Below are 57671 nucleotides of genomic sequence, written 5' to 3' on the forward strand. Positions count from 1 at the left end.
ACACACAGCAAATTAATCAATTTGCAAATATTAGGAAAGCAAAAGCTTTCCTTTTTTTATGCTCAAAAAAAGACTGCCTCACTTTTGAGACAGCCTCTTTATTGATGTCTTTCAGTCATTTTTATCAGAAGTTCGTTAAGTCTTGTACGAAGACTGTCAGGTTCTAAAACAGTAGCGTAATCAGCAAAAGTAACCAGCCAGCGTGGAAATCCATCATTGATCCACTCTGTTTCAAAGGTCAGCTCTACCCCTCTGTCTGTTTCTACTTCTTCAATTAACCCATAATACCTTTTAGAATTCACCAGATGAGACATTATCTTCTTATCGACCAGCAATTTGGCAGTAACCTTATTTTCATTTGATCTTTTTCTGTAATCATTGATCTGGCCATACTCCTGCAAAAAAGGTGTCTGGGTTTTGGTGATCTGTAAAATCCTGTCTACACGGAACTGTCTGAAATCTTTTCTCAAAGTACAGAAAGCCATAATATACCAGAAATTGAACTCAAAGAATACCCCAACTGTTTCAATGGTTCTGGTTGTAATTGTAGAATCTACGGTCTTATATTCAATGATAAGCTGAGTTTTTTCTTCGATACTTTCCAGGATAATGGGAATTACATTTTTCAGGGAATCCTCCGGGTGGGCATGGAGATTGAAAACAGCAATCTGCTTTTCAATGTTCTGAATCAGATTTTTATCAGAATACCGCAATACAGAACGTACTTTTTCCATAGCTGTCTGATAGTGGTTTCCCAAGCTTTGGTGAGAGAACTTCTGCATGAGCTTTTCAGCAGTAATAAAGCTCAGTACTTCTTCTTTGGTAAACATAACCGGCGGAAGCTTATAACCATCCATCAAAGAATATCCGGTACCAGCTTCCCCTACAATAGGGATTCCCGCATTTTCCAGAGTTTTTACATCCCTGTAGATGGTTCTTATACTCACATCAAACTTTTCAGCCAGATCCTGTGCCCTTACAACAGGTTTTGACTGTAGCTGGGTAAGAATAGCAGTTACCCGATCAAGTTTTTTAAGATAGTGATCATTCATATTCAACAACAAAACTAAAATTCTTTTTTGAGGTATGGTTAATAATATGACCGCTTTTTTATTTAAATTTATTTTTACAAACAGGATTTCATTTTATGTCCCACACTCGCTTTATTCAAACCATCGAAAAAATTCTGAAACCTGAACCGGCTGTAATGGAAGAGCTTGTTGCACATTTGGAATTTAAAACCTACAGAAAGGGAGATTTTCTATTGAAGGCTGATGAAACCTGCCGATATTTTTATTTTATTGAAAAAGGTCTGGTAAAACTTTTTTTTGATAATGGTGACAAAGATTTTATAATGACATTTTTTGCGGAAAATGCTTTTTTTACAGAGCTAAGCGGATTCCTTACCGGCCAGCCTTCAAAATATATGATTGTGGCTCTGGAACAGACAGATACCCTTCGTATCCATAAAAATATTATTGAAGAGCTATGCAGAAAACACCATTCGGCGGAAACACTTTTCAGTAAACTGTACTCAAAGGCACCAGTGAACATGATGGGAAGAATCAGTGAAATGCTTGAAGACGACGGCAAAAAAAGATATTACAATTTCCTTAAACAAAGACCTGACCTTATCCAGCGTATAAGCCTGGGAGATCTGGCGGACTATATAGGAATTACCCAGGTTTCTTTGAGCAGAATCAGGGCTCAGAAATAATTCTGCTTTGAAAAAACTTATTTATCATTTGTAAAAAAAATTCAAAAATTTCAGATATACATTTGTCACATAATTAATTCAAAACCAAATATTATGTCACAAAGAATCAATGCATTTGCAATAGGAAACAAAGCGGTAAACTCCCTTCATAATATGGGATTTCAGGTACAGAATTCATCACTTGACAACTCATTTCTTGAGCTGTTATACTTCAGGGTTTCGCAAATAAACGGATGTGCATTCTGCCTTGATATGCATTCCAAAGAACTGCTTGCCAAAGGAGAAACAGAACAGCGGTTATTACTGATCAGTGCCTGGAAAGAATGCTCATTTTATACAGAGAAGGAAAAAGCAGGGCTTTTGTGGGCCGAAACTTTAACCTTACTGCAGGGTAAAGAAGTTTCAGATGAGGTATATTCTCAGGTAAGCCATCATTTTTCCGAGACTGAGCTGGTAGACCTGACTATGGCCATTATTACGATCAACAGTTACAACAGGATCAATATTGCTTTCGGAGCAGATGTGGGTGCTTACAAAGTTCCTGAAAAGGCCCGGTAAAACTTATTCTGACTAGTCCTGCAAATTGCAGGACTTTTTTAATTAATTATCCTTGTAAGTATTGACCAGCTTATCCAGATTTAAACTCCGGGCGGACGCATCAAAGATTTCACGATATGTTCCATCTTTGTTGTAAAGTTCATCATGGGTACCATTCTCAACAACTTTACCTTTTTTCATCACATAAATCATATCCGAATCCAGAATCTGGGATAAAGAATGGGAAATAATAATTACAGTTCTCCCTTCCTTGATGGCATCCAGGGAATTTTTGATCTGTTCTGTAGCAATAGCATCCAGACTTGCAGTAGGTTCATCCAAAAAGATGATCGGAGGGTTCTTAAGAAACAGTCTTGCAATAGCAATCCGCTGTTGCTGGCCTCCTGACAGCTGGGTTGCATCGTGCTGATATTGATCAGGAAGATCCATAATCTGGTCATGAAGATATGCTTTTTTTGCAGCTTCCCGGATTTCTTCAAAACCGGCATTCATATCCCCGTACCGGATATTATCTTCGATGCTTCCCTGAAAAATATGGTTTTTCTGAAGCACCAGCCCAAGATCACTTCTCAAAAATGTATTGTTATATTTATTAAGATCTACTCCATCCAGCAAAACTTCTCCTGAATCCGGAAGATAGAATTTGCATAAAAGATTGATAACTGTAGATTTTCCGGCTCCGCTCAATCCAACAAGTGCTGTGGTTTTTCCATTCTCAATTTTCATGGATACATTATGTAAAGCTTTTGTACCATTAGGATAGGTAAAATCAACATTCTTCAATTCAAAAGTACCTTTAATACCTCTTTCTTCAAAAGTTCCGTTCGGTTCAGTCTCTCCATCTGCATTAAGAATCTCAAAATAGCCTTCTGCATAGATCATGGCATCATTCATATCATCATAAATCCTGTGTAGCTGGCGAATAGGTGCAGAGACATTGTTAAAAAGCATGATATGAAGCATGATTGCGCCAATAGTCATCTGCTGATCAAGTACAAGATAAACAGTAAGCAGAATAATTAAAACTACGCCAAACTGTTCGATAAATGTTTTTAAACCGTCATAGATAAAGTTTGTTTTTCTGGTGAACATCTGACTTTCCATCAACTGCATCTGTAAATCATATTGCTTTTTACCTTCAAATTTTTCACGGACAAAACTCTTAATTACCATAATGGAATTGATCAGGTTTAGCAGTCCTGAGGTCTTTTTCTCTCTCTGGTTTCTAAGCTGACGGCGTACACCCCCCAGTTTTTTAGCCTGCAGAGAACTTATATAAAAATAAATCGGGACAATAACTGTAGAAACCGCTCCTACGTAGACATTCTGCATATACATGATGATCAGTGCAATGATTGCATTGGAAAAAAGAGGTAATATATCAATGAAAAAGTTTTGTACTAATCTTGTAAGACTTTCAATACCCCGGTCTATCCTGATCTGTAATTTTCCTGATTCGTGATTTTCATCATTAAAATAGGCTACCCGGTAGGTCAGTATTTTATCAATTGCTGATTGTGCCAGAACGGAGCTTACATTAATTCTGATTTTTTCTCCATAAAATTTCTGTCCGAAGTTGATAAAAATATTCAGCAGTTCTTTTCCCAGCAAAATAATTGAGATAATGATCAGAATATGAATTCCTTCAGACATCGGATGCGGAAGATGAGTAAGTTTAGTCACCTCATCTACTGTATATTTCAGAACGACCGGATTGACCTGTGCGGCAAGAGCACCGAGAAAAGTAAGGAATAATGTTCCATAAATCATAGGTCTGTAGGGCTTGATAAAAGGAACCAGCTGTTTATAAATCCCGAATAAAGTAACTGTTCTGTTAAAAGGTTTTGCCATAGAAATTACATTAACTAAAAAACGTACCGCTTTCAAAAGAAAAGGTACGTTTTATTATTATTTTTAGCAAATAAGTCAGTTTTTACCCTTCATACATATACGTAGTCAGGTAATGCAGCTCTTTTTTGCCTGCTTCTTTAGATTCAGTTTGTGCCTGCTCTAGCGAGTATTGGGAATTAATTTCTTTTTTCTGAAAAACAAATGAGTTATTGGCGTTCTTATCTACCACATCATTAAAAATATGTTCAATTTCAGAGTTTGCCAATGATGCAAAACTGATATCCTCAAAACCATACATCATTCTCAGATCATCAAACTGTTTAAAGTTTTCCTCTACAAATCCCTGAAATTGTGCTTTTGAATCAAAGTTACCCGCCCAGATATTATAAGCATATTTTTTCTTTTTAGGCTTATCCAGAATACTCTGATATACAAAGTTCTCTCCCAGATAAGCTTCTCTTACCTGTGGATCATTGGCCAGATCTTCAGGAAGCCCTTCTTTCAGGATCTTTCCTTCAAACATAATATAGGTCTTGTTAGTAATCGCCAGGGTTTGCTGCACGTTGTGATCAGTAATGAGGATTCCGATATTTTTATCCACCAGACTTCTTACAATTTTCTGAATATCTTCTACAGCAATCGGGTCAACCCCTGCAAAAGGTTCATCCAGGAGAATAAAGTTCGGGTCAGTAGCAAGACAACGGGCGATTTCCGTTCTACGTCTTTCCCCTCCCGAAAGAAGATCCCCTCTGTTTTTACGGACATGCTGCAAAGAAAATTCTTCGATCAGTTCGTCACATTTGATTTGCTGTTCGCGTTTAGAAAGTTTGGTGAGCTGCAATACTCCCATAATATTTTCCTCAACGGAAAGTTTTCTGAAAACTGAGGCTTCCTGAGCCAGATAACCTATTCCCTTCTGGGCTCTACGGTACATTGCATCAGTGGTAATTTCCTGTTTATCCAGAAAAATTTTTCCTGAAGTGGGCTTAACCAATCCTACAATCATATAAAATGATGTGGTTTTTCCTGCTCCGTTCGGGCCAAGCAAACCAACAATTTCGCCCTGCTGAACCTGTACAGAAACACCTTTTACCACTTTTTTAGGACCGTATTCTTTGATTAAGTTTTCTCCTCGTAAAATCATAGGAGCAAAGATAAAGTTTTTTTGAATTCAATTTTTAGATTACCAATTGTATTGATTATTTTTTAGTTTTTATTTCTATCATGCAAACATTCAGATCGTTGTAACAACTTATCTTATTATCCGACTATTAAGAATAATAATTAATCACAAACACTTAAAAAATGGAAAATTACGGATACACAAAAACGGAAAATACAGGAAATCAGCAAAACAATATCCCCTATCGCTCAGAAAAGAAAATTCCTGCTGCACTGTTAGGGATTCTTGTAGGATGGCTGGCTTTAAATAAATTTTACCTTGGCTATACTAAAGAAGGGATTATTCAGCTGGTCCTTAATATCATTACTTTAGGGGCAGCTTCCGTCATCCCTTTTATTGAGGGAATCTTATATCTGTTCATGAGTGACAAGCAGTTTGATGACACTTATGTTTATGGAAAAAAAGGATGGCTTTAAAATCATATGACATAAAAAAACACCTCTGCCGGAGGTGTTTTTTTATTTTAAAATGTACAATTACTTATTCAGAATCATCGCTGCTTCTTTAGCGAAATAAGTAAAGATCATGTCTGCACCGGCTCTTTTAAAACAGGTCAGGTTTTCAATAATCGTTTTGTCATTGTCCAGCCATCCGTTCTGAACAGCAGCTTTCACCATTGCATATTCTCCGCTTACATTATAAACCGCTATCGGAAGATCAATAGCTTCACGTACTTTGGAAACAATATCAAGATAAGGAAGGCCCGGCTTGATCATGATCACATCCGCTCCCTCATCAATATCTTTATAGACTTCGTTCAGGGCCTCGCGGGAATTATGGAAGTCCATCTGATATGTTTTTTTATCTTTCGGAATTTCCATATTATCTTTCGGGGCACTGTCTAATGCACTTCTGAACGGTCCATAGAAGGAACTTGCATATTTTGCGGCATAGCTTACAATACCTACATCAGTAAATCCATTTTCTTCCAGCGCTTCACGAATTACCAGTACTCTGCCATCCATCATATCACTAGGCGCCACTAAATCTGCTCCGGCTTCTGCATGTGACACTGACATCCTTGCCAGGGCGTCATTGGTAGCGTCATTTAAAATTTTACCATTTTCAATGATCCCGTCATGTCCATATACTGAGTAAGGGTCTAATGCTACATCAGGCATTACAATCATACCCGGTACCGCATCTTTGATTGCTTTTATGGTATTCTGCATTAATCCGTCTTTGTTCCAGGCTTCTTTTCCGGTATTGTCTTTCAGACTTTCCGGTACTTTCATGTACAAGTTGACAGCTTTTACTCCCAAAGAAAATAATTCCTTACATTCTTTCACTGTTAAATCTATACTCCGCCTGAAAATTCCCGGCATCGAGGGAATTGCTTCCTGCATATTTTCGCCCTCCATTACGAAGATCGGCATTACAAAATCATCAGTTGTAAGCACATTTTCTCTTACCAGACTTCTGATAGATTCATTAACTCTAAGTCTTCTATTTCTTGAATGTATCATTTTGGAATACTTTTTGAATAAGTTTCCACAAATTTACTACAAGTTCTATAAAAAACTATTGTACGGGATTGTAGATTTTTTTATATTTGTTATATATATTCGAGAAATTATAAATTTGATGAAAAAACTTTTACTTTTAATTTTATTTGTAGGCACTTTTGTTGGATTTTCCAACAATTTACAAGCTCAGCTTAAAGAGCCGGGTTCCATCTCACAAAAGTCTGACGATGGAGTAATAATTGCCTATCCAAATCCTGCAAAGGATTATCTTATCATAAAGGCAAAGGATTCTTCCTTAAGAATCAAAAGCGTGACTTTTTATTCAATTTTGGGTATGCAGGTTGCCAGTTATGCCGTCAATATGAATTCCGGAGAAATCAATATTGAAAAATTGAAACCGGGGAAATATCTGATACGCTACATCTTAAGTGACAATACGCAGAAGGTTACTCAAATCGTAAAACAATAAAATAAAATCCTGATAATCATCAGGATTTTTTCTTTTACATTAATTCTCTTTAATATTTCCGTAACTTTCAGAACTTTTTTATACTAATTGTAAAAGAACAATTTAATGTTAAAAGCTGAACATATTAAAAAGACCTATAATGCAGGAAAAAAGGTCGCATTGGATGATTTCAGCATCCATGTTCCGAAAGGCAGTATTTATGGTCTCCTTGGTCCTAATGGAGCCGGAAAAACATCTTTCATCCGTATTATCAATCAGATTACCCAGGCTGATTCAGGAGATATATTTATCAATGGGGATAAACTAAATCCCAGCCACATCCGCAATATCGGTTATATGCCTGAAGAAAGAGGATTATATAAAAATATGAGTGTGGGAGATCAGATCCTTTATTTTGCCGAGCTCAAAGGAATGAGTAAAAATGAGGCCTTACAAGAGGCCAGGAAGTGGTTTGAAAAACTGAATATTGACCAATGGTGGAAAAAAAAACTATCCGAGCTATCTAAAGGGATGGCACAAAAGATTCAGTTTGTTGTCACTGTTCTGCACAAGCCGCACCTCTTAATTCTTGATGAACCTTTTTCAGGCTTTGATCCTGTAAATGCCAATCTTATTAAGGATCAGATCATCGACCTTAAAAATAACGGAACCACCATTATTCTTTCTACCCACAGGATGGAAAGTGTAGAAGAAATGTGTGATTATGTTGCATTGATCAATAATTCAAAAAAAATCATTGACGGAAGAGTCTTTGATGTCAGGGAAAAATTCAAGAAAAATATTTTCGGAGTTACCCTGTCTGAAGTAAACAGTGAACAGTTTGAAAGTTTTAAAAATAAATATGACATTTTTAATTTTTCAAATGAAAACAATCTTCTTTCATTTGACCTGAAAAATGAAGCAGGCCAGAATAATATTCTTCTGGATCTTGTACATGTTGGCCAGGTGAGGTCATTTGATGAAAGAATTCCGAGTATGAATGAAGTATTTATTAATGCTGTAAGTAACCATTCTTAATTTATGAACAATATTTTTTTAATTACAAAGAGAGAGTTTCTTACCCAGGTTAAGAAAAAATCTTTCATTATACTGACATTATTAGCTCCTGTTCTCATCATTGCTTTCGGAGCTGTGATAGGACTTATGTTTAAGGCAAATGAATCCCACAGCATAATAGAAGTTGTTGATAAAAGCGGATTATTTACCAACCAGCTGAAATCCAGTGATAAGCTGAACTATCATTTTATTTCTGCAGCGGATGAAAAAACGAAAATCAGCACTTTAAAGAGTAATGAAACACTGGATGGAATCTTAATTCTTCCTGAACTGAAAGATCAGAATTTTAATGATCTGGAAAAAAATACCAGGCTGGTAATCAACAGTAAAATAGGATTAGACACCAAACAGAAAATCGTTTCTGATATTTCCAATGTGATCAAAAAAGAAAAGATCAAACAATTGGGTATTCAGGAGGCACAACTAAACGATCTTGATAAAAGCTTCAGTCTGAAAACCATTAATGTTTCTGATAATAACAAAGAAGATTCAGATCTTGCATTCGGTGTAAAAACCGGCCTCAGTATGATACTGATGTATGTCACTTTTATGTTCATTATCATTTACGGGGTCCGGGTGATGCGAAGTGTCCTAGAAGAAAAGAACAACCGGGTTGTAGAAATTATCATTTCGTCAGTAAAACCTTTTGAACTGATGATGGGGAAAATACTGGGGGTAACATTGGTAGCGCTGACTCAGTTCATTATCTGGATCTCAATGTCTGTTGTTGGAGCGTTGATACTAAATACCGGTTTCTCTTCGCTACAGAAAAATATTCCGGGAGGAAATGAAGAAGTAGTGAGTAAACTTGATATCACACAGCTTGCAACCCAGATATCCCATAGCTTACTGGAAATGAACTTTCCACTGATTATTTTTGTATTTATTGTCTTCTTTCTTTTGGGATATATCTTTTACAGCTCTATTTATGCTGCAATTGGTTCTGCAGTAGATAATGAAACAGAAACACAACAGTTTACGTTATTTGCCATTTTACCACTGATGCTGGGAATGTACGGAAGTTTTTCATTAATGAACAATCCTGATGGTCCGCTGGGATTCTGGCTATCCATTATTCCTTTTACTTCACCTGTTGCTATGATTGCACGGATACCCTTTGGGGTTCCGGCCTGGCAGATTGCACTATCTATTGTATTATTATTGGGAACAACCATTTTCATGATATTTCTGGCCGGAAAAATTTACCGTGTAGGAATTTTAATGTATGGCAATAAGGCAACGTTAAAAGAACTCTGGAAATGGATTAAAGGGTGAAAATAAAAAGAGTAAATACTACTTCCCTTTTTACTATGATTAAAAATAAAGATCCCGGAAATATTTTCCGGGATCTTTTATATTCTGATAAATAATTTTTATTTGAATATATAACTTAAGGTAAGTGCTATCACCTGTTCAGACTTTTTCTTATCAGTACCTCCTTTTTCTTTAGCAAGACCTGGATAAGTATCTGAAAGTCCAATATCATATTTAAGAGCTAATTCCAGCTGTCTTTTATAACTGTACCCTACTCCTAATCCTACCCCCCAGTTAAAGCTTTTGGCTTTTCCACTTAATGATGGTCTTGCCGGATCAGTTACATCCGGGTCGTAATAAGGACGGTCTACAGGAGCATTTTTAACATTCTGGCTTACCAAAAAGTTAAATCTTGGCCCTGCCATTCCGAAGAATTCGGATTCAGCTTCTGAAAAATATCCTTTAAAATAAAGGGGCACACTTAAATAGTTATTGGCATATACTGCATCATAACCACTTTTCCCTTTTGCATCTTTATCTTTTCCTGTTTCTCCTGCACCATAGTACAGAACCTCAGGCTGAATAAAGAACTGATTTGCTTTTCCTACGGGAATCAAAGCCAAAGCTCCACCCTGAAAAGTATATCTTGGACCGGAAGGGTTATGGGCATTTGCCACTCGGGAATAATTTAATCCTGCAGTAAGACCGAATCTTGTGCTTTCCCATTGGATTTGCCCAAATGATAAAGCAGATAAAGTCAATGCTGAGGCTAATAAAAGTTTTTTCATATGTTTGGTTTTAATATTATCCTAGAACTTTAGCAACAGTAGCACCGATATCAGCAGGAGAATCAACAACGTTGATACCATTCTCTCTCATGATCTCCATTTTTGCCTGTGCTGTATCCTCTGCACCACCTACAATAGCACCAGCATGTCCCATTGTTCTTCCTTTTGGAGCTGTTTGTCCTGCGATAAACCCTACAACAGGCTTAGTAGATCCGCTGGCTTTATACCATCTTGCAGCCTCAGCTTCAAGACCTCCACCAATTTCACCGATCATTACAACAGCATCCGTTTCAGGATCATTGATGAATAATTCCAATGCTTCTCTCGTTGTCGTTCCGATGATCGGGTCTCCACCAATACCAATAGCAGTAGAAATTCCGTATCCTGCTCTTACAACCTGATCTGCCGCCTCATAGGTAAGAGTTCCTGATTTTGAAACGATACCTACTTTACCTTTTTTGAAAACGAATCCAGGCATAATACCAATTTTAGCTTCTTCAGAAGTAATGATTCCAGGACAGTTTGGTCCGATTAATCTGCAGTCTCTGTCAGCGATATAAGATTTTACTTTTACCATATCAGCTACAGGAATACCTTCAGTAATACATACAATTACTTTAATCCCTGCTTCAGCAGCTTCCATAATTGCATCTGCTGCAAATGCCGGTGGTACGAAAATGATACTTACGTTTGCTCCTGCTTTTTCAACAGCGTCAGCTACTGTATTGAATACCGGCTTCCCTAAGTGCTCGCTTCCTCCTTTTCCCGGAGTAACACCACCTACTACGTTTGTTCCGTATTCAATCATCTGACCTGCATGGAAAGTACCTTCATTCCCTGTAAATCCTTGTACAATTACTTTAGAATCTTTGTTTACTAAAATTGACATTTTATTGTTGTTTTAATTTATTTATTATTTTATTAATGCTCACAAATTTACTCAAATTTCTTTGATTTCAGACAAAACCTTTGGAATTGTTTATTTGAGATTTCTCAGTTTTACTTCTTTTTTCAGATACCCTCTGAAATCTTCAGCAATCGGTCCAAAATAGGTTCCTTTTTCAAGATCCCTGTTCACTCCTACTTTAGCCAGCAATACTGTTCCTTTGGCAATTCTCAAGCCGGAAGCAAGACCGGCCTGCCCCCAGATGGTAACCTCATCCTCAATAATACAACACCCTGCAATTCCTACTTGCGAAGCAATAAGACATTTCTTTCCTATAACCGTATCATGCCCTACCTGAATCTGATTATCTAAAACAGAACCTTCCCCGATTACTGTAGAATCAGTAACACCTCTGTCAATTGTACAGTTGTTTCCAATTTCAACATTATTTTCAATAATCACATTTCCTACAGAGATAAGACGGTCAAAATTACCATCCAGTTTTCTGTAATAAAAGGCATCTCCCCCCAATACAGTACCCGCCTGGATGATCACATTATCTCCGATAACAGTTCGATCTCCGATAACAACATTAGGGAAGATCAGACAATTCTTTCCAATGGTCACATTATTCCCGATTACGGCTGAACGGTGTATTTTCGTCCCCTCGCCTATTTCTGCATCGTGCAGTTCTTCTGTGAAGTTATATATTCTTGTAAAATGAGTATTGATTTTATTGAAATCCCTGAAGGGATCATCAGAGACCAAAAGGGCTTTTCCTTCCGGACATTCAACTTCTTTATCAATTAAAATAATGGTTGCTGCCGAATTCAGAGCTTTATCATAATATTTAGGATGATTGACAAAGACAATTTCTCCCGGTTTCACCATATGGATTTCATTGGATCCAAGAACTTCAAAATCTTCAGGACCAATAAATTTTGAGCCAATTAATTCAGCAATTGTTTTAAGCTTTTGCGGAGAATGGAACCTCATAACAATAGATTTTCTTATAAAACAAAATTCGGACTGCTGATGCAAACCGAATTTATGTAAATTTTATTTATTCTTTTACTCTTTCCAGATAACTACCGTCCTCAGTACTTACTTTAATTCTGTCTCCAGGTTCAATGAATAAAGGAACCATTACTCGTGCTCCTGTTTCAACGATTGCATTTTTAAGAGCATTGGTTGCAGTATTTCCTTTTACTCCCGGATCTGCTTCAATTACATCCAGATACACTGATTGCGGAAGTTCTGCGGAAAGTGGTGTCTCATCAGCTTCTTTCAGAATGATTGTTACTTCTTCACCAGCTTTCATAAACTGAGCATTCTCAATCATTTCTTTGTTAATATATAACTGAGAGAAATCGTCATTGTTCATAAAGTGAAATCCATTCTCATCATCATAAAGATACTGAAACTTTCTTGTAATCACTTTTACCTCATCAATTTTATGTCCTGCCGAGAATGTATTATCAATTACTTTACCGTTTGTTACTGATTTTAGTTTTGTTCTTACGAAAGCAGGACCTTTTCCTGGTTTTACGTGAAGAAACTCAATTACTTTATAAATATCATTGCTGTACTCAATACAAAGCCCTTTTCTGATATCGTTACTTGTTGCCATTAATTTATATTATCTTTTTTTACTTAATTTTAATCGGGCTATGAAAATTACCTCTTAGCCTTTCAGCCAGCCCTGTTAGTTGCTTTCCTTACTTGTTCCGTATCCTTTTACGATACCTCTAGGAGAGTTTTGGATAAACTGAAGAATCTCATCTCTTTCAGCAGTAGGCAGCATTTCTTTTTCAATGTAAGCGAGTGCCTGGGAAACGTTCATCTTCATCTGGAAAATAGCTCTGTAAATCTTTTGAATTTCAAAGATTTTTTCATTAGAAAAACCTCTTCTTCTTAAACCAACAGAATTAATACCGGCATATGAGATAGGATCTCTTGCTACTTTTACATAAGGAGGGATATCTTTTCTGATCAGAGATCCACCTGAAATCATCGTATGTTTTCCGATCTTACCAAACTGCTGAACTGCGGATAATCCTCCCATTACTGTAAAGTCACCTATTTCCACATGTCCTGCAATACCGCATCCATTCGCTATAATTACATTATCTCCTATAATACAGTCATGAGCGACATGCGAAGTTGCCATAATCAGGCAGTTACTTCCTACCTTGGTATATCCCAGAGCCTTAGTTCCTCTGTTAACGGTTACACATTCTCTCAGAGTAGTATTATCTCCAATAATTGTCTGGGTATCCTCACCATCGAACTTCAGATCCTGAGGAATTGCAGAAATTACAGTTCCGGGAAAGATCTTACAATCTTTTCCGATTCTTGCTCCATCCATAATGGTTACGTTAGGTCCGATCCAGGTTCCCTCTCCGATTTCCACGTCTCCTGCGATTGTAGTAAATGGTTCTACAATTACGTTTTTGCTGATTTTCGCTCGTTTATCTACGGCTGCTAATTGATGAATCATTTAATCAACTTTATTTTTTGCAACTTGAGCCATTAGCTCTGCTTCTACTGCCACTGTATCTCCTACATATCCATATCCCTGCATGTGAACGATACCTCTTCTGATAGGCTCTATCAATTCTATTTTGAAAATGATAGTATCTCCCGGAACTACTTTTCTTTTGAACTTCACTTTATCAATTTTAATAAAATAAGTAGAGTAATTTTCAGGATCCGGAACACTTGCCAATACCAGAATTCCTCCTGTCTGTGCCAACGCTTCTACTTGCAATACTCCCGGCATTACGGGTTCTTTAGGAAAATGTCCCACAAAGAATGGTTCATTCATTGTTACATTTTTCAAGCCTACTACATGAGAGTCTGAAAGTTCAAGAACTTTATCAATCAACAAGAACGGAGGTCTGTGAGGCATAAGCTTCATAATTCCATTGATATCAAAAACCGGTTCTTTGGTCAGGTCAAAATCCGGAACATTTTTCTTTTTCTGCAGCTTCCACTGACGGTTCAGTTTTTTGGCAAACTGAGTATTTACATAATGTCCGGGTTTATTGGCTATAACTTTTCCTTTTATTTTTACTCCTGCCAATGCCAGGTCACCAATTACATCCAGTAATTTGTGTCTTGCAGCTTCGTTAGGATAGTTTAAGTTAAGATTATCAAGAATACCATTTGGTCTGATTGATACATTATCTTTTCCAAAGGCTTTCTTTAATTTTTCTGTAGTTTCAGGGGTAAGATCTTTATCAACGTATACAATAGCGTTAGAGATATCTCCACCTTTAATAAGCCCATGATCCAAAAGCATTTCCAGCTCATGTAAAAAGCTGAATGTTCTCGCTGAAGAAATTTCGTCTTTAAACTCAGAAATATTTTTAAGGGTAGCATTTTGAGTTCCCAGAACTTTGGTACCAAAATCTACCATTGTAGTGACTTCATATGTATCTGAAGGAATGATTGTGATTTCCGAACCGGTAGCCGGATCACTGTACGTAAGGACTTCTTTTACAACCAGGTATTCTCTGGCAACGTTCTGGTCTGTTACTCCCACGCTTTCTATAGCTTCTACAAAGTATTTTGAAGATCCATCCAAAATAGGCGGCTCAGAGGCATCCATTTCTAAAATGGCATTATCAATATCACAACCTACCAAAGCTGCTAAAAGATGCTCACATGTGGTAATTTTTACCCCTAATTTTTCTAATGTTGTTCCTCTTTCTGTTGCTACAACATAATTTACATCGGCTTCTACCTGAGGGCTTCCCTCAAGGTCCGTTCTTACAAATACAAAACCTGTATTTTCTTTTGCAGGCTTAATGGTAAGTTTTACTTCTTTACCTGTATGAAGTCCAATTCCAGAAAGAGTTACCTCTTGCTGAAGTGTTTTTTGCATATCACTCATTAGGATTATCTTTTGAGTTATTCTCAAGATTATTTATTCTGCTTACTATTTCAGTGAAGTTTCGGAAATGAACATAGTTTCTCAAATAGTCATTATAACTGATTGCTGGTGAACCATACAGTGTTTCTTTATCATCAACACTTGAATTCACCCCGCTCTGAGCCTGGATTTTAACCTGATTTCCTATTTTAATATGTCCAACAATTCCTACCTGTCCTCCTATCTGATTCCAGTCACCAATTGTAGTTGAACCGGCAATTCCCGCTTGTGCAGCAATCACATTATTCTGGCCTATTTTTACATTATGGGCGATCTGAATAAGATTATCGATTTTTGTTCCTTTTCCTATGATTGTTGAACCTATTGTTGCCCTGTCAATACTACAGTTCGAACCGATCTCAACATCGTCTTCAATAATAACATTACCCAACTGGGGAATCTTCTTGAACCCTTCGGCGGTGGGCTGGAAACCAAAACCATCTCCTCCTACTACTGTATTAGAATGAATCACACAATTATCTCCGATAATGCAATAGTCATAAATTCTGGCACCACTGTCAATTTTGCAGTTTTTTCCAATTTTCACTCCTTTTCCGATATACACATGTGGATAGATCTGTGAACCCTCGCCGATTTTAGCTTTTTCTGAAACATAGGTAAATGCTCCAATATAGGTTTTATCCCCAATTATTGCGGTGTCGTGAATAGATGAGCCATCTTCAATCCCTTCTTTTCTTCCTTTCATTTCCTGATACAGATTCATCAGGATCTGAAATGAAAGATAGGCATCTTTTACAACAATTAAAGTTGGGTTATAATTTTCTTTAACTAAAAGTTTTTCTGATACGATGATAACAGAGCATTTTGAGGTATCCAAAAAATGAGAAAACCTATCTTGTGCTATAAAAGAAAGATGTCCTGATTCCCCATTTTCGATTGGTGAAACCCCAGTAATAAGTGCATTCTCGTCACCTATTATTTTTCCGTCAATAAAACTTGCAATTTGCGAAGCTGTAAATTCCATATTCTGCAAAGATAAGAAATTCTATAATTTGCAAACATTTTTTGGTTTCAGATCGTAAATTTTAATATTCTTTAAGAAATTTATCGGGATAGTTCTCTGGGAAACATCAGGATATGTCTTGTTGTTTTATTTACTAACAAGCCTGATAAAAGCTGATCTTCCGACTCATGAAGCCTCGTTCTCTTACCGTTTTTCTGCAACAAATAGATGGGCTGTTTCTCGGCATTGTAAGGAAGAAGCTTCCTTTTGATTTCATGAACCAGTTCTTCTCCGTTATCAATTCCGAAAAATTCATTGGTATTTTTTATTTTTTCTTCAATAATTTCCGGATTGAACGGATGTGATGAAATAACTGTTTTCGGCAGATTTCTCTGGATCACGCATTTACACCAGTAAGACAAGACAAAGTCTCCGGAATTTTGCCATTCTTTCATGGCCTGGATAATATCATTATCATCAAGTTTTGTAAACCTTTCTATGTCTTCATCTGTCGCCATACTTTTTCCCCGGTATAGAAAATATTCCAGGTTTTCAGTTGCCGGAAGCTTAACTCCTTCAGAAATCAGATATTTTGCTCTTTCCAGGATCTTCACCAACAGGAATTCTGCTAATGCAGATGTTTTATGATAATACACCTGCCAGTACATAAACATTCTGGCTGTCAGAAAATTTTCAATAGAATAAATTCCTTTTGCATCGATTACCAGTTCACCTTCTTCACAAGTATTCATCATAGAAATAATTCTTTGTGTATTAATATTTCCTTCTGAAACCCCAGTGAAAAAACTATCTCTCTTCAGATAATCCAAACGGTCTACATCCAGCTGAGACGAAATGAGCTGATTGAAAAATTTCCTATGATATTTCCCCTGAAACATTTCAATAGCCGTTGAAAGCTCACCCTTAAATTCTTCATTAAGCTTATTCATCAACAACAGTGAAAGATTTTCATGGTGCCAGTCATCCATCAGCATACTTTCCAATGCATGCGAAAAAGGGCCATGACCGATATCATGCATCAATATAGCCAGCATAGCTCCTTTCTCCTCTTCTTCGGAAATTTTCACGCCTTTCTGCTTTAGTGTTTCCAGAGCTGTAAACATCAAATGCATCGCCCCTAAAGCATGATGGAATCTTGTATGGGTTGCACCGGGAAAAATCAAGTTCAAAAGTCCGGTCTGACCTATTCTTCTCAATCTTTGAAAATAAGGATGTTCAATGATATCAAATAAAATTTCGTGTGGTATTTTAATAAACCCATGAACAGGATCGTTGATGATTTTTAGCTTATTCTGCATTGGAAACGTCGGAATTAGTAAACAAAGTTAGGGATTTTATATTTTAAAGGATCATTAAATTACCATTAAGGCTGTTCCAACATTTTATTTATTGGGAGACCATCTCATTTCAATATTTTTACCAAACTATTATTTTTTTAGTTTTAAAAATTTTATCTTTGAAGAAAACACAATAACCTTTAATGAGAATACTTTCACTCACTTTCTTCTTATTTTTCAATTTACATTTTTCTGCACAGATCCTGTCTCAAAATCAAAAACTGGAATCTTTGTGCAGAATCTGGGGGTTTTTAAAATATTATCATCCTAATGTAGCAAAAGGAAACTTTGAGTGGGATCAACAGCTTCTTAGGAAAATCAGTGAAGTTGAAAGTGTTCATGATAAAACAGAATTAAACGTCTTATATCTTAACTGGATTGAAAGTCTCGGACAAATTGATATCTGTAAACCATGTTCAAAAGAAGATGATAATACTTATTTTGAAAAAAATCTTGATCTGTCATGGATGAGCAATTCTAATGTGTTCAATGCCGAGGTCAGCCGGAAACTTCATAATATCCAAAACAACCGGAATACCGGAACCAATCATTATCTTGGTAAAAGCGGAAGAAAGGTTTATTTCAGGAATGAAAATTCATATGGTTCAAAATTCACTTCAACAGCCATCGGTTTACTGGAGCTTTTCAGGTATTGGAACTATGTAGAATATTTTTTCCCTTACAAATATCAAACAGATCAGAACTGGAATGATACTTTGACAGAAATGATCCCAAAATTCCTGGCTGTATCTAATGATGAAACTTATCATCTGGCCCTGGCTGAACTTGTTACTAAAACAGATGATTCTCATGCATTTTTATACTCAACACTCATCAGCCTTAATCAATATGGCAATAAAAAAGTCCCGGTGGAATACCTTTATGCAGAGGGCAAACTGGTCATTACCAGGGTAAATGCGACCAGATTCAACGAAAGTGTTCCTTTGTATGCCGGTGACGTGATTTATGATATTGATGGAAGAACTATTCCTCAAATAATCAATAGCTTCGGAAAATATATTCCTGCCTCTAATTCGTGGGGCAAGGAAAAAAAAGCAAAAAATCTTTTTCTATTCAGTAACAGAGATTCAATTTCTGTAAAAGTTGAAAGAAACGGACAAAATATTTCTGTTACTGCAAAGACCTATTCTATCCCTGATATTATCCGTGAAAATATTCCTGTTCTTCAAAAGTGGAAATTTATGGATAATAAGAAAAAAACCGGCTATGTCAATATGGGGATTATAGAACAGGAGGATCTGGGTGAGATGTACAGCAATTTAAAATCCGCAGAATCTATCATTTTTGACCTTAGAAACTATCCTAAACAGACGATCATTCCATTAAGCCATATTCTGCTTCCGGGAGCAAGTATTTATTATCAGTTTACTTTTCCCGACATCAGTTATCCGGGTAGATTTTATAGCAGGAAAAACAGCATTGGCAAAAAAAACAAGCACTATTATAAAGGAAATGTTATTATTTTAGTTGATGAAAATACCCAAAGTCAGGCAGAAACAACTACAATGATGTTAAAACAACATCCAAAATCCACCGTAATCGGAAGCAATACGTCAGGAGCAAACGGAGATATTATCAGATTTAAGATTGCTGATCTGGAAACCTGTTTCACAGGGCTTGGAGCTTATTATCCTGATGGCAGGGAAACTCAAAGAATCGGTATTGTCCCGGATATTATCGTAAAGCCAACTATCAATGGGATTAAAAAAGGGATGGATGAGGTCCTGGAAAGGGCTTTACTTTTTATAAAGACCAATGAATAACCTCATGAAAAAGTAAATGATTACCTGAGGTTTCATTTAACTAATATTTAACTTTTAATCTTTCGATTTTGTGAGATTTTAAAAGCATTTGGTCAACATTTTGATACAATAATCATGTAAAAAATAAATTATGTCAGAAAAGATATTATGGATCGATGATGAAATAGATTTACTTAAACCTCATATCGTATTTTTAGAAAAAAAGGGTTATCAGATAACCCCTGTTAATAATGTGAACGAGGCTTTGGAACTTATGGATTCAGAGAAATTTGCATTAACATTAATTGATGAAAATATGCCTGGGATTTCAGGCCTTGAAGCTATTCCCATGATTAAGGATAAGGATAATTCCCTTAAAATAGTTATGGTGACCAAAAGTGAAGAAGAACACATTATGGAGGAAGCAATTGGCTCCCAAATTGCCGATTACATTCTGAAACCTGTGAATCCTAATCAGATATTGCTTTCACTAAAGAAAAACCTTCAGCAGGATAATCTGGTTGAGCAGAAAACGATTTTGCAATACCAGCAAGAGTTCAGAAACCTTTCTATGGAACTGTCTTATCTTAAAACGTATCAGGACTGGGCAGAGTACTATAAAAAAATTCTGAGTTGGGAAATAAAATTTGATAAAGTAGCAGACAATGAATTTGCAGATCTGTTACAGTCTCAGAAAGAGGAAGCCAATATTCAGTTTGCCAAGTTTATTGAAAAAAATTATACAAGCTGGCTAACGGATTCTGAGAAGCCCATTATGAGCCATACTCTTTTTAAAGAAAAAGTAAAACCTGAAGTAGAAAAAGAAAAAGTATTACTCCTTATGGTAGACAACCTCCGTTATGATCAATGGAAAGTAGTGGAACCTCTGTTTACAAAATACTATAACAAAATTTCAGAAGATTATTATTACAGTATTCTTCCTACAGCAACACAGTATGCCAGAAACTCTTTCTTTGCCGGCCTGATGCCATCAGAAATCGAGAAACGTTTTCCTGATAAATGGTTCAATGACAATGAAGAAGGAAATAAAAATGAATTTGAACGTGATTTTCTGGAAGATCAGATGAAGAGAATCGGTTTGGGCTCAAAATCTATGAAATACCTTAAAGTTCTGAATGCTGATTTTGAAAGGAAAATTTATGATGATTTCAATCAGCACAAAAACAATGACTTGCTGGTGATTGTATATAACTTTATTGATATCCTGTCTCATGCAAAAACAGATAATCACATTGTAGACCAGCTTATCAGGGATGACAAAACATTCCGTTCTCTGACACTCAACTGGTTTGAAAACTCTTCATTGATGAAAATTATAAAAGCTGCTGCTGAAAATGGTTATAAGCTGATTATCACAACAGATCACGGAACAGTGTATGTAAAAAAACCGAGCAAAGTTGTGGGAGACAGAGAAACATCAACCAATATCCGTTATAAAACAGGAAAGAGTTTAACTTATGACGACAGTGATGTATGGGCAATTACCAATCCTGAAAAACTATTCTTGCCTAAAGGTAACCTGAGTTCAAAATATATCTTTGCCAAAAACAATATTTTCCTGGCTTATCCAAAGAATTACAATCATTTTGTAAATTACTATAAAGAAACTTATCAGCATGGAGGGATCTCACTTGAAGAGTGTATCATTCCCATCAGTATTTTAGAGCCCAAGTAGTTTTTTTCATAGTTTATTTATTTTTGGGTTTAGAAGCGGAAAAAATCTCTTGATTTTTTCCGCTTCTTTTTTAAGTTTATATCTTCGTAAAAAATAAATTCATGTTTATTATTTCACTCACCTATAAAAGCTCTATTGAAAATATAGAACTGCTTATCCCATCACACAATACTTTTCTGGAAAAACACTATCATGCGGGCCGGTTTATAGCTTCAGGAAGAAAGGAGCCGAGAACAGGAGGTATTATCATTGCCAATGCAGAATCCAGAACTGAACTGGAGCAGATCATTCGTGAAGATCCTTTTTATATTCATCAGGTAGCTGATTATGAAATCACAGAGTTTATTCCTTCCAAATACAATGAAAATTTTAAATCTTTTATCAAAAACAAATGAGATTAATTACTTATAACGTTAACGGGATCAGGGCTGCATTTACTAAAGATTTTCTGGGATGGTTAAGAACAGTTGATCCGGATATTATCTGTATACAGGAAAGTAAAGCGGGAAACGACCAGATAGACATCGAAAGTCTTGAAAAATTAGGTTACCATAGTTATTGGCACTCAGCAGTAAGAAAAGGCTACAGCGGGGTTGGAATTGCCTCAAAAATAAAACCTAATCATGTAGAGTACGGCTGTGGCATTGAAAGCTATGACAATGAAGGCAGAATTATCCGTGCTGATTATGACAGTTTTTCTTCGATTTCGGTGTATGTTCCTTCTGCTTCGAATATTGAAAGGCTGGATTTTAAGATGCAGTTTTGTCGTGATTTTTTAGATTATATCAAAAATTTAAAAAAGGATATCCCTAATCTTATCATATCAGGTGATTTTAATATTTGCCATGAAGCTATTGATATTCATGATCCTGTTCGTTTAAAGAATGTTTCGGGGTTTCTTCCTATGGAAAGAGAATGGATGACTGATTTCATCAATGAATGTGAATTGATTGACAGTTTCAGATTTTTCAATAATGAACCCGACAATTATACATGGTGGAGCTATCGGCAAAATTCACGGGCAAAAAATAAAGGCTGGAGATTAGATTATAACTTTACTTCCTATAACCTTAAGGATAAGCTAAGCCGGGCCGTTATTTTAAAAGAGGCAGTTCATTCGGACCACTGTCCTGCTTTACTTGAGCTTGATATATGACTTAAAACCGTATGAATACAAAAAGCCAGCTGGATTAGCTGGCTTTTTTAATTTAAATCATAAATTTAATCGACAATTTCATATTCCACCGGAATTGTACCATGACTGATATCTCCGATTTCATCGAACGCTGCTTTAGACATATCTAAAGATCTTGATGAATGGTAAGGTCCTCTGTCATTAATTCTCACTATTACTTCTTTACCATTTTTAAGGTTAGTTACCTTAATATTTGTTCCGAATGGAAGCGTTCTGTTTGCTGCAGTAAATTTCGAATTATCAAAAATTTCTCCGCTAGCGGTTTTTCTACCGTTAAATTTATCGTGGTAGTACGATGCATAACTTGTTTTTTTCGCATCTAAGGTATTAACTGTAAAAGAGTAAATACCTAGGGTTGAAATCATCATTATGATTACGAGAATGAATCTTTTCATCACTTTGAACTTTTATTGGTTTTGACGGAGCAAAAGTATCAGGAATCTTCTAAAGTCCACACTCCAATTGTTAAAAACAGTTAATAATAACTAAAACATTTGTTAAAAAAGCTTGTAACCTCCTATTAATAGGGAATTTAAAGAGTACTGTTAAAAAATGTTAAAAAAAAGAATTAAAAGTTAACAGAATTAACTAATTCATGCATAGTTATTACTTTATTTTTTCTTAATATGCTGATTTACAGCTTTAAAAAAAATAACCATTTTTTAAAGCTCCAGCGGACTCAATTTGTTGTATGATTCATTCGAATTACAATAATAATTTACTTTCGCCCATACATCAAATCTAAAACTTCATGCATAGGCTAAGTTTATATATAAAACAAGCTTACATATTTTATAAAGAAAAACCAATGAGCGAGCCCATTGGTTTTTTATATGTTATTAAAAATAATATTAAATTATTTCAGATACTCTAATACGTAATCGTAAGTATCAGCCGGATACACTACAGACATACTAGGGGAACCTGTAATAGCATTACCGGCAGTAGTTGCCACCGTATAAGAATATAAACTTCTGTCATACACTATGTTTGTTCCCGCTTTATATATTGTAATTCCATACATGGCAGTCATGCCTGAAGGTGCAGGAATGTTTACGGCTGTAGAAGTTCCACTTGCTGTAAAGGTTCCTTTAATAGCATATACCTGCTTGTTATCTACCAATGTATTAGTAGCGGTTTCTGTTGTAAAAACATTTACTTTACCTGCACCTCCCATTGGTACCCATCTACCATTAGTAATGTTACCTGGATTACCTGGATTGGAGAAATAATAGAATCCCGGAGCAACAGCTGTAGTTACTCCCTGGCCAGCTGCCGTATTACCTGTAGCTGTATTATATACTACCATACCATCAAAATCAGAAACAATGACAGTATTATCCATTGGAGAAGTATCAAAGGTGAAAGTAGTCAGATTGGTTCTAGGAAATCCTAATCCTCTACCATAGCTTTGGTTTGCTAATCCTTCAAAATTACTACCATCCATGAAGTAGTTTGTATTATTTAAAGTTGAGGTAACATTTCCGTTACTTATAATTTGAGCATTAACGTTTGCACTAAGGAACAATAATACACCGCCTGCTATATTTAAGAAAATATTTTTCATTTTAATTTATGTTTTTAATTAATTTCTACCTGAAACAAGATACCAATTTGTACCGTTGCTATAAAGCTGTACAGCAGCAATTCCCGTAAGAGAAGCCATACCTTTAGGAGTAGCAATCCCATCGGCACCTGCAAACTGTAAAGTACCACCTGTTTGGTTTCTTACATAAATTGTTCTTCCGTTATAAGCTGTAGGAGCCGGTAAAGAAAGTTGTGTTCCACTGGTAAATTCCCAGTAATCAAAGTTAGAATTTGTCCAGTCATAAGCAGTAGAAGCAGCTTGAGACAAGTTCAATCTGAACGGAGTAGCCGGAGCAGCTCCTCCTCCTAATGTTTTCCATGTAGCAGATGGAGCATCATAATAGTAGAACCCAACTGCTGTTACATTTGCAGTTTTGGTAGAAGCTGTACCATCTATAGTGGTTACAAAGGTAAGAGCTCCATTTTGGGGTACATCATAAGCAGCATCCTTAGCTACTAACTGAGCTCTTGTTAAACGAGGGACCAATACGGCATCAGGTCTTGAATTATCTGTAGTATTTGCTACTACATCTAATGTTGCAGCGGGTGTGGTTGTGTTAATCCCCACTCGCCCTTGCTGAGCCTTAGAAAGTGCCGATAGGCAAACAAGCATAGTTGCTGTTAATAAAAATTTTTTCATAAGTTTTTAAAGGTTTAATTACATTATTTTTCATCAATATTTCCCAATAGGAATATGTATCCCAACTTGTGATTAATATCTTGAAGCGAATATAATAAAATAATAGATTACTTTATTTTTTTAACTTCATTTCAACAAATAACTTATTGAAAATACATGATTTAAAAATATTGCTTGCGTTGCAAATTTAACACTTAATTTTGTAATGTTCAATATTTTACGAAAGAAAATTGATATTTTTTATCCCTAAACAAGGGTAAAAAACTGAAAATCAATAGATTAGATGATTTAAAATATATTAACTTCAATTAATATATTTTCCAGTTATTTTGTTAAATCATTAATAATCATACTTAATAATTTTCGTTACACGAGTTCTCCGTACAAATCAAATTCTTCGGCAGATGTAATCTTTACTTCAGCGAAATCTCCTATAGAAATATAAGTTTCTTCTGCCGAAACCAATACTGTATTATCCACATCCGGAGAATCATATTCTGTTCTTCCGATAAAATAGTTTCCTTCTTTCCGGTCAAAGATACATCTGAACACTTTACCTATTTTTTCCTGGTTTTTCTCCCAAGAGATTTGAGACTGTAATTCCATGATCTCTTCCACTCTTGCTTCTTTTACCTCTTGTGGAATATCATCTTCCAATACGTAAGCAGTCGTATTCTCTTCATGCGAATAGGTAAAACATCCTAATCTGTCAAATCTCTGAGCTTTAACCCAATCTTTAAGCTCCTTAAATCTTTCCTCAGTCTCTCCGGGATACCCAACAATAAGTGTTGTTCTGATTGCCATATCCGGAACTTTTTCCCTGAATTTTGCCAGAAGAGCATCAGTTTTTTCATGAGTGGTTCCTCTTTTCATTGATTTCAATAAATCTGAATTGATATGCTGAAGAGGAATATCTATATAGTTACAAACTTTAGGTTCTTCACGGATAATATCCAGGACATCTTCAGGAAACCCACTCGGAAAGGCGTAATGAAGGCGAATCCATTCTATCCCTTCTACTTTTACCAATTCTTTTAACAGGTCTCCAAGGGCACGTTTTTTATACAGATCCAGCCCATAATAAGTAAGGTCCTGAGCAATAAGAATTAACTCTTTTGTTCCTTTTTTTGCTAATTTCTGAGCTTCGGTAACTAACTTTTCGATAGGGGTTGAAATGTGCCCTCCTCTCATTAATGGGATTGCACAGAATGAACAGGGTCTGTCACATCCTTCTGAAATTTTGAGATAGGCATAGTGTTTAGGAGTTGTTGTTAACCTTTCACCCACCAACTCATGCTTATAATCTGCACCAAGATGTTTCAAAAGAACAGGAAGGTCCCTGGTACCAAAATATTGGTCTACATCCGGAATTTCTTTGATCAAATCTGGTTTATATCTTTCCGAAAGACAACCGGTGACAAATACCTTTTCAACTTCTCCTCTGTTTTTAGCCTCTACATAATCAAGAATTGTATTAATAGATTCTTCTTTAGCATTATCTATAAATCCACAGGTATTGATAACTACAATATCACCTCGGTCTTCATGAACCACCTCTTTGCCATTGGCTTTCAATTGGCTCATTAAAACTTCAGAATCATATACATTCTTGGAGCATCCAAGTGTGACTACATTGATTTTCTTCTTCCCTACAGATTTTGTACGCATCTTTTTGATTTTGAGTCTGCAAAGATACAAAATCTTAAAGACTAAAAATTAAAAAAAAATAAACCACCTTAAAAAGTGGTTTTCAGTAATATCATTAAAAGTTTTTTTCATTAAAGCCGGGTGCATTCTTATCCTTTTCGGACAACACGGCATCTTTTTTATCAATTTTCCAGTCGATATCGAGGTCAGGATCATCAAATTTTACACTTCCTTCGGACTCTTTATTATAAAAATTATCGCATTTATAGGAGAATACAGCATGTGTACTTAATACGGAAAATCCATGACCAAACCCTCTGGGAACATATAACTGTAATTTATTTTCTGCTGTAAGTTCAATGCCAAACCATTTCCCAAAAGTTGGAGAATCCTCTCTGAGATCTACTGCCACATCCCACACACTCCCTTCAAGACATGAAACCAATTTTGCCTGGGCATGCTCCCCCTTCTGAAGATGCAATCCTCTGAGGACACCATAGGAAGATTTGGAAACATTATCCTGAACAAAGTGTCCATTCATCCCGGTAAGCTCTTCAAACCGTTTTTCATTAAACTTTTCAAAAAAATATCCCCTACTGTCTTCAAAAATAGTAGGTTCTATAATATAGCAATCTTTAAGTGGGGTTTCTTTTATTTTCATCTTTTATTACACTAGTAAAATACTTTATTTAAAATTTACTTCCGTCTATATGCTTAGTGACTGTTCATGGTCAACACCACTTTAACGGTTTTCAAAAGTGTTATTAGATCCAGTTTAAAGCTATAATTTTTAATGTAATACAAATCATATTCTAATTTCTTCAGATTTTCTTTAGGTGTGGCTTTTGGCAAATGGACCTGTGCCCATCCGGTGACTCCCGGCTTTACCAAATGTCTTAAATCAAAATAAGCATTTTCTTTAATTGATTCTTCAACAAATTTGGGTCTTTCCGGCCTGGGTCCGATAAGACTCATATTACCATTCAGGACATTAAAAAGTTGGGGTAATTCGTCAATTTTAGTTATTCTTAAAATTTTACCTATTTTCAAAAGTCTGTCATCATTTTTTTTGGTAAAGTCTCCGTGATGATGCAATTTCATTGTCCTGATTTTATAAATCTTAAACGGAATGGAGTTTTTACCAACTCTTTTTTGAGTAAAGAAAACATTCCCCGGAGAACTTATGAAAATTAATAGGCATCCTAATGCAATCAGCGGCAAAGAAATTGGCAAAATGATCAAACTTACCAGCACATCAAATACACGCTTGAATATCTCATCGTGTCTGTTAAGTCCTATTGAAAAAATATTATCAGCGAAATATTCATTAGTTTCAAATTTAATTAAAGGGATCCTTTTATTTACAATCTCATAAAATTCCTGAGCTTCATATACTTTGACACCCTTTATCCTACTCTCAATTATTTCATTGGTAACTTTTTCTGAAACATGATTAATATTTGAAGTTTCGATGATTACAGTTTTAATTTTTAATTTTACAATATACTCTGAAATACTTCTCTTTTCTGTCTCTGTATTAAAGAAAATAACTTTATTATTTTCAACAAAATGTGTTTCCTTAAGTAATTTATAAGAGATGTCACTAACATTTACAAAAAGAAGTCTTTTAGTTGCAGTTGATAATTTGGAAATGTTCATCATTTTGTGTTATACATATACAAATCCATATATTTATTATACATTTTTCCAATCGTAAATTTACTTTCGAAAATCTGTCTGGAATTTTCCGCAAATTTCTCATAAATATTTTGATTAGCAAGTATAAAAGTAATAGAATTTACAATTTCAGGCAAATTTTCATTAGAAACCAGCAATCCATTTTCATCCAATAACTCAGAGATTCCTCCTACATTAGAAGCAACAATAGGTTTTGAGTAACATAAAGCTTCTATCAGAGACATAGGGAGTCCCTCATAATCAGATAACAAAAGAGCCAGATCAGCATATTTATAATATTCATGAGCATTTTCCTTTTCTCCCATCATCATTACATTTTCAGGAATTTCAGAAATCTTTTCTTTATTACCGATCCACACAAACTGATAATCAGGTAATTTATCTGCAACCTTACAAAATAAATCAAATCTTTTCGGCGGAGCCAATCGGGATATTGAAAGAATTATTTTCTTTCCTGTGTTTTTTATTTTACTTAAAATATTTTCAGATTCCGTTTCTAGATCTCTTACAGCAAAATCCTCAATACCATTCCTAACCAGGTAAACATTGTCTTTTATTTTTTCGTTCAACAGATTGACAGTATCATATTGACTTACACTAACTATAGCCCTGCACTTTCTCTTTAGCGCCTTTTCTAAAGGCAAAAACTTTCTGTAGCGTAATCGTATTGAATCAAAGCCATGTATGGTATATACTATTTTTGATTTAGGAAAACATAATCTGCCCAGAATTCCAATTTTTGATGAATGCAGATGAACCACATCCGGTTTAATCTTTTTGTAGATATCAACTAATTCCTTAACAACTAAAATATCATCAATTCCTATCGAATGTTTAAGGTTTTTCAGTTTTATCTGTACCGCATCTTTATGTAATAAATTCCACATCTCTCCATGTGAAGATGATGCTACAAAAACTTCATGGTTCTGTTCAATTGACTTCCTTGCCAGGTTTATTACTACAGATTGTGCCCCTCCCAACTCCGCAAGTGTAATGACATGTAAAATTTTCATTCTAGTGGGTCAATTTTATATTTTGTATTTTTTTAATACTTCTTTCAAAATCCTGTTGCTTTTGTACATTGTCTATGTTAATTCCGGAAAAAGTAATGTTCACCCGATGAGTCTGTGGAGTTTTCCAGTATGCAACATCCCTGCTTGATTTCCAGTTGGCATTTCTTATAATAATGTTTCCTGTAGCGTCAAATCTGTCCTGAGTTACATTTAAAGATGTCAAAAAGCCATGTCTGGACCCAATATCCGTATGTCCGTCAATAAAAATATTGGTAGATTTAGCATTCTTAATATCGTTGGTACTTAAACCATTAAGATTAACAGAGATTCCTGCTGCTCCATTATTGTAGGTGCAAACATTGTTAATCATAATATTTTCAAGTGTATCTTTATCCCAGCTGGGTTCAATATCGATACCTGATTCGGGATCATGTCCAAATGTATTTGAAATCAAAATATTTTGAACTTTTATATTCTTTCCTGATGTAATGGAAATTCCGTTTCGTCTTGCAACATCAATCCAACCTCCATTAACGGTTACATTTTCAGAAAAACCTCCATTTTCAGAACCAATAAAAATTCCATCTCCATAGGTATCTGTTATTTTAGGGTTTACAATTTTTATATTTTTAGAGTTTAAAACAGAAATACCAGCACTCCATTGTCCACTTTGCTCAAGCTTACTATTTCTACTTCCGACAATTATAGGATTTATTACTTCTACATCATGAGCTTCATATATTTTCACCACATCTGAATAGCTCCCGTTGGCAGGTCCTAAAAACTTGATTTTGGTATTTTTCTGAAAAAGTATTTTTTTGCCTGAGCCTATCTTAAGACCATTTTTATTAATCAGTATGGTTGCATTGGGCAATAAAATATTTGTATAGGTATCAATCACTTTTTGGATTGTCATTGTATGATCATCACCTTTTAATATTTCAGGTCTCACAATATATAGATTATCCTTTGTATAATAAGAACTATTATAATCAGGAGAATAATATTTTTTAACAACCTGTTGGGAAACTGCTTTGGTTGAGAATCCTTGTGCAATACCTTCACAACTCAATAGTATGAATCCTAATGATATTTTAAGAAAAAATAAATGAAAAAAATCTTTATACATCATTGCATTTATATATAAAATTTATAGTTTTTTTTCTCAATCTTGATATCATTTCTATTTTGGATCAGAAAGCTTTCATTTCCAAACAAATCAAACACAAAATATACTATACAAGATAACAAATATTTAGCAGAAAATATACAATAATCCTTTGAAAATTTATGCTTCTTAATCATATACCACACCCCTGGCAACCCTTTTAGATATTTTTTATAATATTTATCACCTATTTCTCTATAAAAAAGAAGAGGTTCACCAATAACTTTAAAAATATATTTATCTGCTGTTCTTAGCCATAGTTCTGCATCTTCTATACGGACGGCATTTACATCGTAAGGATTGTTTTTAAACCAAATCGTTTTTGCCATTATCGTTGGATGTGAAAATGTATGAGTGCAGACCAACTGATCATCGGAAATATCTATTCTTTTTCCCGTCACATTATCATCCTCATCAATAGAATATATATTACTTCCTAAGACATCAATTTCAGGGTTACTTTTTAATATTTTAAGCTGATGTTCAATCCTTTTAGGGTGCATAATATCATCTGCATCCATTCTTGCTAAAAATTCAGTTTCAGCTATAAAAGGAATTTGATTTAAACGGTTCCCCAAATTAAGATTTTTACCATCTGATAAAATCCTTATTCTCTCATCATTCTGATATTTCTGCGCTATTTTTAAGGAAGAATCTGTAGAGCCATCATCTATTAGCAATAGAACGAAGTCTTTATATGTTTGAGATAAGACAGAAAGAATTGCTTGTTCGAGATATTCTTCAGCATTGTAAAATGGTATTGCAATAGTTACTTCTGTCATTTGCTATTGTTATAAATATTAAAGAAGACAAAAATAAATATAAAAAACATAACAGTAAGCATTCCATACTTTGAAGTATTCTTAATACTGAATAAGGGGGCCACTAGAAATGGTATTGTAATCCACGACATGATTCCCCACCGGTCTGAATAAGGGATCTGAAACATCATAAAAAACACCCCACTGATGAACATATAGTATTTTAAAAGTAATTTGTAATTCTCATTTTCATTTTTCAATAATTTATAATTAATTAAAGAAAAAATAATCAAAAATATTGTATTAAAAACAGCAAACTGAGCTTTAAATCCAACGACAAACTCTCCATCGGTTCCCTGGTCTTTCACATAAAAATCTGCCCGTTTACTGTCAATTACCAAGAAATAATTTAAAAAAGAGCCTAAGGATAAAATACTGCCCCCAACCGCTGATATTCCTAATAAAATAAAATACCATAAATAATAATAATTCAGGGTTATTCTTTTCAGTAATAAAATGATAAAAAATAAGAAAAGAATGATTGCAGAAGTTGCATGAAATCCTATCGCTACAATAAAAGGCAGCAGCCAGCTCTTGATATTATTCCTGTCTTTAATATAGTAACTGATAGCTAGCAGTACAAAGGCGAGGGATACCCCCTGCCTTATAATATTAATCCCGAGCTGAATAAAAAAGATAAGGCTTACAAAAGCAAAACCTACTAAAAGAAAGTTAGCCTCAAAGTTCTTTATGTAAATATTAATACTCCAAAAAATAATAGAGACATATAATAAACTTACTGCGAATAAAAAATAGTGATAGTTTTCTGTAAAAAAATGAGTCAGAATGATGAAGTATTTAAAGGCAACCTGAATACCAAAATCAACATTTGAATAGGTAAGAAACTGCCATTTATACATTTCTGTATCTGATCCTATATCCGAATCTCTAAAACCGAAGACAACAGCAATAATTATAAATAACAGGAATGTAACAAACCGGGAAATATTGTTATAATTCTTCTTTTTAATATCTATATACATAGAAAAAATAAACGCTGCAACAGCAAATACAAAGTATATGATATAGTACTTTAAATTAAAAATATCCATCAACCTTATCTTAAAAACCTGCAATATTTATTTTGTCCATCCAATTTTAAGTCCTATCTGTTGAAAAAAGATTTTAATCTGTTTCCCAAAGTATTTTGCCGGTCTGTACTTTTGTATCCGTAACCATGTTTATTACCATAACCAAAGTTTTCTACCTTAACGTCGTTAAGAACAAAATTAACATTCTTCAGTTTGTCCTTCGCTACATTATCTGCATATTCAATAAATGCTTTTTCTGTTTTTTCCGAACGTGCAACATAAAGAATGGCATCTGCATATTTTACTATGATAAATGTATCCGTAACTGGCATTAACGGTGCCGAATCTATAATAATATAATCGTATTTCCCTGCAAGTTTTTCTAACAGAACAGTATAATTGCCATTTTCAAAAAGCTCTACAGGATTTGGGGGGATAATTCCCGAAAAAATAAAATCACAGTTAGTATTAAACCCGCTTGGATAGATAATATCCTCTACTTTATCAACAGATCCATGCAAAAATTCTGTCAATCCGTAAGCATTCTTCATTTCCGGCTTGTATCTCTGTAACTGAGGATTCCGGATATCAGAGCCTATTACAAGAACCTTTTTACCTGGTTTTGCAATACTTAATGCTAAATTGATGGAAATAAAAGTTTTTCCTTCTCCCTTGACACTAGATGTCACTAGTATAATTTTGTCTTTTTCTTTAGAAACAGGCAAAAGCATATTCACATTGGTTGCCAAAATTCTAAAAGATTCTGCAAGTGGAGATATATCATTAGGCTTTATTAAATTATTCTCCTTTACAGTTAAATGTGGTATCTCTGCAATTACCGGTATATTACTAAGCTTACCGATACTTTTGTTATCAGAAATTCTTGTATTAAAGAATTGTTTAAAAAATATAATTAAAAATGGAATCCCAGCTCCCAGTAATACTGCGAGTCCAATTATAATCATTTTTTGAGGAGCCACAGGTTTTCTTTTAGCATAAGCCAGATCCAATATTCTGGCTTTATCCGATGACATTGCAAGGGTAATTGCAGTTTCTTCTCTTTTTTTCAATAAAACCAAGTATAACTCTTCTTTAATTTGCTGTTGTCTTTCTATATTTCTAAAAACACGCTCAAAAGAAGGAATTTTTCTCAGCTCGCTATTACTTTTTCTTTCGATAGAGGAAACATTATTGATGGCCAGCTGAATATTTGATTTATTTTTATCAAGTCCTTCTTTTATGGTAGATCTTAATACTTTTATTTCATCATTCAGCTCTTTGACAAGGGGATTTTTGGGAGTAGCATTTTCCAACAGTCTGTTTCTCTTTATAATAAGCTGATTATAAGATGCAATATTACTAATTGCAGTACCATTATCTAAACCAATATTAGCCGGCAATATATCATCATAAGATTTGTTATTCAAATAACTTATATACATATTATTGAGCTCCAGTTGGGTATACAATTCCAATCTTTTCTTCTCTGCCTCTGTATTGGTCTGTAAATTTACACCAGCCTCAGAGGGTATATCAACAATATTATTATCTGTTTTGAAATTTTCTTTTTTAACTTCTACATCACCAAGCTCTTTTGAGATCAGTTCTACTCTTTCATCTATAAATTCCTTTGTTTTTTCTGATTCTGTATTTTTTTCAACAATTGCTTCGTTATTATATTTTTTTACGAGCGTATTTAAAATATCTTTTGCCTTATCTACATTCTGATACTTCAGAGATAAGCTGATAACTGTAGCTTCTTTACTGCTAAGGCCAACGCTCAATGTTTCCTGCAAATCATCAATAACGGTTTCTTTATTTTTATAAATAAAATATAATGAATTATAGTTGTTTACTTTTTTTAATTGCTTTGGATTGAATAATGGATTTTTTATAATCATCAGATTAGCATACGGCAAACTAATCGTTTTGTTAAAAAAAGTCTTTATCGGTTTTTCCAGTTCTTCAGAACTCAATTCTAATGCATCACCGTCAATTGTAAGATTAATTCTTTTATTCGGTTGTTGGGTAAAAGGCTTCTCATTAATTACCTGGATGATGATTGGAGACTGCATTCTGTAAAGTTCAGTATCATGAAATGAACCAATACTAAAAACCGAACACTGCAAAGGTAATTCACTAATTACTTCGGAAAGTATCTTCTTGGAAGAGAGTACTTCCATTTCATTTTCAACAGTATTTGATCCAAATCCTGAAAAAGCTGAAAGCCCCTGCATTTCAGCAATATCAGAAGCCGGGCTTCCGGTTTTTTTTGCATCTTTAATTAAGATTTTTGTTAAAACTTCAAACACCGGAGCTGTCATTTTAATATATATGAAGCCTAATGCTGCCATCAACAATACCCCAATAACAAACCAATACCATTTTTTTATATATGGCTGTATAATTTCTTTCAGTGAATCTTCTGTTGAATTCTGATACTCTTTCCTCATGTTTATATTACCCTGAATTTTGGTTGACGAATATAAATAATTTTATTTAAAAAAACGTTTCTCAGTCTTTAATCCTATTTCTATAATCATTCAAGATTATATTAAATGATCTGACATTTTTTATTTAGCTGTAAAACTTTTCTAATAATTCTATATTAGAATTCAGATCAAATCCTTTCTTACGAAGTACTTCGTAAACATTTCCTGAAAAAGAAGCTTGCTTTGTACACTGTATAATTTCATCAACCCAGATATCAGCTTTATCAATTCCCAGAAATTTAACAAGGCCTAAACCCAGATCAGTTTCATCGGAAACTGCATTTGAAACCAATGCCTGAAGGCCTACAGCCTGGCTTTCAACCAAAACCATAGGAAAACCTTCAAATTTAGATGGCATTAAAAGAACATCAGCCCCGGCCATTAATTCTGCCACATCCGAACGTACATCCATTAAAATCACCTGATCAGTAAGGTTCAAATTCCCGATCATTTCCAGAATGCCTTCACGTTCCTCCCCTTTCCCTACAATCATAAAAGTAAATTCATGGCCTAAATCTTTTAATTTTTTTACTATTTCTAAAGAGAACTTATGGTTTTTAAGATCTGTAAGACGGCCCACCTGTATAATTTTCAAGCCTTTATGACTGGTTATTGCATCCCAATAATTTTCACATTGTTTTTTTATGTTTCTGAATTTATTCAGATCAATTGAATTGTTGATAATTGTAAAATCAGAATTTTCACTGAATAAGTACTTTCCGGCAAGATCACCGCAGGCGATCTTTTGTGTTGCAGAGAAAGCGATAACTCTTTTTAATAAAAACTCATATGCCTTGTCTACAATTGTCATATGTTGTTTATACAATGTACTATGCGAATGGGATATTCTTGTATGTATACCCGCCAGTTTTGCAGCGGTAAGCTGAAATCCATCATTAAGGAGTAAATGACTGTGAACAATATCAAACTTTCCTTTATTTTTATTTAGGAAACGGTATAAATTATAAAAACGGGCCAATGAATTCCCTCCATCTATACTGATAAGCTCACCTCCCAAGGATCTAATCTCATCATCATAGTCACCTTTAGCATCATTGAATATTAAAAAGTAAAACTTGAATCTGTTTTTATCAATTTTACGTAGAAAATTCATCAACAAGGTTTCTGCCCCTCCTCTGTTCATTTGATTAACAACATGCAGTACATTTATTTTTTTCATTTTAATTAATGTTAAAGTAAATATGCTTACTTACAATTTAAACAATACTGCATACAGAACTTTGGGAATAAATCCAGGCCTGTTTAATCCTAACTTTTCGAAAAGAATGGCAATTCTGTGTCTCAGTTTTTCTTTTTTAAAATAAAAAGTCAGTTTTTTATTTTTAAAAAATTCTTCAATAAAGCTTATATATTCATATGCAAATTTAGCAGATATAAATGGTTTTTTATTTTTCATTACAGATTTTGAGTGTATTCTGTAACGTATTGTAGATTCTTCCAAGAGATAAAATTTTATCCCGCTCTCTGTAAGCTTTAACCATAGTGGAAAATCTTCCATCATTTTAAATCTCTCATCATATCCTCCCACTTTATCCAATACTTTTTTTTCAATGAACATCGAAGGAGCTGCAACAACATTTCCATGATTTTGGAGATACTTATTCTGAAGTTCTGCGGTTTGCAATTTAAAAAACTTCAAATTTTTACCAAGTGGAACCTTACCTGTTGACTGACCGGACAATACATCAACATACATCTCTGAAAATGTCTGTAATGCTCGTATAGAAGGGTTCTTTTTAATGAAGTCAATATTTTGCATTATACAGTCTTCAAATAAAGAATCATCTCCCGCAATTAATTTCACCCATTCACCCTGAACATGTATAAGACCTCTGTTGCAATTTGCTGAAATCCCGGTATTTTCTTTTACTGTAATCATCTCAGTACGAATAAACCTTTCACTATTTTGTAGTAACCATGAATTACAAAGTTCAACAGTCTTATCTTTGGAACAGTCATCAGAAATAATCAATTCTATACTTTGATAAGTCTGGTTTTTAATGCTATCCAATGTTTCCAGAACAGTACTTTCTGAATTGTATGTTATTACTATAACTGAAACTAGAGGGTTCCGGATCATGTTCATTTCTTTCTGAGTTTTGAAATTAAGCTTTTCAGGTTTATAATATTGTTGATATGATAGATTGAATATATCCCTGTAATAATCACCATTATACTTCCCAGACTATACGAAACATAAACATTATCCACCATCTTCATTATTAAGAGTGCAATAATAGCAATGGAAATTTGTACAATAAATAATTTTAAGAAAGAGATATCAAAGTAAAAACCATAAATCTTTTTTGAAATAAAAAACATTTGTATAGCATAAACAATATATCCGGCAAGGAATGAAACTCCCAATCCTTCCAATCCTCCATAATAAAATCCTATACAATTTAAGATGGTCATATAAATATTGGCTGTTAATTCACTCCAGAAAAAAAGCTGGGTTGAACCTTTGGCTAATACAATATACCCCATTAACCAGGAAGACGCTTTAAAGAACACACCAATCATTGCGTATTGTATCATCGAATTGATCGGCAAAAAATCTTTGCTATAAAGCATTGTAATAGCAAGATTTGCAAATACGACGAATATTGTAATGATAGGTCCCAAAATCAACAGAGCAACATTTCCCTGCTGGTTTACTGTTTCTATATATTTTAGCTTTTCATGTATTACTGCTGATAATCTCGGATAATAATCTGTTGCCATTGCTGTAAAGATAATTCCGACATATGAGTTAACAATTCCGAAGCCGGCATTATAAAATCCTACATCGTCCAGTCCTCCTATACGGGTTATAAAAATCCTGACAATATAAGTGCATCCCGTAGCAATGATACCACTAAGACTTAGAAAAAATCCTAACTTTAGCATGGGTAACCCTTCTTCCCAACTTTTCTTAAAACTTATCGGTTGTAAACTAATATTTAGTTTTTTATAAAATAACTGAGTAATTGCCAGGGTTGTACAGGATAATATAATCATTGCCGGAACAATTCCGTCTATTCCATATAAAAAATATAATGGTAAGGTAATAAGTAAGGATACCACTGAACTTGATATATTTGCATATGCCAACCATTTTAGCTGTCGTGTCCCCTGTAAAACAGCATCTTTCCCTAAGGTCAGCTGCCCTAAAAATAAAGTAATGGATAGGAAGATAAAAGACCAGGTATAGTCATAACTATCAAATGTCAGTTTTGATAATAATGGAGAAAGCACCAAAGTTAAAATCATTCCAAAAGCTCCTGTCAGCCAAACTAACTTGTTAACAATACTGATTATCCTTAAAAGCGGCTCTTTACTCTGACTTTCACTGGCTATCGCAATATCTTTTATACTGCTTACTCCAATTCCAAAATTAGCAATTGAAGACAATAAGGTAATGGTAGAATTCAGCAGCCCTGCCACCCCCATTCCCAGGGGGCCTAATAAGATTGCAATAAATTTAGAACGTATTACAGAAATAAAAATATTGATAAACTGAACGCCACCAAAAATTGACGTGGCCTTAAAAATCTGGCGGTATGAAAAGTTTTCATTACTCATAGTTCCCGACAATTTTCCAATGAATTACCTGAAATATTCCACACTACTTTCAATAAGAAACAAAGTTGCATCCTTTGGGTATTAAAGTAATTTTAAAATCTGTTAGGATAAGAATTTATACTATGAATTACTTTATCTATTTCTTCATTGGTCATAACAGGGCTTATAGGTAAACTTAAGACCTCATCATGAATCTGCTCAGTAACAGGAAGACTCAAATTATTCAAATCTTTATAAGCGTTCTGCTTATGCGGAGGAATAGGGTAATGTATCAGCGTTTGTATATTATTTTCAGAAAGATAATTCTGAAGCTCATTTCTTGATTTTGTTCTGATCACGAACAAATGCCAGACATGTTCTTTCTCTTTTTCAGGAAATTCAGGAAGTATAATCTCCGGATTATTTATTTCTGTAATATATCTTCGCGCAATTTCTCTTCTTTTTTGATTTTCTGTATCAATATACTTAAGCTTAATATCTAAAACTGCTGCTTGTACCTCGTCTAATCTGGAATTTAATCCCTGATATATATTTATATACTTTTCGTTAGAACCATAATTAGCCAAAGCTCTGATACAGCGGGCCAAATCTTCATCATTGGTAGTTATTCCTCCTGCATCTCCCAAAGCACCTAAATTTTTTCCGGGATAAAAGCTAAAACCTGCTGCATCACCCAGGTTTCCTGATTTTACTGAATTCCACTCAGCACCTATTGTCTGGGCATTATCTTCAATAATTTTAAGATTATGCCTTGTGGCAATATTTTTCAGCTCTTCGGAAAAAACTATTCTGCCATAAAGATGAACAATCAATATTCCTTTAGTCTTTGAAGTAATTTTTTCCTGTATTTCAGAAATATTTATATTATATGTTTCAATATCCGGTTCTACTAAAACAGGAACTAAATCATTATCTGTTATGGCCAAAACAGAAGCTATATAAGTATTAGCTGGTACGATAATCTCATCTCCTTTTTGAAAAATTCCTAATTCAATATATGCACGGAGAATTAACCTTAATGCATCTAATCCATTAGCTACTCCAATTGCATATTGACTGCCCACATATCTTGCTAAATTATCCTCAAATTTTTTTACTTCATTTCCTAGAAGATACCAACCCGAGCGAAATGTACTTATCAACCTTTCTTCAATTTCTTGCTGATGAACAAGGTTTATTTTCTGTAAATCTAGAAATTTAATCATCATTTTTATTATAAACAAGTAATTTTCTCCATCTCTCATTAGCTTTCAAACCAATTATATATGGCTGAAAACCTTTGATTACAACATTAGCTGTCACTTTGAGATTAGAATTATTATTACTCATGATTGAGACGTACAAATATATCTAATATTTTATATAATTTCAGCACAACATCGTATTAACCTGATTGATTAATCATAAAAATAACAACTCAATTATCAAAAGGAAACAGGTCTGTCAAATAGCTGATCACAATAACTAGCCTTAATTAAGAATATCCTCGTTTTTAATATCTGTTAAATACGGGACATGCTATAGAAAAAGTTTTCAATAATATATGGATATCCGTTTTAAAAGATAAATTATGATAATACTCCAGATTCATTCTTACTTTATCCGGAAAAAGAACTTCATCATTATATTGTAACGGGTTTTCCTGCCGGGATAATAACTCTTCTTCATTCCTGTATTTTATTCCGGCTTCGCTGGTAAGTCCCGGTTTCAGTAAAAGGACAAGCCGGTCTTCTCCATTGAGCTGATCATAATAGCCTGCAACATCCGGTCTGGGCCCTACCAAAGCCATATCCCCTTTTAAAATGTTAAATAGTTGAGGTAATTCGTCAAGTTTTGTTTTCCTCAACCACTTACCAATAAAAGATTTCCTGGTAGTTATCGGATGTATTGTTCTGAATTTATAAATAGTAAATGGCTTTGCATGCCGGCCAATCCGTTCCTGTTTAAAAATCCCGGGAAATCCTGTATCCCAGGAAGTCAAAATGAGCAGTAAAATAAACACCGGAAATAACAATATAACAGCTAAAAGTGCTATACTGTAATCCATCAGCATTTTCCAATGAGGGTAGTCTTTCAAAATATTTGTATTACAGCAAATATATAAAAATGTAAGATTGTCTCATCATCAAATCTAAATTTTCACTGGACTAACATAAAAAAAATCTGCTTTATAAATAGAGCAGATTTCGTATATTAATTCGAGAATACCTCCTGAACAATCTTCTGTATCCTTATCTTGTCTTCTTCCTGAAGATTAGACCCGGAAGGCAGGCATAAACCTTTTTCAAATAAACTTTCAGCAATAGTTTTACCATAATAGGGTGCATCAGCAAAAACCGGCTGCAAATGCATTGGCTTCCAGAGAGGTCTGGATTCTATATTATCTTCCAGCAAAGCTAACCTCAGATCTTCACGGGTTTTCCCTGTAATGTTTTCATCTACTAAAATGGCAGATAACCAGTGATTGGAATAAAAGTCAGAATTGATTTCTGATAAAACTTCAACCCCTTCAATATCCTGAAATAATCCTACATAAAAGTCATGCGTTTTTCTACGTGCATCCACCCTGTCATTCAGTACCTCCATCTGGCCACGACCTACTCCGGCAGAAATATTACTCATCCTGTAATTATACCCAATCTGTGAATGCTGATAATGAGGAGCATTATCTCTGGCCTGTGTTGACAAGAAAACAGCTTTATCCTTATCTTCCTTCGAGTGACAAACCAATGCGCCTCCGCCGGAAGTTGTAATAATCTTATTACCATTAAAAGATAATACACCAAAACGGCCGAAAGTTCCGCATGCTTTTCCTTTATATTTTGATCCTAAAGCTTCAGCTGCATCTTCAATTAAAGGGATCTCATATTTTTCCGAAATAGAAATAATTTCATCCATTTTAGCGGGCATGCCATAAAGATGTACAATAATAATAGCTTTAGGTTTTGTTCCTTTTTTAATCCTGTCCTCAATTGCTTCCTGTAAAGCTATCGGACACATATTCCAGGTATCTTTTTCGGAATCCACAAAAACCGGTCTTGCTCCCTGATATACAATAGGATTTGCTGATGCAATGAATGAAAAAGTCGATGTAATAACTTCATCATCTTTAGTAATACCTAATAAAACTAAAGCAAGATGAATAGCTGAGGTTGCAGAATTGAGAGCACAAATTTCTGTATTATTTTCCAGGTATTTTGCTATACTAAGCTCAAATTCGTCAATATTCTCACCTATTGAAGTCACCCAGTTTTTACGGAAAGCATCTTCAATAAAAGACAGCTCACTGCCTGAAAGATGAGGGGAAGAAAGCCAGATTTTGTTTTGCATCGTGTTGTATTCAGAAGCAAATATAATTCTTCCTGATGATTTTTTTACTACTTTATGGTATTTACTTTACGATCCGATCTCCCTGGCCTTTACCGCTAACTGTTGCAAGAATATATTTCAAATAATTTGATACATTCAGATCTTTAAGCATTTCAGCATCTTTTTCTGCCAGCTCAACAGGTGTAGACATGTCAATTTCATTAATTTGAGCTAAACCAGTTATTCCGGGTAGAAAATTGTATACTCCTCTTTTGTCTCTCTCTTCTATCAAATCTATTTGATTATAGAGATTGGGTCTCGGACCAACAAGGCTCATATCTCCCTTCAATACATTGATTAGCTGAGGAAGTTCATCCAGCTTTGATTTACGTAAGAAGCCTCCAAACCTGGTTACAGAAGAAGTACTGGAAAGATGCGTTGCTACAGATTTTGTATTAACATGCATCGTCCTGAATTTCATTAATTTAAACGGCTTCTTTCCTTTTCCAACTCTTTCCTGAAAAAAAATGGGTGATCCGGTATCAAACAGACCTATTACATAGAGAACCAGTCCTATGGGCCATAAAAAAAGAATACCAAAAAAAGAGAATAAAAAATCAAGGATACGTATCATTATAGAATAAATATTTAAAGTTTGAAGTTAAATCAGATCGTAAAACTTTTTATCGTTTTAATTAATCCTTCCTGTACTGTAACTGGTAAAGATTTTAGGTTCAGTTCAGCTTTTATTTTTTGATTTGAAACCACATAAGATTCAGTAAGCTTTTTTAACCTTTCCGAATTCAGAGGCAAGTGTAGTTTATCCCCTAATCTGGCAACATTTTCAATCATGTTTTTTGAAATATTCCAAAGCCGGGCTTTTTTTCCTACTGCAGAATTAATAGTTTTGATCAATTCATTTGTAGATATAGCATCATCATCTGCAAAATTGTAGATTCCGGAGGATACATCTTTCGTAAGCATCTGATCAATAAGAAAATTTAAATTATCAATATTTAGGAATGATCTTTTATTCTCAAATGCAGTTAAAGGCCACGGTAATCCTTTTTTAACAATTTTATATAGCAAGTTTAAGTTTCCCTTATTTCCAGGGCCATGAATCATACACGGCCGGATTATATATGCTTTTTTATCTGCAGGCAGGTCCTTACTTAGAATATACTCTTCTGCTTCTTTTTTTGACTTACCGTAAGGTGTATACGGATTCGCTTTTACATCTTCCGTTAAAATACCATCTACTCTATCTGCTGCCGCTTTTACTGAACTAAAATAAAAAAAATTTTTAGTTCCCGACTTTAAGAATGTATTAAATAATTCAATTGTAAGATCTCTGTTAATCTTATAATATTCATTATCATCTGAAGTGTTAGACGTATCGTGAGCTTTACCAGCCAAATGGATAATTACATCAGCATTTGCCGGAAAATTTTTTTTCCAGTTTTCATCTCTGAGAGATAAAGCAGTAATCTGATAATCTTTTAGTTTTAAATATTCTGTAAGATTTTTACCTACAAAACCTGATGCTCCCGTGATAACTACATTCATATATATATTAATCTGGAAAATGTTATTATTATTTTTTTATGATATTTTCTAAGTTGGAAATACAGGTTGACAACCTAAAGTTATTTTCATAATATTTTCTGCTGTTTTGCCCCAGCTGGTTAAGTGTTTCTTGCGATAATGCGGAGGTCTCAAGAATAGTTTTAGCAAGGGATTTATGGTCACCTGCTGAAACTGTAAATCCACAATCAGCATCTAAAACATTGTCTGCTCCTTCACCATTCAGCATCGCTATAATGGGTTTTGATGCACTCATATATGCCTGCAATTTAGCCGGCACAGTAAGGTTAAAAATCGGATCATCTTTCAAAGTTACCAGCATTACATCTGCTTTATCAAAAAAACTAGACATTGCTTCTACAGGGAATCTTCCCATTGTAAAAACGGTTTCTTGCAACCGATGTTCATCTATAAATTCTTTGACATAAGGCATTTTCCTGCCGTCACCTACTAAAATAAATTTGATCTCTTTTTTATCTTTAAGCTCTAAAGCAGCTTTCATAATGCTCTCCAAATCCTGGGCCTCACCAATATTTCCGGCAAACATCACCTTAAATCCTTCAGGCAAAGGGGGAATAGGGAAATTCTTATTTCCTTCTGATATTGTATCTTCCGCCCAGTTTGGAAAGTAAACAATTTTATCATCAAAGTTTCCTTTCTGATTGATTGATTTTCTAAACCCCTGGGAGGTAATCAAAATTTTTTCTGAATTTTTATAAAATCTCTTTATAACACCTTCATAATAATTCAATATCCATTTATTTTTAACACCTCCTGCAATGGATAAGCTTTCCGGCCATAAATCCATAACCCAAAAATAAACAGGTATCTTCCATAGCTTATTCATTAAAAGAGCAGGATAATACTGTGTAATCGGGGAAGGCTCATGGACGATAATAGCATCATATTTATCGTTCAGCCCCATAAAAAAGGCTTTTACAGAAGCAAAAAAAGCAAAACTATAATAGTTAATGAACAAACGTAATCCACCGCCTTTTCCTCTGGGCAGGAGTAACGACCTTACTACTCTGACTCCATTCACAACCTGCTTTCTATTTTTAAAGACCCCATATCCTTCGAAGATCTTACCTTCAGGATAATTGGGTAGCCCTGTTAATACAGTTACGTTATGGCCTTTCTTTTTAAGCTCAAAAGCAAGATCATTACTCTTAAAGTTTTCCGGATAAAAATATTGTGTTATTATAAGAACATTCATATGTTTATTCTTCGCTCCAAACTACTCTCTTGATATAATCCGTATAGGAAATAATAATCCGCACCACTTTTTCAGACACATTTGGCATAGAATAGTCTGCAACAGGTCTGAAATTACGCTGTTCTCCTATCTTTTGTTGCTGAACCTGTAATAGGCCCTGCATAATACGTTCCGGAGATAATCCTACCATCATTACACTTGCCTCTTCCATAGCTTCCGGTCTTTCATGTGCCTGTCGTATATTAAGAGCCCTAAAATTAAGTATTGAAGATTCTTCCGAAATAGTTCCTGAATCTGACAATACAGCATAAGACCGTTTTTGAAGAGCATTGTAGTCATGAAAACCTAAAGGCTTGAGAAACTGTATTTCAGGACGTACTTCAAGCTTCATTTTATCAATCATATTTCTGGTTCTCGGATGAGTAGAAACGATAATCGGATATTGATAATGCTCTGCAATTGCATTTAAAGAATCTATTAAACCTCTGAAGTTTTTTTCAGAATTAATATTTTCTTCGCGGTGAGAAGATACAACGAAGAATTTTCCTTCTTCCAAATTTAATTTTTCAAGAACATCAGAAGCATTTATTTCAGGTAAATAATGATTCAAAACCTCATACATTGGAGATCCTGTTTTGATAATTCTATCTGCAGGCAAACCTTCCCTCAACAGATATTCTCTTGCAATATCAGAGTATGTGAGGTTAACATCAGCTGTATGATCCACAATTTTACGGTTAGTCTCTTCCGGCACCCTCTGATCAAAACATCTGTTCCCGGCTTCCATATGGAAAATTGGAATATGTCTCTTTTTAGCAGGAATTGCGCAAAGACAGGAATTCGTATCTCCAAGAACTAAAAATGCATCTGGTTTTAGCTCTTCCAGTAGCGGATCTATTTTTATAAGAATATTACCAATGGTTTCTGTTGCCGTTTTTCCGGCTGCTTCCAGAAAATAATCTGGTTTTCTAAGTCCTAGATCATCAAAAAAGATCTGATTAAGTTCATAGTCATAATTCTGACCTGTATGAACAATGATATGTTCTACCGCTTCAGATGAATCTAAAGCTGATAATACTCTTGATAGTCTAATAATCTCCGGCCGTGTTCCCACCACCGTCATTACTTTTAATTTTTTCATTACTTAATATTTTAAACTTCTACAAAATAAGTGTCCGCATCCTCCGGATTAAAAGCTTCATTAATCCAGAAAATAGTGTACAGTTCTTCTTCACCAATATTTTTAATATTATGGGTATACCATATCGGCATATCTACATAAGCAGGATCTTTACCATCCAAATAAAAGTTGAGAACCTCATCTGAATCTATTTTTCTTAATTGAATCTGTGCTTTACCTTTTATAACTGCAAAACGTTCAATTTTTCTTGTGTGAAAATGGTTTCCTCTTGTAATATTGGGTACAGTTGTGGAAAAAGAACACTGTCCCCCAATACCTAACCGGATGATTTCAACAAAAGCACCTCTTGGATCAGTATGCTGTGTAAATTTTATAGGATAATGATTTTTATAATCTATATAGGAACGATAGGTATTAAACAAATTATGCTCAAAAGAATCATTAATAACAGGAATTTCTCCATTTTCGAAGTATTTGGTTTTGAATTGATTGAGCAAATGCAAAACTTCAGACACTTTTTTGGAGGCTGTCGGATTAATAAATAATTCTTCTGTACTTTTCCCTGATCGGATTTCTTTAATAATCTGATCTACCAGCTCTTGCACATAAATTAATTTTACTTCACCATCATTGGCAATGGAAGGAGTTTCCCCATGCGTTAACTGATAACAGAATGTAGCAATAAAAGAGTTATAAAAAGGCTTTCCAAAGGCACCAAAAACGTTGGGGATAATTAATCCTGTAACCTTTCCTTCATTTTCATTTGCCCAATTAATAATTGCTTCACGCCCTTCCCGTTTTGATTTTCCATACAGATTGTCCCTTTCTTCCTGAGTTGAAGATGAAATCAGTACGTGTGGTTTTGAATTTGTTCGCTTCAAAGCATCAACAAGATTCTTTGCCAAAGCGATGTTAGTTTCATAAATAAATTGTTCATTTTCATGACGATTCATTGCTGCCAGATGAACAATCACATCACATTTTGAAACAAATTCATCTAATTTGTGCTCATCATTAAAAAACTCTTTTTTAAACTCAATTCTTTCAAATTCTTCAGGAAATAATCCTAAGGTATTATACAAATGACGACCTACAAATCCATTCTGGCCGGTAATTCCTATTTTTTTCATTTAATTTTTTTAAAATACAAAAGTTTGGTTATTTTAAATTATTATTAAAATAATCCAGCTCAAAACGATATTCATCACTTATCTCTCCAATTCCGTAGTCTGCTAAAACCAATAATTTGCTTTCTTGTTCAAGACTTTGAATGGCAGTTATGCATCCTGCCTCAATATGTAAATAATCAAGTTTATTACTTGTTAAGGTGATTTTTTTTATGGGTAAATCTGTTGAAGGTTTTTCAAAGTTATCCACATGAATAACAGAAATTTCAAAAGCTCCTTTCATACATGCAAACCAACGTTGCTCAATTTTATGACCTTGCCATCCTCTGATAAATTCAGTAGAATGATTCTCAATTGTATAAATACGTTTAATAAGAGAGGCATCAAATTCATTATTATAAGTAATAATTCCCCTTGCATCTTCATGCCTATGTCCAGTTAGTATCATCAGTATATTTTATCTTGAACAAAATTTACAAAAAGGAAATAGCTTAAGGATATTGCATAACATCTTCACCAAAAACCTCTTTTCGTATCAGTGGAAGAGTAGAAATTAATTTTTTTAATCCTTCTACACCTTGCTGTTCTGTGTTGTGGGAATGATAATCTTCTATTCTTGAAATATCCTCTTCTCCTTCAGAAAAATATTTGGCATAATTCAAATCACGATTATCAGCCGGAATACGGTAAAAATCCCCCATATCTTCTGCTTTTAGCATTTCTTCACGGGTACATAGTGTTTCATACAATTTTTCACCGTGTCGGGTTCCTATAATTTTTACAGGAACTTTTTTTCCCGTCAACTCAATTAAAGCCTTTGCCAAATCTCCAATACTTCCGGCAGGTGCTTTATTTACAAAGAGATCTCCCGGATTAGCATTTTCAAAAGCAAATAAAACCAAGTCCACAGCATCCTCTAAAGACATAAAGAACCTGGACATATTAGGATCGGTAATTGTTATGGGCTCACCTTTTTGAATCTGATTTAAAAATAATGGAATTACAGAACCCCTGGAAGCCATCACATTCCCATAACGTGTCAGGCAAACGGTCGTATCTTTTAAATTACGGGCTTCTGCTACTGCTACTTTCTCCATCATTGCTTTAGAAATCCCCATCGCATTAATTGGATAAGCAGCTTTATCAGTAGATAAACAGATAACTTTTAAAACTTTATTTGTGGCAGCGGCACGGATAACATTTTGAGTACCTTCTACATTGGTTTTTACAGCCTGCATCGGAAAAAATTCACATGACGGCACCTGTTTCAGAGCAGCTGCATGGAAAATATAATCTACCCCCCTGGTTGCAGGCTCTACTGAGTTATAATCTCTTACATCCCCAATGTAATATTTAATTTTTTCATTCTTGTACAGATTACGCATATCATCCTGCTTTTTTTCATCGCGAGAAAAAATACGGATTTCTTTAAAATGATCTGTTTGTAAAAAACGGTTCAGTACAGCCGTTCCGAATGAGCCTGTACCACCTGTAATCAGGAGTATTCTATCTTTTATTTGCATATTAAAATTTATATCATAAATTGGCTGATCCAAAGTTACTAACTTTTGTATAATACCAATTAGAATAGAGTTGTTTTTAAAGTTATTGTTAAACCTTTACTGTCAATCTTCAATCTCTTTATTATTTGTAGCTATAATTGATATTTATTTAGGAGTACTTATGTAATTATAGTTTAAACTGGCTTTTACCAAACACAGAGAGATAGTTTTATTTTATGTATTTCTGTATACTTTGGAAATATTCTTTAAACATTTGATATTGATAATCTTCAGTGCTATTTATCCTTGAATATTCTGCTTTAACTGCTTTTAATTTATTTTTGTTCCTATAAGAGTAACCTTCTGAATGCCACCAAAAAATTCCTTTGGCTCTTTGATTCTTATATTCTGTTTCACTTATAATTTCTATTGCTTGGGCGAAATACTCAACTGGAATTAAACTAAAATGTTTATTTTCATCATTTGATGTAGTTCTGTTCCAAACAAAAGGATAAACTGGCTTATTATATCTTTCTCCATATTGCAACGCCTGAATCAGTTTATTCTTTATGTAATTTTGATTTCCTCTGCTATGTAATAATCCAGGATTATAAACATAAAGTGATGGAGCAAGAAAATCTACTTCCTTAATGATTGGAATAAGATTATCATTCTGTGATTTATATTTTTCAATGGTGCCTGAGTAATTTAAATAATTAAGATGATAAAACCCCCATTTGATATTAGGTCTAAGCTTTTTAGCAAATCTTATTGCTTTCAAAAATTCGTCTTTATAATAATTGACCGCGTTTAAATCTTTTTGCTGTTGAAAAGATTTTAATCCTTTTCCTTCCCAATCTAAAACTGCAAATCCTATTGAATTCACATTAGGAATTTTAGTTTCAATTTGTTTTCTAAGCATCTCTTCATTAAATTTTTCATCTTTGACAAAAAATTGCTGATAAAAAATCGTGTATGTTTTCAGATGATTATCCTGAGAAAACTTTAACTGACTTTTAGAATCAGGCTCTACCAGGAATAACAATTCTAAATTTTTTGTTGTCTGCTGTTCAGAGCCTTTATTATTTTTCTGGCTAGGTAAAAAAGCCCCAAATAATACACTAAACATCAATATAAAAATGCAAAAAAAACGCATAGCTTAAATTTTATTTCATTAATACAATTCACTCTTATTTTGTATAAATAAGATCCTTTACGAAGGAAATATGGATAATTTGCACAATTAACATGCCAATCAGATAATAAATACACTGTGAGTAAACCTATTATTATAGATTATTTACACAGATCTTCAAATCCAAATACAGAAACTTCTGAGCTAAGCATTTCTTTGTGTTTCTCCAAATCTTCAGCATTTTGAAATCTATCTTTTATTTTTTTAGCAGGAATTCCACCATAAATTGAATAGGGTTCTACATCCTTCGTTACAATGGAGCCTAAAGCAATAATAGCTCCGTCTCCAATATTAACCCCTGCCATAATTTTTGAATATGCGCCGACCCAAACATCTTTACCAATCCGAGTTTCCTTCAAGATATCACGTCCAGTAAAAATACAAGGAATACCCGGTAAATTAAATACATGATCGCCTCCCAAAATTGAAACATCATGTGCAATCATTGTATAATCTCCAATTTTTACTTTGGGATAGATTATGCAGTTTGGTCCTACGTACGCCCACCTGCCAGCTTGCAGATCTTTAGACACATTTGATTTACCACCAAAATAAAATGTTGGATTTACATTCCTATATCCTAGGAACTTTCTATATACAAACATTTTCACTTCTCTGAAAACTTTCCTAATTCTTTGCTTAATACCCATACATTACTTTTTTTATTTCAGAAACCTGAAAATCAGGATTAAACTTTTTGTCAATTATGTGATAACAGTTTTCCCGGATCTCTTCTCTTGATAAATCTTTTTGAAACCACTGATGGATTTTTATTGCCAACGAAGAAACACTCTCATGTTCAAAGAAATCTCCTGTTTTATCAATTGTTAAAGCTTCAAATTCCGGCATTTGCAATGCAAAATTATTGTGTGTTATTACAGGGGTCCCATACATTAAGGTATGCATTGCCGTTAGCCCAACATTGCCCGGAGAAATACAAAGATCAGCATTAAAGATATACTCAGCAATTGCGTTTTCTTCATACAATTGTCCTACAAACCAAACATAGTCCTTTAAGCCGTACTCCAAAACTTTAGAGCTTAAAAATTCTTTTTCTTCACCATTTCCTATTATTACAAGATTTAATAGAAGACCCTGTTCTCTCAACTTCTTTTGTGCCTCTAAAATATAATGCAATTTTTTTACTTTTGTAAGTCTTCCAATGAAAATCAGAACAGGAAATTTATTTTCAAAATGATCCGGATATATATCTGATTTTATTAATTTTTTTCTAATACCAATTTGTTCTTTGTAATTTAAAGAATTATAAATAACATATAATTTAGAAGGTTTAAAGCCCTCTTTTATCATCAATTTCTTAGCATATTCTCCATATAGGAAAATTCCAGTTGCCATGGAAAAAAATATTTTCTTAATTAACTTAATTACAAATGACTCTTTCCCATACCAGCCGTGAGACCATAAATACACCTTTTTAGACGAAAATATAGAGAAAAACAGAATGAGCCAGGTTGATAAGCAATAGTATTCACCTAAAATGATATATTTTTTGTAGTCTTTAAAGAATAAGGAGACAGCACCTTTTTGCCAATAAAAATTAGAAAATAACGGAACGTTTTTTAGTTCTTTTTTAAATCCCTTCAATTCGTTATAATCTAATTTTTTTACATCACTCATTTTGTCGCCAAAATAAAAGTCACACTCCATTTGCTGATCCATTAATTTAAAGACTCCCAATCTATAATGTTGAGCATAATTATAAATTAAACAAATTTTTTCTCTCATATCAATCATATCTTATAAGGAATTACACCAAAACGATTGGTTATAGAATAATAAACGAAATAAACTAAACAATATGAAAAACAAACTATTAATACTTCTAATTTTTTTTTCTTTGGAATATTAAATATCATTGTTGACATAATTATTACCTCAAAAATGGTCAGATAATAAGTAAATCTAGAAACTTGTGGAACAGCTAAAAATAAGTTTAGCACTATAATTCCCATCCAGAAAAGTTTCATCTGAATTAAATTATTATAAAGATTATACTTTTTTGTATAATAAAAAATATAAATAAACAAAAGTATTTTTGGTACTATAAAAATATAGTTTGCAATTCTATTAAAAGCAACATCAGCATTATAATCTTCATAATTGGCATATTTTTCAAACGGAAGTAGTGCCAAATAAGATTTTGCCAGATCCAAAACCCCTGAAAATCCAATAAAAAATGTGATAATCAAAATTGCAGAATACCAAAAATAAGAGAGATTAGTTCTTTTTAATATAAATGTTATAGGGATCAAGGCTATAATTGAGTAGTGAAATAATGCTCCAATTCCGATATAAAGATAAAAATTCAGCTGTTTTCCTTTTACCAAAAAATGAATGGCTAACACAAAAAAAGAAACTGCAATAGCTTGTCTCACTATACTGAATGAAAAAAAATAATAAAAAAGAAGAATATAAAATAAAAATGTTAATAATGGTGATTTTGTTTCTTTTCTAAAAACATAGTTTAGAGGAAGAAGAGTTAGTATACTCGACACAAATAGTATAACTCTGAACTCCTGAAAATATTCTTTCACAAAAGCATTCAAATAAAGCCAGCCAATTTCAATCTTCTTTATTAATTGAGGAATTCTATATAATTCAATCTCATACTTATAATTTATAAGATAGTTATTGGTATCAACCCCAACGGTATAATCTCTAAGTGTAGCAATTATAATCAAAAAAAGAACAACAATAACCGTATTCTTAACTTTTAGGCCAAGAAAAAATAAAATAATTAATATGATTAATATATAAACTTCCATTTATTTTCCTATTAATTCATAAATTCTGTTTTCAATCATTTTTTTTTGGCCCAGACTTACCTCTTTTATTATATTTTTTAATTTTTGTTCTCTTGACGTGAATTCTTCAACTGCTTTTGGAGTTAGCTCACTTACCAAAAAATTATTTAAATTAACTCCATCAAAAATATCAATTATCTTCTGAGTTTTTGAATCCTTATTCAACAAACCGATTGGAATAACATTATATACCATTCCCAGAAGTAAAACATGTAGTCTATTGCTAAGTGTAAAGGAGAACCTATTGTAGAAAGATATGTTATCCCACTTTAAGCAATCTTTATGAAAACTTACATTTTTATTGTTTTTGAAATAAGTAAATAATTCGTGATTATATTCAAAATCGTGATTTACCTGATAAAAAAAAGTAATTTTCTTATCTGTAGTTTCTAAAATATTTTGAATGGCTTCTAATATTTTCTGATGATAATTTTCATCATTCAGCCTACGAAAAGAAACTCCTATTTCATCTGATCCAAACATATCAATGTTTTTAGGAGAGTATCCAAAACACATATCCGGGATATAATCAATATTTTTAACACCTAGTTTTTTTAATGCTTCTACATTATTATAGCTTCTGCAAAGAATTTTATCGGTATTTCTGGAAAAAAAAACTACAGCTTTTTTGTCCATTTCATTTGTATAGTGAACATCATTTCCCACCAGATATGATTTTACACCTTTAGATTTAAATATTTTAAAAATTAAACCAATCAGCATATTTTTCAGAAATACTTTTTTATTTCCGGCACTTCCAAATGGCCCCGGGCTTTTAAAAATATGTGTAATTCCCAGATTTGAAAAATATAATGAAACTACCCCTTTTCCTTTAAAACTTTTATTAGTAATTTCTTTTAATTCTTTTACATTTTCAGTATCTTTTAAAAGCTCTTTCTTAAATTGATCCGGGACATTTTGGGTATCCAGGTAAACATTTCCATATTTAGAAAGCACATCAATCAAACATTTGTTAATTAACAAATCACCAACATTATCATACTGTGTAGCAACAATATATACAATTTTATTTTTCATCTAAAAAACGTCAGATTTTAAATCATTCACAAAACTTTCATAATTGGTTTGGGCATTAAAGTTTAGACTCCAGAATTTTTTAATTTCCTGTCTGCTTAAATTATCATCCAATATTTTATTTATTGCTAAATTAACATCTGAGATAGATGGATTTGCACTTAGTAGTTTTCCTGTCTCGTTTTGCACAATTTCTCCACTTCCTCCAACATCAGTAGCAATAACTGGAATACCAAAAGACTGAGCTTCCATGATAGAGACTGGAATACCTTCAGAACTACTCAAATTAATAAAGATTGATACTGGATTTTCTTCATAATATTTATAAATCTTCGTATTTTGAATAGCACCGTTCAACTGAGCTTTAAGATTGGGTAATTCGGGTATACTATTTTTAATATTTTCTCTTTCTTTCCCTTCTCCGAAGTGAATCCAACTAATCTTTTTATCAGGATTTAGCTTTGCAAAGTTCACTATTGAATCGGCAATTAACTGGACTCTTTTCATAGGATCTATCCTAGATACAGAAACGAAACTTACTTCATTTTCTAAATTCTGAGGAGCAATTTTCCCTTTATCAAAAACACCAAGCTTTGAAACTTTTATTTTGTTATAAACGTTATACTTTCTTTCCATATAGTTCTTTCCGTTCTCAGAAATAGAGTAAAGCCTGTCTATACTCTCTAGAACTTCTTTTCTAAAAGGCCAGAATTTTGGAGTTGATGGAATCCCTTCATAAATATCATATCTATGTGCTCTTGAAATTAGTTTATATTTATTTGTCTTTTTAAGGTCTACAAAAGCCTTAGTTGCTTCTGTAAACCAGTAAGTATATAATAAATCTATTTCAGAAAACTTATAATTTTTAAAATAAGTTTTGTAAGCGATAACACTAGAAGAAAATTGGAATATATGTTTAAGAGCAGCTATAGAATTGACTTTTAATCTATATTTCCACAATGCGTTCCAGAAAAAGGAATTAAATATAGTTTGGACTGTTCTTTTTTTCTTATTTTGAAAGTACTTTGAAAATTCTTTTTCAATTTTCACATTTGCAGGAAGCGGTCTGACCTCATTACTAATTTCACTAGGAAAAATAACTACTTCATCGAATGCTTCTGCTAAAATATTAATTTCTGCTTCTAAAAATGCTTCAGTTTTAAAATAAGGAAATCTTCGGGTAAATAAAATTACTTTTTTAGCCTTCATACTGAATTAATTTTTAGCTATAAATTCTTCACATTTAGCCATTAAATCTTGAGCAAAAGGAACATGAAGGGATTTATTAACAGGAATATTATTATAATCAATTTTACCTTCTAAATCAAAATTTCGAGTGATTTTACCATCAAGTGAGACATCTATTCTATTAAAAAAATCAATTAATCCTTCAAAACGACTATTGAATCTATTCCCAAATCCTTCAAATCCACCATTTAAAAATACCACAGGTGTCCCCATTGCTAAACATGGAAGAGCACAGTGAATCCTTGAAGTTACAACTAATTTAGCCTTACTTAATCTTTTTAGATATTCATCAGCAATTTGAAAGTTATTTTCTATAGTTGTTTCAGGAATAACTTGAGTAATAAATTTTGCATTTTTCAATATATCTTTAGAAAATTGAGTTTTAAAAACTTTGTTTTTCAGCATAAATTCAAAAAATCGTCTTCTTTTAATTCTGCTCAACAGTTTTTTTCTTGAGTTTAACATCTCATTAAGAGAAAAATAATGAAAAAGTGGATCAATGAATAATACTTCTTCTGAAATTTCCTCCGACTTTCTTATATAAGTTCTCCCTAGAGTAAGTGTCAGACAACCGGAGTAATATGCATCTACACCTTTGTCACTTAACAGCTTAGCAGTGGCCTTATCTCTACAGCCAATTGGTTGATGCTTTTTAAAGTAGTTAATACTTTTTTCTTCCGTCATCGCCTCATAAACAGAAGAATTAATGTGCATTGAAACAAACAAGGGATTTATTTTCTCAGAAGGAGGCCAGTTTTTTGGATTATGCATGTACCAACCATTCATAATCATTTTGATATAATCACCTTCATAAGTATTTAAGTCTTCTCTATCTCTGTAAACATCTACTTGCGGTAAGTATTGTTTTGCAGCAAGTGCTTGCACATAGTCTCCTACATTGGTTTGTTTCCTTGAACAACCCATTAACCCATACTTTTTGATTTCTTCCATTTTGAAATAACTTTTGATTTTAATGATATAATATGTTTGTAATTAAAGATGGTAAATACTATTAAAGATATTATTAATGATAAAGGGAAAGTCCACTTATTTTCTACATATAATAACCCCGTAAGTATTATAAAGATTAGAGTTAAAATTATAGTATTTATAATAGGAAATTTAATTTTTAGAAAATGCTGTATATGAATTCCTCTGAAAATTAAGAGAACAAGATAACCTAACATAATAGATAAACTTATTCCATATAATCCCATGTACTGAACAAAAACAAAGGAAGTCGAAATTGTGACAATTCCACCCAAAATTGAGGAATATAAGATTCCTTTGGTATCTTTAGCTCTTAAATATCCTGCTCCATAAAAAGCAGAAATAGCTTGCAAAAATACGGCAAATAATAAAATTGGAATATATTTCCATGACTCATAATAACCTTTACCTATAAATTGCATCATAAATTTTGAACAACTAACCAGAATAATAATAATTCCCATAACTAAATTTACATATCCTGAAAGAATATTTGTAAATTGAGTTTCTGCTTCCTCTTGATTTAAGGTTTTTATCGCTTTCTCTTGCCAGGCTAATGTAAATACATTTGTAACTATTAAAACAATTGTTGGTATTTTATAGGAAATTGCAAATAAACCATTATACTCTTTTCCTAAATATCCCAAAATAACATATCTTGTTGATGCTGAAATAAGCCACCAACTCAACGTATTTGGCAATAATGGTAATGAATATCCACATAATTCCTTAATTAATTTTAAATTAATTTTTTTAAGCTTAAGATATTTCCACCAATTATTTTTAATAAAAAGCCAGATAATCACACCTGTAAGAGCAATTATATTTGCTAATAGTACACCATCTACAGAACTTTTAAAGAAATATAATGCAATTACTGTATTAAAAACAAAAAACAACGAATATACAACACTAGTTGCAGCATATATTCTATTTTTCCCGATACCTCTCGTTCCTTGTTGTAATGTTGGAAAGATCATCATTAATACAGAAAATATGTATAAATACATTTGATGATCCCATTTAATAAAAATAGCCAATATCCAATAAATTCCAGTATAAAGAATTATATTTCTAAAAAGTAAACCAAAGACATTTTCAAAAATCTGATCCTTATTTTCAGTCTGAGTTTTATCAAGCAACCATCTTAATAAAGAGGAATCAATCTGTAAGCTTATACATGGCACTAAAAAGGAAACCGACGTTAAAATTAAATCATATTCTCCAACTTCTTCCTTAGTTAGAAAATATGTCATAAAAAAGACTAGTACAAATGATAGAACTTTTGAACTGAAGTTCCCGATCATATAAATAATCGTAAGATAAGCAAGACTATTGTTCTTTTTTTTTTCCAAAATAATATTTCAATTTGTTCAGTTTACCATATAAAAAGTTAATTAATTCTAATTTTACAAACATTCGTACTGCGAATATTTGTAAAATTATATACTTCACTTTTCAATAATAACTATTTTAATTTAGTATATTAATTTTAATTAATTAACATACATGCTCTGCTTCTTTTTTTATTTAAATCTGTTAATCATTCCCAAATAAGTCCCGTGTATATACTTTATCTCTGACATCTGATAATTCGGGTGCATCACGATTAGAAATAATAACATCACAATCTTTTTTAAACTGTTCCAAATCTCTTACTACCTTAGATCCAAAAAAATAATCATCTTTCAATACAGGTTCAAATACTTCTACTTCAATCCCTTTTGCTTTAATACGTTTCATTACTCCCTGTATAGCAGAAGCTCTGAAATTATCAGAACCAGACTTCATAATCAAACGATATACCCCAACTTTTTTAGGATTTTTTGCCAAAATGGAATCAGCAATGAAATCTTTACGTGTCCGGTTAGCATCTACAATTGCCTGAATAATATTGTTAGGTACAGCATCATAATTAGCCAAAAGTTGTTTAGTGTCTTTGGGTAAGCAGTATCCTCCATATCCAAATGAAGGGTTATTGTAATGGGATCCAATGCGAGGATCAAGCCCCACCCCTTCTATAATTTGTCTACTATTTAAGTTATGGATTTGTGCATAGCTATCTAACTCATTAAAATATGCTACTCGTAAAGCCAAATAAGTATTTGAAAATAATTTAATTGCTTCAGCTTCTGTAGGGTTGGTAAATAAAGTTGGAATTTCTTCTTTAATTGCTCCTCTTTTCAATAATTCAACAAACACTTCTGCCCGTTTACTTTGTTCACCTACTATAATTCGCGAAGGATATAAGTTGTCATATAAAGCTTTTCCTTCTCTTAAAAATTCAGGAGAAAAGATAATATTATCGAACTCAAATTTATTTTTTAATCCTTCTGTAAAACCTACAGGCACAGTAGATTTAATTACAATTACAGCATCAGGATTGTATTTTTTAACATCAAGTACTACCATCTCAACACTACTTGTATTAAAGTAATTCGTTTTGGGATCATAGTCTGTTGGTGTGGCAACAATAACATAAGTTGCACCATGATAAGCTTCGTTCTTATCTAAAGTTGCCCTGAAATTAAGCGCTTTATTATTTAAAAAATTACTGATTTCTTTATCTTCTATTGGAGATTGTTTTGCATTAAGCATTTCAATCTTTTCTTCAACAATATCTAAGGCAATAACTTCATTATGTTGTGCTAGTAAAACAGCATTTGACAAGCCTAC

General features: G+C 33.5%; 54 protein-coding genes and 1 pseudogene (1 of these 55 running past the window's edge). 10 read left to right on the forward strand and 45 right to left on the reverse strand.

Going from position 1 to position 57671, the window contains the following annotated elements:
- Positions 1 to 98: 98 nt before the first annotated feature.
- On the reverse strand, positions 99 to 1052 hold the full coding sequence (locus DRF59_RS15170) for a helix-turn-helix transcriptional regulator (protein WP_115961951.1): 954 nt from the start codon (positions 1050 to 1052) through the stop codon (positions 99 to 101).
- A 95-nt stretch (positions 1053 to 1147) separates the two neighbouring features.
- Between DRF59_RS15170 and DRF59_RS15175 the strand changes: the two genes are divergently transcribed.
- Entirely contained in the window at positions 1148 to 1717 is a 570-nt protein-coding gene (locus DRF59_RS15175; protein WP_115961954.1) for a Crp/Fnr family transcriptional regulator, read from the forward strand.
- Between the two features lie 93 nt (positions 1718 to 1810).
- Positions 1811 to 2275, forward strand: a complete 465-nt coding sequence (locus DRF59_RS15180) for a carboxymuconolactone decarboxylase family protein (protein ID WP_115961957.1) — start codon at positions 1811 to 1813, stop codon at positions 2273 to 2275.
- Between the two features lie 42 nt (positions 2276 to 2317).
- Here DRF59_RS15180 and DRF59_RS15185 read toward each other — a convergent pair whose 3' ends face one another.
- Both DRF59_RS15185 and lptB read right to left on the reverse strand, forming a co-directional pair.
- Complete coding sequence (locus tag DRF59_RS15185; RefSeq protein ID WP_115962267.1) at positions 2318 to 4045, reverse strand: ABC transporter ATP-binding protein; 1728 nt, start codon at positions 4043 to 4045, stop codon at positions 2318 to 2320.
- A 499-nt stretch (positions 4046 to 4544) separates the two neighbouring features.
- Positions 4545 to 5270: pseudogene (lptB, locus tag DRF59_RS15190) on the reverse strand (LPS export ABC transporter ATP-binding protein); the annotation flags it as partial.
- A 161-nt stretch (positions 5271 to 5431) separates the two neighbouring features.
- Here lptB and DRF59_RS15195 point away from each other — a divergent pair.
- Positions 5432 to 5725: a TM2 domain-containing protein gene (locus tag DRF59_RS15195; protein WP_115961963.1), complete on the forward strand. Its 294-nt coding sequence runs from the start codon at positions 5432 to 5434 to the stop codon at positions 5723 to 5725.
- Between the two features lie 60 nt (positions 5726 to 5785).
- Here DRF59_RS15195 and hemB read toward each other — a convergent pair whose 3' ends face one another.
- On the reverse strand, positions 5786 to 6775 hold the full coding sequence (gene hemB, locus DRF59_RS15200; RefSeq protein ID WP_115961966.1) for a porphobilinogen synthase: 990 nt from the start codon (positions 6773 to 6775) through the stop codon (positions 5786 to 5788).
- Between the two features lie 118 nt (positions 6776 to 6893).
- Here hemB and DRF59_RS15205 point away from each other — a divergent pair, with 118 nt between their 5' ends.
- The 3 genes from DRF59_RS15205 (at position 6894) to DRF59_RS15215 (ending at position 9575) form a co-directional block, all read left to right on the forward strand.
- Positions 6894 to 7244, forward strand: coding sequence for a T9SS type A sorting domain-containing protein (locus tag DRF59_RS15205; protein ID WP_115961969.1), 351 nt, complete (start codon positions 6894 to 6896; stop codon positions 7242 to 7244).
- Positions 7245 to 7349: 105 nt separating this feature from the next.
- On the forward strand, positions 7350 to 8261 hold the full coding sequence (locus DRF59_RS15210; protein WP_115961972.1) for an ABC transporter ATP-binding protein: 912 nt from the start codon (positions 7350 to 7352) through the stop codon (positions 8259 to 8261).
- A 3-nt stretch (positions 8262 to 8264) separates the two neighbouring features.
- Complete coding sequence (locus DRF59_RS15215; protein WP_115961975.1) at positions 8265 to 9575, forward strand: ABC transporter permease; 1311 nt, start codon at positions 8265 to 8267, stop codon at positions 9573 to 9575.
- A 98-nt stretch (positions 9576 to 9673) separates the two neighbouring features.
- On the opposite strand, the gene DRF59_RS15220 is transcribed toward DRF59_RS15215, so the two are convergent.
- From DRF59_RS15220 to DRF59_RS15255, 8 genes are all read right to left on the reverse strand, one after another.
- The gene (locus DRF59_RS15220) at positions 9674 to 10342 is read right to left on the reverse strand and encodes a porin family protein (protein ID WP_115961978.1); all 669 of its coding nucleotides are present in this window, start codon (positions 10340 to 10342) and stop codon (positions 9674 to 9676) included.
- Between the two features lie 16 nt (positions 10343 to 10358).
- Positions 10359 to 11231 carry a succinate--CoA ligase subunit alpha gene (gene sucD / locus DRF59_RS15225; RefSeq protein WP_115961981.1) on the reverse strand — a complete coding sequence of 291 codons (873 nt, stop codon included), beginning with the start codon at positions 11229 to 11231 and terminating at the stop codon, positions 10359 to 10361.
- 90 nt (positions 11232 to 11321) lie between these two features.
- Positions 11322 to 12224, reverse strand: coding sequence for a UDP-3-O-(3-hydroxymyristoyl)glucosamine N-acyltransferase (locus tag DRF59_RS15230; protein WP_115961984.1), 903 nt, complete (start codon positions 12222 to 12224; stop codon positions 11322 to 11324).
- 67 nt (positions 12225 to 12291) lie between these two features.
- Positions 12292 to 12858: an elongation factor P gene (gene efp / locus DRF59_RS15235; RefSeq protein WP_115961987.1), complete on the reverse strand. Its 567-nt coding sequence runs from the start codon at positions 12856 to 12858 to the stop codon at positions 12292 to 12294.
- 75 nt (positions 12859 to 12933) lie between these two features.
- Positions 12934 to 13728, reverse strand: coding sequence for an acyl-ACP--UDP-N-acetylglucosamine O-acyltransferase (lpxA, locus tag DRF59_RS15240; protein WP_115961990.1), 795 nt, complete (start codon positions 13726 to 13728; stop codon positions 12934 to 12936).
- Positions 13729 to 15126, reverse strand: a complete 1398-nt coding sequence (locus DRF59_RS15245) for a bifunctional UDP-3-O-[3-hydroxymyristoyl] N-acetylglucosamine deacetylase/3-hydroxyacyl-ACP dehydratase (protein ID WP_115961993.1) — start codon at positions 15124 to 15126, stop codon at positions 13729 to 13731.
- On the reverse strand, positions 15119 to 16150 hold the full coding sequence (lpxD, locus tag DRF59_RS15250) for a UDP-3-O-(3-hydroxymyristoyl)glucosamine N-acyltransferase (protein ID WP_115961996.1): 1032 nt from the start codon (positions 16148 to 16150) through the stop codon (positions 15119 to 15121). The genes DRF59_RS15245 and lpxD overlap by 8 nt, the downstream gene beginning before the upstream one ends.
- Before the next feature lie 80 nt (positions 16151 to 16230).
- Entirely contained in the window at positions 16231 to 17448 is a 1218-nt protein-coding gene (locus tag DRF59_RS15255; RefSeq protein WP_115961999.1) for an HD domain-containing protein, read from the reverse strand.
- Positions 17449 to 17630: 182 nt separating this feature from the next.
- On the opposite strand from DRF59_RS15255, the gene DRF59_RS15260 reads away from it, so the two are divergent.
- The 4 genes from DRF59_RS15260 to DRF59_RS15275 all read left to right on the forward strand — a co-directional run bounded on the left by DRF59_RS15260 (position 17631) and on the right by DRF59_RS15275 (position 22102).
- On the forward strand, positions 17631 to 19271 hold the full coding sequence (locus DRF59_RS15260; protein ID WP_115962002.1) for a S41 family peptidase: 1641 nt from the start codon (positions 17631 to 17633) through the stop codon (positions 19269 to 19271).
- Positions 19272 to 19401: 130 nt separating this feature from the next.
- Positions 19402 to 20946 carry a T9SS response regulator signal transducer PorX gene (gene porX / locus DRF59_RS15265; RefSeq protein WP_115962005.1) on the forward strand — a complete coding sequence of 515 codons (1545 nt, stop codon included), beginning with the start codon at positions 19402 to 19404 and terminating at the stop codon, positions 20944 to 20946.
- Between the two features lie 101 nt (positions 20947 to 21047).
- Positions 21048 to 21341, forward strand: a complete 294-nt coding sequence (locus DRF59_RS15270; RefSeq protein ID WP_115962008.1) for a YciI family protein — start codon at positions 21048 to 21050, stop codon at positions 21339 to 21341.
- On the forward strand, positions 21338 to 22102 hold the full coding sequence (locus DRF59_RS15275; RefSeq protein WP_115962010.1) for an exodeoxyribonuclease III: 765 nt from the start codon (positions 21338 to 21340) through the stop codon (positions 22100 to 22102). Before DRF59_RS15270 ends, DRF59_RS15275 begins: the two co-directional genes overlap by 4 nt.
- 65 nt (positions 22103 to 22167) lie before the next feature.
- Here the strand turns inward: DRF59_RS15275 and DRF59_RS15280 are convergent, their stop codons facing one another.
- The 33 genes from DRF59_RS15280 to DRF59_RS15440 all read right to left on the reverse strand — a co-directional run.
- On the reverse strand, positions 22168 to 22539 hold the full coding sequence (locus DRF59_RS15280; protein WP_115962013.1) for a septal ring lytic transglycosylase RlpA family protein: 372 nt from the start codon (positions 22537 to 22539) through the stop codon (positions 22168 to 22170).
- A gap of 458 nt (positions 22540 to 22997) precedes the next feature.
- On the reverse strand, positions 22998 to 23708 hold the full coding sequence (locus DRF59_RS15285; RefSeq protein WP_115962016.1) for a hypothetical protein: 711 nt from the start codon (positions 23706 to 23708) through the stop codon (positions 22998 to 23000).
- Positions 23709 to 23726: 18 nt separating this feature from the next.
- Positions 23727 to 24368: a hypothetical protein gene (locus DRF59_RS15290; protein ID WP_123873700.1), complete on the reverse strand. Its 642-nt coding sequence runs from the start codon at positions 24366 to 24368 to the stop codon at positions 23727 to 23729.
- 366 nt (positions 24369 to 24734) lie between these two features.
- Positions 24735 to 26036 (reverse strand): 30S ribosomal protein S12 methylthiotransferase RimO, encoded by a 1302-nt coding sequence (rimO, locus tag DRF59_RS15295; RefSeq protein WP_115962023.1) that lies wholly within the window; start codon positions 26034 to 26036, stop codon positions 24735 to 24737.
- Between the two features lie 94 nt (positions 26037 to 26130).
- Positions 26131 to 26676 carry a dTDP-4-dehydrorhamnose 3,5-epimerase gene (gene rfbC, locus DRF59_RS15300; protein ID WP_115962026.1) on the reverse strand — a complete coding sequence of 182 codons (546 nt, stop codon included), beginning with the start codon at positions 26674 to 26676 and terminating at the stop codon, positions 26131 to 26133.
- A 53-nt stretch (positions 26677 to 26729) separates the two neighbouring features.
- Positions 26730 to 27677: a sugar transferase gene (locus tag DRF59_RS15305; RefSeq protein WP_241505608.1), complete on the reverse strand. Its 948-nt coding sequence runs from the start codon at positions 27675 to 27677 to the stop codon at positions 26730 to 26732.
- A complete protein-coding gene (locus DRF59_RS15310; RefSeq protein ID WP_115962032.1) occupies positions 27674 to 28726 on the reverse strand; it encodes a glycosyltransferase in 1053 nt (350 codons plus the stop codon). The genes DRF59_RS15305 and DRF59_RS15310 overlap by 4 nt, the downstream gene beginning before the upstream one ends.
- Position 28727: 1 nt before the next feature.
- Positions 28728 to 29858, reverse strand: a complete 1131-nt coding sequence (locus tag DRF59_RS15315) for a glycoside hydrolase family protein (RefSeq protein WP_115962035.1) — start codon at positions 29856 to 29858, stop codon at positions 28728 to 28730.
- A 5-nt stretch (positions 29859 to 29863) separates the two neighbouring features.
- Positions 29864 to 30676: a glycosyltransferase family 2 protein gene (locus tag DRF59_RS15320; RefSeq protein WP_115962038.1), complete on the reverse strand. Its 813-nt coding sequence runs from the start codon at positions 30674 to 30676 to the stop codon at positions 29864 to 29866.
- Positions 30673 to 31767, reverse strand: a complete 1095-nt coding sequence (locus tag DRF59_RS15325) for an EpsG family protein (RefSeq protein WP_115962041.1) — start codon at positions 31765 to 31767, stop codon at positions 30673 to 30675. The genes DRF59_RS15320 and DRF59_RS15325 overlap by 4 nt, the downstream gene beginning before the upstream one ends.
- Positions 31768 to 31820: 53 nt before the next feature.
- Positions 31821 to 34199 carry a GumC family protein gene (locus tag DRF59_RS15330; RefSeq protein ID WP_115962044.1) on the reverse strand — a complete coding sequence of 793 codons (2379 nt, stop codon included), beginning with the start codon at positions 34197 to 34199 and terminating at the stop codon, positions 31821 to 31823.
- 124 nt (positions 34200 to 34323) lie between these two features.
- Complete coding sequence (locus tag DRF59_RS15335) at positions 34324 to 35418, reverse strand: glycosyltransferase (protein WP_115962047.1); 1095 nt, start codon at positions 35416 to 35418, stop codon at positions 34324 to 34326.
- A gap of 30 nt (positions 35419 to 35448) precedes the next feature.
- Positions 35449 to 36345 (reverse strand): glycosyltransferase family 2 protein, encoded by an 897-nt coding sequence (locus tag DRF59_RS15340; protein WP_115962050.1) that lies wholly within the window; start codon positions 36343 to 36345, stop codon positions 35449 to 35451.
- Complete coding sequence (locus tag DRF59_RS15345; RefSeq protein WP_115962053.1) at positions 36342 to 37823, reverse strand: O-antigen translocase; 1482 nt, start codon at positions 37821 to 37823, stop codon at positions 36342 to 36344. Before DRF59_RS15345 ends, DRF59_RS15340 begins: the two co-directional genes overlap by 4 nt.
- 92 nt (positions 37824 to 37915) lie before the next feature.
- Positions 37916 to 39028, reverse strand: coding sequence for a DegT/DnrJ/EryC1/StrS family aminotransferase (locus DRF59_RS15350; protein ID WP_115962056.1), 1113 nt, complete (start codon positions 39026 to 39028; stop codon positions 37916 to 37918).
- Positions 39029 to 39315: 287 nt separating this feature from the next.
- The gene (locus tag DRF59_RS15355; protein ID WP_407643394.1) at positions 39316 to 39876 is read right to left on the reverse strand and encodes a sugar transferase; all 561 of its coding nucleotides are present in this window, start codon (positions 39874 to 39876) and stop codon (positions 39316 to 39318) included.
- A 140-nt stretch (positions 39877 to 40016) separates the two neighbouring features.
- Complete coding sequence (locus tag DRF59_RS15360; protein ID WP_115962059.1) at positions 40017 to 41153, reverse strand: aminotransferase class I/II-fold pyridoxal phosphate-dependent enzyme; 1137 nt, start codon at positions 41151 to 41153, stop codon at positions 40017 to 40019.
- Between the two features lie 61 nt (positions 41154 to 41214).
- Positions 41215 to 41766, reverse strand: a complete 552-nt coding sequence (locus DRF59_RS15365; RefSeq protein ID WP_115962062.1) for a sugar transferase — start codon at positions 41764 to 41766, stop codon at positions 41215 to 41217.
- 32 nt (positions 41767 to 41798) lie between these two features.
- Complete coding sequence (locus DRF59_RS15370) at positions 41799 to 42698, reverse strand: NAD-dependent epimerase/dehydratase family protein (protein ID WP_115962065.1); 900 nt, start codon at positions 42696 to 42698, stop codon at positions 41799 to 41801.
- A 28-nt stretch (positions 42699 to 42726) separates the two neighbouring features.
- The gene (locus tag DRF59_RS15375; RefSeq protein ID WP_115962068.1) at positions 42727 to 43932 is read right to left on the reverse strand and encodes a glycosyltransferase family 4 protein; all 1206 of its coding nucleotides are present in this window, start codon (positions 43930 to 43932) and stop codon (positions 42727 to 42729) included.
- 4 nt (positions 43933 to 43936) lie between these two features.
- A complete protein-coding gene (gene wecB / locus DRF59_RS15380) occupies positions 43937 to 45073 on the reverse strand; it encodes a non-hydrolyzing UDP-N-acetylglucosamine 2-epimerase (protein ID WP_115962071.1) in 1137 nt (378 codons plus the stop codon).
- Positions 45074 to 45084: 11 nt separating this feature from the next.
- Positions 45085 to 46203, reverse strand: a complete 1119-nt coding sequence (locus tag DRF59_RS15385) for a polysaccharide biosynthesis C-terminal domain-containing protein (RefSeq protein ID WP_115962074.1) — start codon at positions 46201 to 46203, stop codon at positions 45085 to 45087.
- A 28-nt stretch (positions 46204 to 46231) separates the two neighbouring features.
- Positions 46232 to 46648 carry a WxcM-like domain-containing protein gene (locus DRF59_RS15390; RefSeq protein WP_115962077.1) on the reverse strand — a complete coding sequence of 139 codons (417 nt, stop codon included), beginning with the start codon at positions 46646 to 46648 and terminating at the stop codon, positions 46232 to 46234.
- Between the two features lie 43 nt (positions 46649 to 46691).
- Positions 46692 to 47723, reverse strand: a complete 1032-nt coding sequence (locus DRF59_RS15395) for a polysaccharide biosynthesis protein (RefSeq protein WP_115962080.1) — start codon at positions 47721 to 47723, stop codon at positions 46692 to 46694.
- A 208-nt stretch (positions 47724 to 47931) separates the two neighbouring features.
- Entirely contained in the window at positions 47932 to 48858 is a 927-nt protein-coding gene (locus DRF59_RS15400; RefSeq protein ID WP_115962083.1) for a hypothetical protein, read from the reverse strand.
- A gap of 140 nt (positions 48859 to 48998) precedes the next feature.
- Positions 48999 to 49547 carry an acyltransferase gene (locus tag DRF59_RS15405; protein WP_241505609.1) on the reverse strand — a complete coding sequence of 183 codons (549 nt, stop codon included), beginning with the start codon at positions 49545 to 49547 and terminating at the stop codon, positions 48999 to 49001.
- Positions 49537 to 50643 (reverse strand): glycosyltransferase, encoded by a 1107-nt coding sequence (locus tag DRF59_RS15410; RefSeq protein ID WP_115962276.1) that lies wholly within the window; start codon positions 50641 to 50643, stop codon positions 49537 to 49539. The genes DRF59_RS15405 and DRF59_RS15410 overlap by 11 nt, the downstream gene beginning before the upstream one ends.
- Before the next feature lie 5 nt (positions 50644 to 50648).
- The gene (locus DRF59_RS15415) at positions 50649 to 51683 is read right to left on the reverse strand and encodes an EpsG family protein (protein WP_115962086.1); all 1035 of its coding nucleotides are present in this window, start codon (positions 51681 to 51683) and stop codon (positions 50649 to 50651) included.
- The gene (locus DRF59_RS15420) at positions 51684 to 52760 is read right to left on the reverse strand and encodes a polysaccharide pyruvyl transferase family protein (protein WP_115962089.1); all 1077 of its coding nucleotides are present in this window, start codon (positions 52758 to 52760) and stop codon (positions 51684 to 51686) included.
- The gene (locus DRF59_RS15425) at positions 52761 to 53966 is read right to left on the reverse strand and encodes a glycosyltransferase (RefSeq protein WP_115962092.1); all 1206 of its coding nucleotides are present in this window, start codon (positions 53964 to 53966) and stop codon (positions 52761 to 52763) included.
- Between the two features lie 6 nt (positions 53967 to 53972).
- Complete coding sequence (locus DRF59_RS15430; protein ID WP_115962095.1) at positions 53973 to 54956, reverse strand: polysaccharide pyruvyl transferase family protein; 984 nt, start codon at positions 54954 to 54956, stop codon at positions 53973 to 53975.
- A complete protein-coding gene (locus DRF59_RS15435) occupies positions 54929 to 56350 on the reverse strand; it encodes a lipopolysaccharide biosynthesis protein (RefSeq protein WP_115962098.1) in 1422 nt (473 codons plus the stop codon). The genes DRF59_RS15430 and DRF59_RS15435 overlap by 28 nt, the downstream gene beginning before the upstream one ends.
- 184 nt (positions 56351 to 56534) lie before the next feature.
- Positions 56535 to 57671 carry the 3' portion of a nucleotide sugar dehydrogenase gene (locus DRF59_RS15440; RefSeq protein WP_115962279.1) on the reverse strand. It continues 30 nt past the right edge of the window, so only the last 1137 of its 1167 coding nucleotides appear in the window; its start codon lies beyond the right edge, outside the window; its stop codon occupies positions 56535 to 56537.

Source organism: Chryseobacterium flavum (assembly GCF_003385595.1).
Lineage (GTDB): Bacteria > Bacteroidota > Bacteroidia > Flavobacteriales > Weeksellaceae > Chryseobacterium > Chryseobacterium flavum.

Bases quoted from the DNA above. Each gene is read 5' to 3' on its own strand.
- DRF59_RS15170 (WP_115961951.1), bottom strand. From the start codon at position 1,052: ATGAATGATCACTATCTTAAAAAACTTGATCGGGTAACTGCTATTCTT.
- DRF59_RS15175 (WP_115961954.1), top strand. From the start codon at position 1,148: ATGTCCCACACTCGCTTTATTCAAACCATCGAAAAAATTCTGAAACCT.
- DRF59_RS15180 (WP_115961957.1), top strand. From the start codon at position 1,811: ATGTCACAAAGAATCAATGCATTTGCAATAGGAAACAAAGCGGTAAAC.
- DRF59_RS15185 (WP_115962267.1), bottom strand. From the start codon at position 4,045: ATGATTTATGGAACATTATTCCTTACTTTTCTCGGTGCTCTTGCCGCA.
- DRF59_RS15195 (WP_115961963.1), top strand. From the start codon at position 5,432: ATGGAAAATTACGGATACACAAAAACGGAAAATACAGGAAATCAGCAA.
- hemB (WP_115961966.1), bottom strand. From the start codon at position 6,775: ATGATACATTCAAGAAATAGAAGACTTAGAGTTAATGAATCTATCAGA.
- DRF59_RS15205 (WP_115961969.1), top strand. From the start codon at position 6,894: ATGAAAAAACTTTTACTTTTAATTTTATTTGTAGGCACTTTTGTTGGA.
- DRF59_RS15210 (WP_115961972.1), top strand. From the start codon at position 7,350: ATGTTAAAAGCTGAACATATTAAAAAGACCTATAATGCAGGAAAAAAG.
- DRF59_RS15215 (WP_115961975.1), top strand. From the start codon at position 8,265: ATGAACAATATTTTTTTAATTACAAAGAGAGAGTTTCTTACCCAGGTT.
- DRF59_RS15220 (WP_115961978.1), bottom strand. From the start codon at position 10,342: ATGAAAAAACTTTTATTAGCCTCAGCATTGACTTTATCTGCTTTATCA.
- sucD (WP_115961981.1), bottom strand. From the start codon at position 11,231: ATGTCAATTTTAGTAAACAAAGATTCTAAAGTAATTGTACAAGGATTT.
- DRF59_RS15230 (WP_115961984.1), bottom strand. From the start codon at position 12,224: ATGAGGTTCCATTCTCCGCAAAAGCTTAAAACAATTGCTGAATTAATT.
- efp (WP_115961987.1), bottom strand. From the start codon at position 12,858: ATGGCAACAAGTAACGATATCAGAAAAGGGCTTTGTATTGAGTACAGC.
- lpxA (WP_115961990.1), bottom strand. From the start codon at position 13,728: ATGATTCATCAATTAGCAGCCGTAGATAAACGAGCGAAAATCAGCAAA.
- DRF59_RS15245 (WP_115961993.1), bottom strand. From the start codon at position 15,126: ATGAGTGATATGCAAAAAACACTTCAGCAAGAGGTAACTCTTTCTGGA.
- lpxD (WP_115961996.1), bottom strand. From the start codon at position 16,150: ATGGAATTTACAGCTTCGCAAATTGCAAGTTTTATTGACGGAAAAATA.
- DRF59_RS15255 (WP_115961999.1), bottom strand. From the start codon at position 17,448: ATGCAGAATAAGCTAAAAATCATCAACGATCCTGTTCATGGGTTTATT.
- DRF59_RS15260 (WP_115962002.1), top strand. From the start codon at position 17,631: ATGAGAATACTTTCACTCACTTTCTTCTTATTTTTCAATTTACATTTT.
- porX (WP_115962005.1), top strand. From the start codon at position 19,402: ATGTCAGAAAAGATATTATGGATCGATGATGAAATAGATTTACTTAAA.
- DRF59_RS15270 (WP_115962008.1), top strand. From the start codon at position 21,048: ATGTTTATTATTTCACTCACCTATAAAAGCTCTATTGAAAATATAGAA.
- DRF59_RS15275 (WP_115962010.1), top strand. From the start codon at position 21,338: ATGAGATTAATTACTTATAACGTTAACGGGATCAGGGCTGCATTTACT.
- DRF59_RS15285 (WP_115962016.1), bottom strand. From the start codon at position 23,708: ATGAAAAATATTTTCTTAAATATAGCAGGCGGTGTATTATTGTTCCTT.
- DRF59_RS15290 (WP_123873700.1), bottom strand. From the start codon at position 24,368: ATGAAAAAATTTTTATTAACAGCAACTATGCTTGTTTGCCTATCGGCA.
- rimO (WP_115962023.1), bottom strand. From the start codon at position 26,036: ATGCGTACAAAATCTGTAGGGAAGAAGAAAATCAATGTAGTCACACTT.
- rfbC (WP_115962026.1), bottom strand. From the start codon at position 26,676: ATGAAAATAAAAGAAACCCCACTTAAAGATTGCTATATTATAGAACCT.
- DRF59_RS15305 (WP_241505608.1), bottom strand. From the start codon at position 27,677: ATGATGAACATTTCCAAATTATCAACTGCAACTAAAAGACTTCTTTTT.
- DRF59_RS15310 (WP_115962032.1), bottom strand. From the start codon at position 28,726: ATGAAAATTTTACATGTCATTACACTTGCGGAGTTGGGAGGGGCACAA.
- DRF59_RS15315 (WP_115962035.1), bottom strand. From the start codon at position 29,858: ATGATGTATAAAGATTTTTTTCATTTATTTTTTCTTAAAATATCATTA.
- DRF59_RS15320 (WP_115962038.1), bottom strand. From the start codon at position 30,676: ATGACAGAAGTAACTATTGCAATACCATTTTACAATGCTGAAGAATAT.
- DRF59_RS15325 (WP_115962041.1), bottom strand. From the start codon at position 31,767: ATGGATATTTTTAATTTAAAGTACTATATCATATACTTTGTATTTGCT.
- DRF59_RS15330 (WP_115962044.1), bottom strand. From the start codon at position 34,199: ATGAGGAAAGAGTATCAGAATTCAACAGAAGATTCACTGAAAGAAATT.
- DRF59_RS15335 (WP_115962047.1), bottom strand. From the start codon at position 35,418: ATGAAAAAAATAAATGTACTGCATGTTGTTAATCAAATGAACAGAGGA.
- DRF59_RS15340 (WP_115962050.1), bottom strand. From the start codon at position 36,345: ATGAACATGATCCGGAACCCTCTAGTTTCAGTTATAGTAATAACATAC.
- DRF59_RS15345 (WP_115962053.1), bottom strand. From the start codon at position 37,823: ATGAGTAATGAAAACTTTTCATACCGCCAGATTTTTAAGGCCACGTCA.
- DRF59_RS15350 (WP_115962056.1), bottom strand. From the start codon at position 39,028: ATGATTAAATTTCTAGATTTACAGAAAATAAACCTTGTTCATCAGCAA.
- DRF59_RS15355 (WP_407643394.1), bottom strand. From the start codon at position 39,876: ATGCTGATGGATTACAGTATAGCACTTTTAGCTGTTATATTGTTATTT.
- DRF59_RS15360 (WP_115962059.1), bottom strand. From the start codon at position 41,153: ATGCAAAACAAAATCTGGCTTTCTTCCCCTCATCTTTCAGGCAGTGAG.
- DRF59_RS15365 (WP_115962062.1), bottom strand. From the start codon at position 41,766: ATGATACGTATCCTTGATTTTTTATTCTCTTTTTTTGGTATTCTTTTT.
- DRF59_RS15370 (WP_115962065.1), bottom strand. From the start codon at position 42,698: ATGAATGTAGTTATCACGGGAGCATCAGGTTTTGTAGGTAAAAATCTT.
- DRF59_RS15375 (WP_115962068.1), bottom strand. From the start codon at position 43,932: ATGAATGTTCTTATAATAACACAATATTTTTATCCGGAAAACTTTAAG.
- wecB (WP_115962071.1), bottom strand. From the start codon at position 45,073: ATGAAAAAATTAAAAGTAATGACGGTGGTGGGAACACGGCCGGAGATT.
- DRF59_RS15385 (WP_115962074.1), bottom strand. From the start codon at position 46,203: ATGAAAAAAATAGGAATTACCGGCCAGAATGGATTTGTAGGTCGTCAT.
- DRF59_RS15390 (WP_115962077.1), bottom strand. From the start codon at position 46,648: ATGATACTAACTGGACATAGGCATGAAGATGCAAGGGGAATTATTACT.
- DRF59_RS15395 (WP_115962080.1), bottom strand. From the start codon at position 47,723: ATGCAAATAAAAGATAGAATACTCCTGATTACAGGTGGTACAGGCTCA.
- DRF59_RS15400 (WP_115962083.1), bottom strand. From the start codon at position 48,858: ATGCGTTTTTTTTGCATTTTTATATTGATGTTTAGTGTATTATTTGGG.
- DRF59_RS15405 (WP_241505609.1), bottom strand. From the start codon at position 49,547: ATGGGTATTAAGCAAAGAATTAGGAAAGTTTTCAGAGAAGTGAAAATG.
- DRF59_RS15410 (WP_115962276.1), bottom strand. From the start codon at position 50,643: ATGAGAGAAAAAATTTGTTTAATTTATAATTATGCTCAACATTATAGA.
- DRF59_RS15415 (WP_115962086.1), bottom strand. From the start codon at position 51,683: ATGGAAGTTTATATATTAATCATATTAATTATTTTATTTTTTCTTGGC.
- DRF59_RS15420 (WP_115962089.1), bottom strand. From the start codon at position 52,760: ATGAAAAATAAAATTGTATATATTGTTGCTACACAGTATGATAATGTT.
- DRF59_RS15425 (WP_115962092.1), bottom strand. From the start codon at position 53,966: ATGAAGGCTAAAAAAGTAATTTTATTTACCCGAAGATTTCCTTATTTT.
- DRF59_RS15430 (WP_115962095.1), bottom strand. From the start codon at position 54,956: ATGGAAGAAATCAAAAAGTATGGGTTAATGGGTTGTTCAAGGAAACAA.